General features: G+C 55.2%; 40 protein-coding genes and 7 pseudogenes (2 of these 47 only partly in view). 18 read left to right on the top strand and 29 right to left on the bottom strand.

Annotated elements, in window-relative coordinates; genetic code table 11:
• From ACQ86O_RS13010 to ACQ86O_RS13000, 3 genes and pseudogenes are all read right to left on the bottom strand, one after another.
• Positions 1 to 395 (bottom strand): annotated as a pseudogene (locus ACQ86O_RS13010) (isochorismatase family protein) (it extends 459 nt beyond the left edge of the window).
• 2 nt (positions 396 to 397) lie between these two features.
• A pseudogene (locus tag ACQ86O_RS13005) lies at positions 398 to 2,025 on the bottom strand ((2,3-dihydroxybenzoyl)adenylate synthase).
• Between the two features lie 10 nt (positions 2,026 to 2,035).
• Positions 2,036 to 3,244: an isochorismate synthase gene (locus ACQ86O_RS13000; RefSeq protein WP_431225544.1), complete on the bottom strand. Its 1,209-nt coding sequence runs from the start codon at positions 3,242 to 3,244 to the stop codon at positions 2,036 to 2,038.
• A 192-nt stretch (positions 3,245 to 3,436) separates the two neighbouring features.
• On the opposite strand from ACQ86O_RS13000, the pseudogene fepB reads away from it, so the two are divergent.
• Positions 3,437 to 4,395, top strand: a pseudogene (fepB, locus tag ACQ86O_RS12995) (Fe2+-enterobactin ABC transporter substrate-binding protein).
• Here fepB and entS read toward each other — a convergent pair.
• The gene (entS, locus tag ACQ86O_RS12990) at positions 4,382 to 5,650 is read right to left on the bottom strand and encodes an enterobactin transporter EntS (protein ID WP_431225543.1); all 1,269 of its coding nucleotides are present in this window, start codon (positions 5,648 to 5,650) and stop codon (positions 4,382 to 4,384) included. The pseudogene fepB and the gene entS overlap by 14 nt on opposite strands.
• Before the next feature lie 150 nt (positions 5,651 to 5,800).
• Between entS and fepD the strand changes: the two genes are divergently transcribed.
• The 3 genes from fepD to ACQ86O_RS12975 are packed head-to-tail and all read left to right on the top strand — an operon-like array spanning position 5,801 to position 8,698.
• Positions 5,801 to 6,874, top strand: a complete 1,074-nt coding sequence (gene fepD, locus ACQ86O_RS12985) for a Fe(3+)-siderophore ABC transporter permease (RefSeq protein ID WP_431225542.1) — start codon at positions 5,801 to 5,803, stop codon at positions 6,872 to 6,874.
• Position 6,875: 1 nt separating this feature from the next.
• Positions 6,876 to 7,901 (top strand): iron-enterobactin ABC transporter permease, encoded by a 1,026-nt coding sequence (gene fepG, locus ACQ86O_RS12980; protein WP_431225541.1) that lies wholly within the window; start codon positions 6,876 to 6,878, stop codon positions 7,899 to 7,901.
• The gene (locus ACQ86O_RS12975) at positions 7,898 to 8,698 is read left to right on the top strand and encodes an ATP-binding cassette domain-containing protein (protein WP_431225540.1); all 801 of its coding nucleotides are present in this window, start codon (positions 7,898 to 7,900) and stop codon (positions 8,696 to 8,698) included. The genes fepG and ACQ86O_RS12975 overlap by 4 nt, the downstream gene beginning before the upstream one ends.
• Before the next feature lie 35 nt (positions 8,699 to 8,733).
• Here ACQ86O_RS12975 and ACQ86O_RS12970 read toward each other — a convergent pair whose 3' ends face one another.
• From ACQ86O_RS12970 to fes, 3 genes and pseudogenes are all read right to left on the bottom strand, one after another.
• A complete protein-coding gene (locus tag ACQ86O_RS12970) occupies positions 8,734 to 12,681 on the bottom strand; it encodes an enterobactin synthase subunit F (protein WP_431225539.1) in 3,948 nt (1,315 codons plus the stop codon).
• A 40-nt stretch (positions 12,682 to 12,721) separates the two neighbouring features.
• Entirely contained in the window at positions 12,722 to 12,928 is a 207-nt protein-coding gene (locus tag ACQ86O_RS12965; protein WP_431225538.1) for an MbtH family protein, read from the bottom strand.
• Between the two features lie 10 nt (positions 12,929 to 12,938).
• Positions 12,939 to 14,290 (bottom strand): annotated as a pseudogene (gene fes / locus ACQ86O_RS12960) (enterochelin esterase).
• A 364-nt stretch (positions 14,291 to 14,654) separates the two neighbouring features.
• Between fes and ACQ86O_RS12955 the strand changes: the two are divergent.
• A complete protein-coding gene (locus ACQ86O_RS12955) occupies positions 14,655 to 16,955 on the top strand; it encodes a TonB-dependent siderophore receptor (protein WP_431225537.1) in 2,301 nt (766 codons plus the stop codon).
• Positions 16,956 to 16,991: 36 nt separating this feature from the next.
• On the opposite strand, the gene ACQ86O_RS12950 is transcribed toward ACQ86O_RS12955, so the two are convergent.
• From ACQ86O_RS12950 to ACQ86O_RS12925, 6 genes and pseudogenes are all read right to left on the bottom strand, one after another.
• On the bottom strand, positions 16,992 to 17,795 hold the full coding sequence (locus ACQ86O_RS12950) for a YfaP family protein (RefSeq protein WP_431225536.1): 804 nt from the start codon (positions 17,793 to 17,795) through the stop codon (positions 16,992 to 16,994).
• 52 nt (positions 17,796 to 17,847) lie between these two features.
• Complete coding sequence (locus ACQ86O_RS12945) at positions 17,848 to 19,488, bottom strand: DUF2300 domain-containing protein (RefSeq protein ID WP_431225535.1); 1,641 nt, start codon at positions 19,486 to 19,488, stop codon at positions 17,848 to 17,850.
• A pseudogene (locus tag ACQ86O_RS12940) lies at positions 19,489 to 24,004 on the bottom strand (alpha-2-macroglobulin family protein).
• A 50-nt stretch (positions 24,005 to 24,054) separates the two neighbouring features.
• Complete coding sequence (locus ACQ86O_RS12935) at positions 24,055 to 24,669, bottom strand: DUF1175 domain-containing protein (protein WP_431225722.1); 615 nt, start codon at positions 24,667 to 24,669, stop codon at positions 24,055 to 24,057.
• A gap of 35 nt (positions 24,670 to 24,704) precedes the next feature.
• Positions 24,705 to 26,456, bottom strand: coding sequence for a DUF2138 domain-containing protein (locus tag ACQ86O_RS12930; RefSeq protein WP_431225534.1), 1,752 nt, complete (start codon positions 26,454 to 26,456; stop codon positions 24,705 to 24,707).
• Positions 26,457 to 26,786: 330 nt separating this feature from the next.
• Positions 26,787 to 27,686, bottom strand: a complete 900-nt coding sequence (locus tag ACQ86O_RS12925) for a LysR family transcriptional regulator (RefSeq protein WP_431225533.1) — start codon at positions 27,684 to 27,686, stop codon at positions 26,787 to 26,789.
• An 88-nt stretch (positions 27,687 to 27,774) separates the two neighbouring features.
• Between ACQ86O_RS12925 and ACQ86O_RS12920 the strand changes: the two genes are divergently transcribed.
• From ACQ86O_RS12920 to ACQ86O_RS12910, 3 genes are all read left to right on the top strand, one after another.
• Positions 27,775 to 28,152 (top strand): carboxymuconolactone decarboxylase family protein, encoded by a 378-nt coding sequence (locus ACQ86O_RS12920; RefSeq protein WP_431225532.1) that lies wholly within the window; start codon positions 27,775 to 27,777, stop codon positions 28,150 to 28,152.
• On the top strand, positions 28,152 to 28,973 hold the full coding sequence (locus ACQ86O_RS12915; protein WP_431225531.1) for an NHL repeat-containing protein: 822 nt from the start codon (positions 28,152 to 28,154) through the stop codon (positions 28,971 to 28,973). The genes ACQ86O_RS12920 and ACQ86O_RS12915 overlap by 1 nt, the downstream gene beginning before the upstream one ends.
• Before the next feature lie 228 nt (positions 28,974 to 29,201).
• Positions 29,202 to 29,750 (top strand): nucleotidyltransferase family protein, encoded by a 549-nt coding sequence (locus tag ACQ86O_RS12910; RefSeq protein WP_431225530.1) that lies wholly within the window; start codon positions 29,202 to 29,204, stop codon positions 29,748 to 29,750.
• A gap of 103 nt (positions 29,751 to 29,853) precedes the next feature.
• Here ACQ86O_RS12910 and ACQ86O_RS12905 read toward each other — a convergent pair whose 3' ends face one another.
• From ACQ86O_RS12905 to zipA, 3 genes are all read right to left on the bottom strand, one after another.
• Positions 29,854 to 30,069, bottom strand: coding sequence for a DUF3820 family protein (locus ACQ86O_RS12905; protein WP_380672377.1), 216 nt, complete (start codon positions 30,067 to 30,069; stop codon positions 29,854 to 29,856).
• Positions 30,069 to 32,090: an NAD-dependent DNA ligase LigA gene (gene ligA, locus ACQ86O_RS12900; protein ID WP_431225529.1), complete on the bottom strand. Its 2,022-nt coding sequence runs from the start codon at positions 32,088 to 32,090 to the stop codon at positions 30,069 to 30,071. The genes ACQ86O_RS12905 and ligA overlap by 1 nt, the downstream gene beginning before the upstream one ends.
• Before the next feature lie 204 nt (positions 32,091 to 32,294).
• Positions 32,295 to 33,266, bottom strand: coding sequence for a cell division protein ZipA (gene zipA, locus ACQ86O_RS12895; RefSeq protein ID WP_431225528.1), 972 nt, complete (start codon positions 33,264 to 33,266; stop codon positions 32,295 to 32,297).
• A gap of 222 nt (positions 33,267 to 33,488) precedes the next feature.
• Between zipA and cysZ the strand changes: the two genes are divergently transcribed.
• The 5 genes and pseudogenes from cysZ (at position 33,489) to crr (ending at position 38,496) form a co-directional block, all read left to right on the top strand.
• Complete coding sequence (gene cysZ / locus ACQ86O_RS12890; protein WP_431225527.1) at positions 33,489 to 34,250, top strand: sulfate transporter CysZ; 762 nt, start codon at positions 33,489 to 33,491, stop codon at positions 34,248 to 34,250.
• Between the two features lie 288 nt (positions 34,251 to 34,538).
• Positions 34,539 to 35,507 (top strand): cysteine synthase A, encoded by a 969-nt coding sequence (gene cysK / locus ACQ86O_RS12885; protein WP_431225526.1) that lies wholly within the window; start codon positions 34,539 to 34,541, stop codon positions 35,505 to 35,507.
• Between the two features lie 399 nt (positions 35,508 to 35,906).
• Positions 35,907 to 36,164, top strand: a complete 258-nt coding sequence (gene ptsH / locus ACQ86O_RS12880; protein WP_004936458.1) for a phosphocarrier protein Hpr — start codon at positions 35,907 to 35,909, stop codon at positions 36,162 to 36,164.
• A gap of 46 nt (positions 36,165 to 36,210) precedes the next feature.
• A pseudogene (gene ptsI, locus ACQ86O_RS12875) lies at positions 36,211 to 37,937 on the top strand (phosphoenolpyruvate-protein phosphotransferase PtsI).
• A 49-nt stretch (positions 37,938 to 37,986) separates the two neighbouring features.
• Entirely contained in the window at positions 37,987 to 38,496 is a 510-nt protein-coding gene (gene crr, locus ACQ86O_RS12870) for a PTS glucose transporter subunit IIA (RefSeq protein WP_021178690.1), read from the top strand.
• 63 nt (positions 38,497 to 38,559) lie between these two features.
• Here the strand turns inward: crr and pgtP are convergent, their stop codons facing one another.
• Positions 38,560 to 39,948: a phosphoglycerate transporter PgtP gene (gene pgtP, locus ACQ86O_RS12865; RefSeq protein ID WP_431225525.1), complete on the bottom strand. Its 1,389-nt coding sequence runs from the start codon at positions 39,946 to 39,948 to the stop codon at positions 38,560 to 38,562.
• 418 nt (positions 39,949 to 40,366) lie between these two features.
• Between pgtP and ACQ86O_RS12860 the strand changes: the two genes are divergently transcribed.
• The 3 genes and pseudogenes from ACQ86O_RS12860 (at position 40,367) to pgtA (ending at position 44,882) form a co-directional block, all read left to right on the top strand.
• A complete protein-coding gene (locus ACQ86O_RS12860) occupies positions 40,367 to 41,644 on the top strand; it encodes an ABC transporter substrate-binding protein (protein ID WP_431225524.1) in 1,278 nt (425 codons plus the stop codon).
• Positions 41,641 to 43,634 (top strand): annotated as a pseudogene (gene pgtB / locus ACQ86O_RS12855) (two-component system sensor histidine kinase PgtB). The gene ACQ86O_RS12860 and the pseudogene pgtB overlap by 4 nt, the downstream one beginning before the upstream one ends.
• Before the next feature lie 3 nt (positions 43,635 to 43,637).
• Positions 43,638 to 44,882 (top strand): two-component system response regulator PgtA, encoded by a 1,245-nt coding sequence (gene pgtA, locus ACQ86O_RS12850; protein WP_431225523.1) that lies wholly within the window; start codon positions 43,638 to 43,640, stop codon positions 44,880 to 44,882.
• 99 nt (positions 44,883 to 44,981) lie between these two features.
• Here the strand turns inward: pgtA and ACQ86O_RS12845 are convergent, their stop codons facing one another.
• The 11 genes from ACQ86O_RS12845 to ACQ86O_RS12795 form a co-directional block, all read right to left on the bottom strand.
• Complete coding sequence (locus tag ACQ86O_RS12845) at positions 44,982 to 45,689, bottom strand: GNAT family N-acetyltransferase (RefSeq protein WP_431225522.1); 708 nt, start codon at positions 45,687 to 45,689, stop codon at positions 44,982 to 44,984.
• Between the two features lie 284 nt (positions 45,690 to 45,973).
• The gene (locus ACQ86O_RS12840; RefSeq protein WP_431225521.1) at positions 45,974 to 47,287 is read right to left on the bottom strand and encodes an ATP-binding protein; all 1,314 of its coding nucleotides are present in this window, start codon (positions 47,285 to 47,287) and stop codon (positions 45,974 to 45,976) included.
• A 5-nt stretch (positions 47,288 to 47,292) separates the two neighbouring features.
• The gene (locus ACQ86O_RS12835) at positions 47,293 to 47,973 is read right to left on the bottom strand and encodes a response regulator transcription factor (RefSeq protein WP_431225520.1); all 681 of its coding nucleotides are present in this window, start codon (positions 47,971 to 47,973) and stop codon (positions 47,293 to 47,295) included.
• Between the two features lie 72 nt (positions 47,974 to 48,045).
• On the bottom strand, positions 48,046 to 48,933 hold the full coding sequence (cysM, locus tag ACQ86O_RS12830) for a cysteine synthase CysM (RefSeq protein ID WP_431225519.1): 888 nt from the start codon (positions 48,931 to 48,933) through the stop codon (positions 48,046 to 48,048).
• Positions 48,934 to 49,102: 169 nt separating this feature from the next.
• The gene (cysA, locus tag ACQ86O_RS12825) at positions 49,103 to 50,191 is read right to left on the bottom strand and encodes a sulfate/thiosulfate ABC transporter ATP-binding protein CysA (RefSeq protein WP_431225518.1); all 1,089 of its coding nucleotides are present in this window, start codon (positions 50,189 to 50,191) and stop codon (positions 49,103 to 49,105) included.
• Complete coding sequence (cysW, locus tag ACQ86O_RS12820) at positions 50,181 to 51,056, bottom strand: sulfate/thiosulfate ABC transporter permease CysW (RefSeq protein ID WP_431225517.1); 876 nt, start codon at positions 51,054 to 51,056, stop codon at positions 50,181 to 50,183. Before cysW ends, cysA begins: the two co-directional genes overlap by 11 nt.
• Positions 51,056 to 51,889: a sulfate/thiosulfate ABC transporter permease CysT gene (gene cysT, locus ACQ86O_RS12815; protein WP_431225516.1), complete on the bottom strand. Its 834-nt coding sequence runs from the start codon at positions 51,887 to 51,889 to the stop codon at positions 51,056 to 51,058. The genes cysW and cysT overlap by 1 nt, the downstream gene beginning before the upstream one ends.
• Complete coding sequence (locus ACQ86O_RS12810; RefSeq protein WP_431225515.1) at positions 51,889 to 52,911, bottom strand: sulfate ABC transporter substrate-binding protein; 1,023 nt, start codon at positions 52,909 to 52,911, stop codon at positions 51,889 to 51,891. The genes cysT and ACQ86O_RS12810 overlap by 1 nt, the downstream gene beginning before the upstream one ends.
• 199 nt (positions 52,912 to 53,110) lie before the next feature.
• Entirely contained in the window at positions 53,111 to 54,010 is a 900-nt protein-coding gene (locus ACQ86O_RS12805; protein ID WP_431225514.1) for a Dyp-type peroxidase, read from the bottom strand.
• A gap of 201 nt (positions 54,011 to 54,211) precedes the next feature.
• Entirely contained in the window at positions 54,212 to 54,796 is a 585-nt protein-coding gene (locus ACQ86O_RS12800) for an RpoE-regulated lipoprotein (protein ID WP_431225513.1), read from the bottom strand.
• Positions 54,797 to 54,913: 117 nt separating this feature from the next.
• Positions 54,914 to 55,378, bottom strand: coding sequence for a DUF2919 domain-containing protein (locus ACQ86O_RS12795; protein ID WP_431225512.1), 465 nt, complete (start codon positions 55,376 to 55,378; stop codon positions 54,914 to 54,916).
• Positions 55,379 to 55,537: 159 nt separating this feature from the next.
• On the opposite strand from ACQ86O_RS12795, the gene ACQ86O_RS12790 reads away from it, so the two are divergent.
• Positions 55,538 to 55,936: a YgiW/YdeI family stress tolerance OB fold protein gene (locus ACQ86O_RS12790; protein WP_431225511.1), complete on the top strand. Its 399-nt coding sequence runs from the start codon at positions 55,538 to 55,540 to the stop codon at positions 55,934 to 55,936.
• Positions 55,937 to 55,973: 37 nt separating this feature from the next.
• Here the strand turns inward: ACQ86O_RS12790 and ACQ86O_RS12785 are convergent, their stop codons facing one another.
• Positions 55,974 to 56,399 (bottom strand): GNAT family acetyltransferase, encoded by a 426-nt coding sequence (locus ACQ86O_RS12785; protein WP_431225510.1) that lies wholly within the window; start codon positions 56,397 to 56,399, stop codon positions 55,974 to 55,976.
• 391 nt (positions 56,400 to 56,790) lie between these two features.
• Between ACQ86O_RS12785 and amiA the strand changes: the two genes are divergently transcribed.
• A protein-coding gene (gene amiA, locus ACQ86O_RS12780; protein ID WP_431225509.1) for an N-acetylmuramoyl-L-alanine amidase AmiA crosses the window boundary here: on the top strand, positions 56,791 to 57,671 show its 5' portion. 10 nt of this gene lie beyond the right edge of the window; 881 of the gene's 891 nt are visible here — the first part of the coding sequence; the start codon lies at positions 56,791 to 56,793; its stop codon lies beyond the right edge, outside the window.

Below are 57,671 nucleotides of genomic sequence, written 5' to 3'. Positions count from 1 at the left end.
TGAACGATGGAATGCGCTGTAGCGCCATTTAACCAGCACCGTATCATCGGCATCCGGTGCCAGTGCGCTAACCACTGCCTGCTGCTCCGGGTGTTTGTTCAAACCTGGCCCCCACATGTCATTCAGCAATGCACGGTCTTCATCACTTTGCTGATTAGGCTGGGCGGTATAAAACACCGGGATACCCTGCTGTTTGCAGTAGCGGCGCAGAGCGGCGATGTTATCCACCACCTGCTTGATCAACGGGCTGTCTTCCCCCAAAAATTGAGGAAATATTGCTGCATATCGTGGATCAGCAGCGCGGCACGTTGCGGCTCAAAGACCCAGTTCACCTTGTTGACCGGCAGTTCAGTCGGTGCTGGTAGCGCGTAATCGTTAAGTTTTGGAATGGCCATGATTATTCTCCCTGAGCCTGAGCCAATTGTTGCGCTTCCAGACGTTCGCGCAGAAGTTTTTTATCGACTTTACCCACCGGGGTTAATGGCAATGATTCCACCAGGATAAAGCGATCGGGCAATTTGAATTCGGCAACGCCTTGTTCACGCAGATGGCGGCGGAAAATCACCGGTTTAACGGCATCGTGCGCCACAATAAAGGCACAGCTTTTTTCGCCCATCAGCGTATCTGGCATTGAAACCAGCGCGGCATTTATCACTGCCGGATGGCGCAGCAGCAGGTTTTCAACTTCCTCTGCGGCAATTTTCTCGCCGCCACGATTGATCTGATCTTTCTGCCGCCCCTGCACCAGCACATAACCGTCTTCAGTCAGGCTGATCAGGTCACCCGAACAGTAGAAACCCTGCTGATCAAAGGCTTCGGCGTTATGCGCTGGGCTCCGATAATAGCCACGGAAGGTATAAGGCCCACGGGTCATCAACCGGCCAGTTTCCCCTACCGGCAGAGGGTTGCCCTGCTCATCGGCTACCCACAGCTCATCATCCGGGCACATTGGCGTGCCTTGGGTGGCAAGAATGTGTTGGTCGTCGTCATCCAGCAACGTGTAATTCACCAGCCCTTCGGCCATGCCAAACACCTGCTGCAGCTGGCAGCCAATCTCATTGCGGATACGGGCAGCCAGGGTTTCCCCAGTTTGGCCCCGCCAACCTGCAATAGCGTCAGACTGGCCAATTGCTGATTACTGCCCCACTCTTCAATCGCCTGCAGCCAAAGGGTAACGGCTGGCGGCACCAGCGCGGTGACCGTGATCTGATGCTGTTCGATAAGTTTGAAGCATTGGGCAGCCGCAGGATCGGTGGCAAACACCACCCGCCCGGCAGCGTAGAACACGCCCAGTACACCCGGCGAACTCATGGGATAATTATGGGCGACCGGCAATGCGCACAGATAACGGGTCGCGCTGTCGAAGCGGCAAATCTCCACGCTGCGGCGAATGCTGTAGTAGTAATCATTATGGGTACGTGGGATCAGTTTAGGTGTACCGGTACTGCCGCCAGAAAGCTGGAAAAACGCCACCTTATCGGCGGCGGTAGGCGTGGCGACAAAAGCACCAGGTTCTTCTTCCAGCCAGGCGGCCAATGCGTGCTCGCCTTCTGCTTGATTACGCAGCCCGACCACGCGCAGCGAAGGGTGTTGCCCGGTGAAGGTATTCAGGAACTGATCCTGCGCAAACAAGGCGTGCTCGCGATCGGCGATCAGTAATGCAGGCTCGATCTGGCTGGCATAGGCGTTCAGCTCACTGCGTTGATGGCTGAACAGGGCGTTCACCGGCACTACGCCGATTTTAAGCAGGGCAAAGAACACCACATAAAATTCAACCACGTTGCCAAGCTGCACAAGCGCGGTATCACCGGCCCCCAGCCCACGCCTTGACAGCGCGGCGGCCAGGCGATCGGAGAGTTGTTCCAACTGGCGGTAGCTCAGGCTACGTTGCGGATCTACCAGGGCTGTCGCGTCATTTTCTGCCTGTCGGGATAAAATTTCGGTCAGCGGCTGATCGATCCAGTAGCCACGTTCGCGGTAACGGCGCGCGAAATCCTCAGGCCAAGGGGTAAAAACAATACTCATAGGGGACTCACTATCCTTGATTAAGGCCAAACGCACGTAAAATGGTACTGAGTTTGGTGCCGGTTTCGTGCCATTCAGACTGCGGGGAAGAATCCTGTACGATGCCAGCACCGGCAAACAGGCGAACCTGATTGGCATTCACGGTGCCGCAGCGAATGGTGACGACCCATTCACCATTACCTTCGGCGTCACACCAACCGACGATGCCACCAAACAGGTCACGGTCAAAAGGCTCAAGCTGTTCGATGAGATCGCGTGCCACCAGCGTTGGTGTGCCGCATAAGGCCGGTGTTGGATGCAACAGACAGGCCAAAGACAGCGCATTTTCTGCCCGGCTGGCGACTTCGCCGTCGATCGGCGTCGAAAGGTGCCATAGCGTGGTGGTACTCAGCAGTTCCGGGGTTGCGGGAATATGCAGATGACTGCATCGCCCGGTCAGAACCTGACGCATGCCTTCAGTGACAATCTGATGCTCATAAAGATCCTTGCTGGAAACCAGCAATTGCTGACTGATTTCCCGATCCCGCTGCGGGTCGCTTTCACGCCGCGCCGAACCAGCCAAAGGGTTGGAATGGAACTGATTACCGTATTTACGCAGCAGCAGCTCAGGGCTGGCCCCTACCAAGGCGCCCTCTTCCAGCGGCACATGGAAGTGGAAGCCATGAGGGTTTTGGGCAATGATGCGCGTCATTAATGTTTGGCGATCGACCGGCTTGCTGGTTTCAATCTCCAACAAACGGGCAAGCACCACTTTATCCAATTGATCGCCCTTGGTGGCCTGCACCGCGTCGGCAACCATCTGCATAAACTGCGTTTGCTCTGGCAATTCTGTTTTACGGGTAATTGCCGGCAAGGCCGTATCGGCAATCTGCATATCCGCCAACAAGGCTTCGCGTTCAAACCACTGCGTCTGTTGGGGGATAAAAAGCGCCGAGGGTTGGCGGGTATCGAAAGGAATTGCGCCACACAGCACCGGATCCTTGATGCCAGCTAATCTGGCTTGTGCAAAGGCCTGCTGTATGGCTTGTTGGAATTTGCCTTGCAGATCGTCACCCTCATTGGCTGGTAGGGTGATCCTGGCAAAACATCCCTGCGTACTCAGACTGCGAAAAGGTGAGGTAAAAAAGAAACCTGAAGTTGGAGAGATCGCGGTGGCCTGCGCCTGGTTCTCACTGTGTTGCAGGCCCTTCTGTGCGGCACCCTTAACGACTACGTCCATCGGTACTTCCTCTTGTTTCATCAATAATAACCGATATAATAATGATTATCATTTGTATTACATCGCGATAAAGTACCTGCCCAAGTAAGCTATGTCAATAATGCCAAACACTTCTTCACCTCCTGATTTATGGTATAAACCTTGTGGGTTTAGCCCAACGAATGATAAGCATTTAGAAAAAGGAACTCATCAATGATAACTCCCCTGCGGATCAGCCTGGCGCTATTTGGGATGCTGGCGCTGAGCCTGGCTCAGGCCGCTACCCAAGAATGGCCTCGCAGCATTGAAACATCACACGGCGTAATAACGCTCAATCAGCAGCCGCAACGGATCGTATCCACCAGCGTTACGGTCACGGGCACCTTGCTGGCGATCGGCGCACCGGTGATCGCCAGTGGAGCAACCACGCCGAATAACAAGCTTTCTGATAAGCAGGGCTTTTTCCATCAATGGGGCGATGTCGCGGCCAAACGTGGGGTGAAGCGGCTCTATATTGGCGAACCTAATGCCGAAGCGATTGCCGGAGAGGCTCCCGATCTGATCGTGATGTCTGCAACCGGCGCAGATTCCGCAGTGCGTCTGTTTGATCAGTTGTCGGCCATTGCGCCAGTATTGGTCGTGAACTACGACGATAAAAGCTGGCAGGAACTGGCCAAAATACTTGGTCAGGCCACCGGTTATGAAGCGCAGGCAGAGAAGATCGTCACCGAATTTGATAACCGGGAGAAAGCGCTGAAGCAACAGATGACGTTACCGCCGCAGCCTACCTCAGCCCTGGTGTTTCGCAGCGATGGTAAGAACGCCAATCTGTGGACTGCTGATTCCTCACAAGGGAAACTTCTGCAACAGCTGGGCTTTACGCTGGCAACCTTGCCGCCAAAGCTCAATGCCAGCACCAGCCAAGGGGCGCGTAAAGACATCGTGCAACTGGGGGAGAAAACCTGGCTGAGGGGTTGAATGGCCAGACCTTGCTGTTATTCGCCAACGATGAAAGCGACGCACAGCGGCTGATGAGCAACAGTTTCCTGGCCCATCTGCCGGCGGTAGAAAACCAGCGGGTTTATGCCCTGGGAAATGACACTTTCCGCCTGGATTATTACAGCGCCAGCAATCTGCTGACGCGTCTGGAAAAGCTGTTTATTTCCCCGTAGCCTCGGTGGCGGGTTGGCGTTCCTCGCTCGGCCCGCCCATGCTCACGTTGCGCAGGCCGCGCATGGCAAATGCCAGCACCACAGCCAATAGCGCCGCCCCCAGGCCAAAGCTGGTTGAGCTCATTGCTGGCAGCATAAATGCCCCCATCGCACCGAGCAGCAAAGCGCCGAGCGCATCTCCCACCACGTTCTGAGCGGTCCACAAGCCATTAATCCGGCCCAGAAATGCATCTGGCGTCAGGTTTTGAATCAGGCCATATTGCAGCAAGGAATTGAGTGCGCTGAGATAGCCAAACACCACCAGGCACAGCAGCGCCATGCCGTACCACGGCATCAGGCCAAACAGCCCCACGGCAACAAAAGCCGCAATGGCCGTCAACAGCATCATCCAACCAGGACGCGCCACCTGCGCCACCCGGCCGCTGGTAAATGCACCAATCGCCGCCCCCAGGGGCACTGCTGCGTACATCACGCCCAAACTGCCGGTACTGACATTCCACATGCCGGAGATTGCCGGGTATAACACGCGTACCGCACTGGCCATGGTCATCAGCGCACCAATCAGCGCCACCATACCAATCACCTTGTTTTGCAGCAGGAAGGTAAAACCGCCAATTAACGCCCGCAGCGGGTGTTCACGCGGCTGTGGAGGCGGTTGCAACCGGGGTAACTTTAATAGCGGGATTAACGTCAGCAAAGTGCCCAAAGCGGCCAACGCATAGTTCCAGGTGACGCCTGCGCTGGCGATCACCAGGCCGCCAATCGCGGGCGAAAGGATCGAACCAAAGCGCACGGTCAGCATACTGATCGCCCCGGCCTGAACGATATTCTCACGGCCCACAATGGCCGGTGTCGCTGCCAGTAGCGCCGTGACTCCCACCGCCCCAAAGAAACCGTCCCATACCGCCAGCAGATAAATAGCCGCCAGCGAAGGCTCAGGTAACGCGGCGTTCAAGCTCAGGCCAATAAACCCCACGCCGCAGGTGGAACGGGCAAACAGGATCAATCGGCGGCGTTCATGGCGATCGGCCAATACACCGCCCATCAGCAAGCCAGCGAACATCCCGCCGCCCGCCAAGGTCACCGCCAGGCCGACCAACAGAGTGGAACCGGTTAACGCCTGGATTTGCACCGGGATAGCGATCGCCATCAGGCCTAATGCCAGAATCGAAATAAAGCGGGCACAGAATACAGCGCGAAAAGCGGGGTGGGTTTTCAGCAGCCCGAAATCGAGCAAAATAGAGGGTTTATTCATTTTGTTATCACCACAACTTATATCCTTGATCAACAGCTCAAAATTCATCAGGCACAGCGCTAGTGCTGGTTAGGCTGTCATGCTACCATAGAAAAACACAATCAATAATGATAATAAATATCATTCATATTCAGTTTAAAATGGGCTGTCATGTTCCGGCTTACAAGTCATTGCTCTCCCCCGTTACCCGATCAGAAGGGTCTTCTATTTCTGGGCTTATCCCGTTCATTCTGGCTGCGTTTGCTTGGCCTCCTTTGTGCCATCGTCATCCTGTTGCTGGTGATGATGCTCAGCCTGTCGTTAGGGGCAAAATCCATTCCTTTCAACACCGTTATTGATGCCCTGAATGGCCAATGCAGCGGCGTGGATTGCGTCATCATTACCGAAGCCCGCCTGCCAAGGACGTTAATCGGCGTGCTGGCCGGTGTGGCGCTCGGGCTGGCTGGTGCACTGATGCAAACCCTCACCCGCAACCCACTGGCCGACCCTGGCATTCTGGGGGTGAACTTCGGAGCCGGATTCGCCGTAGTGCTGGGCATTACCTACTTTGGCGCGACCAACGTCAGCGAATATATGTGGTTTGCCTTTGCCGGGGCGCTAGGGGCTTCGCTGTTAGTGGCGCTGGTTGGCGCTTTGGGTGGCAGCCGCCTGAACCCCGTGCGCCTGACGCTGGCCGGTGTAGCGCTGGCGGCGGTGCTGGAAGGAATGACCTCCGGTATCTCGCTGCTTAATCCGATGGTGTTCGATCAGTTGCGCTTCTGGCAGGCAGGTTCACTCGATATTCAAAATATGGGCGTGGTACGTACCGTTACGCCGCCAATTGTGCTGGGGACGTTGATCACCTTGTGGCTCAGCAAAGCGCTCAACAGTTTGAATATGGGTAATGACCTGGCGGCGGCCCTGGGAACCGGCATTATCCGCACCCAATTGCTGGGCCTGGTTGCCATCACCTTACTCTGCGGTGGAGCAACCGCAGCCGTTGGCCCTATTGCTTTTGTTGGGCTGATGATGCCCCATATCGCCCGGCGGCTGGCTGGTTCCGAATTACACTGGATGCTGCCCTGGACGCTGGTGCTAACCCCCATCCTGATGTTGAGTGCCGACTTGTTAGGGCGCTTTCTGGTATCGGGGGAACTGCAGGTTTCGATTGTGCTTTCGCTGATTGGCGCCCCGATGCTCATCGTGCTGGTTCGCCAGCGCCGTATGTTCCGGCGGGAAGGATAAGATGAGCCAGTTGGTTTCCCGGCTGATCCTGACCCAAAAACCCTGGCGGCTGGCGCGCCCGCTGGCCACCGCGCTGTTGTTATTGCTTGCTTGCCTGGCACTGGCTGTTTATGCCCTTGGCTCCGGTACGCTGCAACTCAGCGCTGCGCAGGTGATTGATGCAATACGTGGCGAAGGCCCGGCCAACCTATCAGTCATCGTTACCCAGTGGCGTTTGCCACGCGTCGCCATGGCTTTGCTGTTAGGTGCAGCACTTGGCCTGAGCGGTGCTATTTTCCAATCGCTGCTGCGCAACCCGCTGGGTAGCCCGGATGTGATTGGTTTCAATACCGGTGCCTACAGCGGTGTGTTGGTGGCGATAGTGCTGTTTAACAGCGGGGTTATCGGTATTACTTCCGGCGCTCTGGCCGGGGGCCTGCTCACCGCCGGGCTGGTTTACCTGCTGGCCTGGCGCAACGGGGTAGAAACCTTCCGCCTGATCATTGTCGGCATCGCCGTGCGTGCGCTGCTGTTTGCCGCTAATACCTGGATGATTGTCAGCGCTTCACTGGAATCGGCCATGACCGCAGGGCTATGGAGCGCGGGTTCACTCAACGGCATTACCTGGGCCAAGAGCCTGCCGGTGCTCGTCGTGATCCCGCTGGCGTTGTTGCTGTTGGTCGCATTGACCAGGCGCATGCGGCTACTGGAAATGGGCGATGATACCGCCTGTGCCCTGGGCGTTGGCGTCGAGCGTTCGCGCCTGTTGCTGTTATTTGTCGGGGTGCTGCTAACTGCCACGGCTACCGCCGTGGCAGGTCCGATTTCATTTATAGCCCTGGTGGCCCCGCAAATAGCCCGCCGCCTGTGCGCCAACCAAAACGTCCTGCTGCTAACTGCATTGACCGGTGCGCTGCTGCTCTTGCTGGCCGATGTAGCGGCACAGCGGTTGTTTATACCTTATCAGTTGCCGGTCGGCATACTGACCGTCAGCCTGGGCGGGATCTATCTGATTTGGTTGCTAATCCGTGAGTCACGAAAAAAATGAATGCTGAACCCCAGTTAACCGCACCGCTGCGTGCCGAAAACCTGACGCTGAGCTACGACAAAAAAATCGTCGCACGCGATCTTTCAGTGTCGATCCCTCAGGGCGAACTGACGGTGATCATTGGCCCAAATGCCTGTGGCAAGTCCACACTGCTGCGCACCCTCAGCCGTTTAATGCAGCCGCAAGCAGGCTCGGTTTGGCTCAACGGCAGACAAATCCGCGAATACCCCACCAAAGAAGTGGCCCGCCAGCTAGGCCTGCTGCCACAAAGTTCAATCGCACCAGGCGACATTACGGTATTCGATCTGGTGGCCCGTGGCCGCTACCCGCATCAGCGCCTGTTCAGCCGCTGGCGGGAAGAGGATCAGCAGGCAGTGGAGCACGCTATGCGTTCTACCGGCGTGGCTCAACTGGCCGATCAACCGGTGGATACCCTGTCTGGCGGGCAACGCCAGCGGGTGTGGATCGCTATGGTGCTGGCACAGCAAACTCCGTTATTGCTGCTGGATGAACCCACCACCTGGCTGGATATCACCCATCAAATCGAGCTGTTGGAGCTGCTACGCCAATTGAACCGGGTGAATAACTACACCCTGGTGGTGGTGCTGCACGATCTCAATCATGCCTGTCGCTATGCGACGCACCTGATCGCCATGCGTGAAGGTAACGTGGTGGCGGAAGGGGCCCCCAAAGATATCGTGACGCCAGAACTTATCGAAGAGGTCTACGGGCTGAAGTGCGTGATCATTGACGATCCGGTCTCCCATACGCCGTTGGTCGTGCCGCTGGGGAAATAACCCATCGGCCCCCGAAAGGAGGCCGACTCAGAATATTACAGCGCTCGCAGTACCCGGTTCAGCAATGGGCCGAGCACCTTGAACGACGCCGGGGAAACGATATCCACATGTGCGCAGTCCAGCTCATGCACCTGCAGCGCATCGACATATTCCGCCCAGGTTTGCTGCACGTCCATACCGGCCTGCAAGGTACGTTTGGCGACAAACAGCGTCGCCTGCCCTTTAAACGCTGCGGTGCGGGTATGTGATAACAGCCTGACCGAGTCTGCGTAGTTGGCCTCGATATTATCGAACATCGCCACCCGCGTTTCACCCAACGCCGGATCGAGCGTATCCTCCGATACCGCCAGGAACTGCTCACGCTCACGCTGCACTTCTTTCAGCACGTTGTCGTCCAGCATCACATCCCAGTTCTGGGTTTCTGGCGGATAGGTATCCAGCAAGCCGAGGAAGGCAACCTCCTCACCACGCGCCTGCAAACGAGCCGCAATGCCCTGCGCTAACGTGCCACCCAGGGAATAACCAACAAAGTGATACGGGCCCCGAGGCTGCACGGCTAACACCGTTGCCAAATGTGCATCGCACACCTGATCCATATCCTCACCCAACGCCAGCGGCCCGTCTGGCCGTGGCGACTGGATGCCCACCAGCGACCAATGCTGATCGATATAACGCGGCAGCACGCTGAACTGCCAGGAGAAACCGGAAGCCGGATGCAGGCAGAACAGCGTAGGGCCATCGGTGACGCGCAACGGCAGCACGCTGTCAAAACCGCATTGGTCCGCCTCTTCCTGGGTCCGCTCTTCTGCCAGTAATTGAGCCAGTTGCTCCACTCTGGAAGCCACCATCACCTGCCCTACCGACACAGCCTTACCCAGAACACGCCGCAACTCCGCCGCCAACCGCATGGCCAGCAACGAATGTCCACCCAAGGCAAAGAAATCGTCATCGGCAAACACCTGTTCGCGTTGCAGCAAGCGGGCGAATACGGCGGCAATTTCGGTCTCCAGCCCTGGTTCCGCCCTTCGTCCGGCCTTTCTGGCAGCGTTTTGCGGCTGTGGCAAGGCTTTACGATCGAGCTTACCGTTGGCGCTGAGCGGCAATTCGGCCATTTCAACCAGTGCAACCGGAACCATATGCGGCGGCAGACGATCCGCCAGTGCGGCCTGCAATGCTTCACTATCCAGTTGTACCTCTGGCTGTGGCACCAGATAACCGACCAGTTGCCGCGCATCGCCGCCCATGGCATCGGCCACCGTGCCGTCCAATACCAAGGCATGGGCCACCGCCTGACGCACGCCCGGCAAAGAAAGCAGCGCATGGTCTATCTCACTGAGTTCAATGCGCTGGCCGCGAATTTTCAGTTGATCGTCACTACGCCCCAGATATTCCACCGCCCCGTCTGGCAACCAACGCGCCACATCGCCAGTGCGATACATCCGCCCACCGTTGCCTTGCGGATCCGCCACAAAACGGCTGGCGGTCAGATCCGGCCTTGCCAGATAGCCATGCGCCAACTGCACCCCGGTGAGATAAAGATCGCCCGCTACACCTGGAGGAACGGGCCTTAACCGCGCATCCAAGATGCGTAAGCCGGTATTCCACACCGGCAAACCAATAGGCACGTTAGCACCAGTGACGGCCGCCAGGGGCTCACCAAAGGCCGGATGCCAGGTCACATCCACTGCCGCCTCGGTTGGCCCATAGAGATTATGTAATGGCACCTGAGTACGGCTCTGCCACAAGCGGCACAGCTCTGCCGGTAACGCCTCGCCGCTGCAGAATACCTGCCGTAGCGGCTGGCAGTGGGCGATCGCCCTTTCGCTGTCCAACGCACCGACGAAGGCCGCCAGCATCGAAGGGACAAAGTGCATGGTAGTAACATTGTGGCGCTCGATCAGCGTCAGCAGTTGTTGCGGATCGCGGTGTGCCTCCGGTGGCGCCATGACTAACTGCGCGCCCACCATCAGTGGCCAAAAGAACTCCCACACCGAAACATCAAAGCTGCATGGCGTTTTTTGCAGCACCACATCGTCTGCCGCCAGCGGATACTGATGTTGCATCCACAGCAGGCGGTTGACGATGGCCTGATGCCCAACCAACACGCCTTTTGGCCGCCCGGTGGAGCCGGAGGTGAAGATGATGTAGGCAGGATGATGCGGCGTCGGGCCTTGAATATCGATAGGTGCGCAAGCGCCAGGCTGCAAAGGTGCATCGTACAACAGCACTTCGCCCTGGCCCGCAAAGCGTGATTGCTGAGAGGCATCGGTAATAATCAGGCGCGGTGCCGCATCTTCCAGCATCATGCTGAGGCGCTCATCCGGGTAACCGGTATCCAGCGGCAAATAGGCCGCCCCTGCCTCCACAATTGCCATCAGTGCCAACGACAGAAATACCGAGCGCGGCAGTGCCACGGCAACAATATCACCGGGCTGCACGCCTTCAGCCACCAACTTGCGAGCCAATGCGCTGGCTTGCTCGCGGGTTTCACGGTAGCTGAACTGGTAATGTTGATCCGCTAAAGCCGGGGCATCCGGTGTTTTATCCGCTTGCCTGGCCAGCAGACCACTGAGGGTTTGCGGCGCTACCGGGTAGGCAGTATCGTTCACCCGTGCCAGCAGGGCATGATCTTTCTCCGTCAGCAGATCGGCTTCACTCACCGGCAAGGCAGGGTGTTCCGCAAACTGACGCAACAGCAACGGCAGGCGCTGCAGGTGTTCGGCCAGTTCCTGACGCTGATAGCGTTCGGCATTGGCCAGCAATTCAATTTTCAGCGCGCCGGACTCGTCGATAAACAGGGCGATTTCCAGATCGCGCACCGGCCCAGAAGCCAGATCGTGAGTAATTCCGGCGATACCGGCAAAATCGAGCTGATAGTCGAACATTTTGAAGTTAAAGACGGTGCCATACAGCGGCTGGCTATCGCCAATGCGCCCCAGATCGCGCTGCACCTGTTCGGCATCATAGCGTTGATGACGGCGAGCGAATTTAAGCTCGCGGCTGATTTGCGCAGCAATCTCCCCCAGTGTGGCCTGCGGTGCCACATGCATCTCGACAGGCAATACATTAATCACCGGGCCGGTCGCGCAGAGTGCGGCAGACCCCATGCGGCGCATAAAAATAAACCCGGCACTGAAGCTTGGCTGGCCGGTCAGGCGCGCAACCCACACGGCAACCAGCGCCATTGCCATATCGGCGGCGCTGAGCTGCTGCTGTTGGCCTGCGCGAACCAACGGCGAAAAGTCTTGCGCACTACAAAGCTGTGCTAACCGGTGAATACGCGTAGACGGCGCTTGTCCTGCCAGGGGCTGCGGGCAGAGGGTCGCAGGCGTCGGTAATTGCCGTGCCTTGTTAAGCCAGAAATCGGCATCGCGCTGGTAGCCCGGAGACTGTTGATACTGCTGATATTCTGCCACCACCTCGCTGAACGGCGTGAAAGGTGTAGGCTCGGGTTGTTCCTGTCGGCACAGGCTGGAGTAGATATTGGCGATACGGCGAGCAATGGCGGTAAAGCTGAAACCGTCGACCACCAGATGATGATACCGCTGATACCAGAACCAGCGATCGTCAGCCAGACGCATTAAAATATGGCGATACAGCGGCTTGCCACAGCTCACGCGCAATTCTGCGCCAAGATCGATCTGCATCAGGGCATCGGCCGCCGCCTGCGCATCTGCTGAATCGCCCAAATCTACCCATTCCGGTGCCACGATCGGCATAGTTGCGTCATAGCTCTGCATCGGCACGCCATCTCGCTCGGTGAAACGCAGGCGCAGGGTGTCCACTTCGGCCAGTCCGAGCGAAATAGCCTGGAGCAGATGGTCTTTATTCACCGGGCCGTTCAGCTCGATATAGTGGGCTACCGCATAGGCATTACCGTGCGGTGAGATCTGATCGGCAACCCAGATACCGGGCTGCGCTGCCACCAATGGCAGTTCAGCAATGACCTGCTGCCCAGTGGCTAAAATAGAGGTTTCTGACACAACGTTTACTCCAATGTCGATAATCGCTTCGGCGGCACCATCAAGCCTGACGCTGTGATGCGGGCCGCATATCCTGCCAATGCTGTTCCAGCCAGGTAACGCAGTGCCCACGGGAAGCCGGGCCAAAAACACTGACCCACCCCGCCGGAATGGCGCTGAAATCTGGCCACAGGCTGTAAAGCTCCTCGTCATTGCGCAGGATGTGGCAGCTTTGCTGCTCATCATCGAACGGATTCAGGTATTCCATTATTGACTCCCTAAGCATGCAGATGACGGGTGAGTGGCGTAGATTCGACGCGGTGACTCACCTTCTCTGACCAAATTTCCTGTAAACCATCCAGCAAGCCGCCGCGCCAGCACAGCGCGTCATGCCCCCTTCCACCACCCGGAACTGCACCTGATGCCCACAGTCACCTAACAGGGCAGCCATGCGATCGCTGGTCTGATGAACCAGATTTTCGTGCGTCCCGGCCTCCAGAAACACGTTCAACTTGCCTTGGTGACCCAATTGCTGCTGTTCGATTTGGCGTATCAGCCAGCAGGCATCATCAGGCACCGTGGCCAACTGCAGCATGTCGCGCCGTGGCCACCAGAAAGAACCAGACTGGCTGATGACGGCGCCAAATCGATTTGGCCAGCGCAGGCCGGCATACAGTGAAGACAGGCCGCCAAAACTTTGCCCGGCCACCACGGTATCGGCCGCTTCACGACTATGCGCAGCCCACCCGGCCAGCTGCGGTAACAGCTCTTCCTGCACTGCCAGCCAGAATTCATCATTACAAGGCAGTTCCCGCGCACGGTGTTTCTGATCGATAACGTCGATCAGCAGATAGACCGCCTCCGGTAATTTCCCTGCGCGGGTCAGTTGCATCAGCGGATCCCATACGGGCATCTGCTGCGCCCAAAACTGGCCATCCAGCAAGATAGCCAATGGCCGTGTTGCGGGGTTGCTCGAACCGGTGGAGTAAACCCAGACGTGACGCGTGGTATTTAGCCTTTGGCTATGCCAGGTATGGCGGTGCAGCTTGGCTGGAGGGGCTGGCGTACAGCGCCCGCTGGCAGTGACATAGTTGTCGAAATCCTGCCAGGCAAGCTGTTGTGGAGCCTGCGGCATATGCAGCCCGGACAGGAAATGTTCGCCGACACCAGGCCAGGCACGGTAAGGGTTGAGCAGATCCTGTGTGGCGCTGGCAAAAATCCGCTGCCACCAGTGACGGAGGGTATGCATGTTGGCATGCGTATCTTCCTGGTGCAGCTCTAGCGGACGATCGTCCATGCTGGGGATAAAGCAGTAGCTGCCACGCCAGTCGCCTTTCAGCTCGGTTTGCCAATACCAGACATCTGATCCGCTCAACCGCTGCAGGCTTTGTGGCGGTGAGGATTGATGGTGATCGGTAAGGCAGTTGATATGGATCCAAACGCGCCGGTAAGCAGAGGTAAATTCGCATCCCTGAGGATCGCGCCAGAAAAACGTGACCTTCCAGCGTCCATTATCCATTGGCTCTACCCATGGCGTACCACGCCGGGCAATCTCCAGCCACCAACCGTGGCTTCCTGCATGCTTGCTCGCTAATACCCTACTGCTTTCTGGCTGTTGTTCTGTTTTCAAAACGCCCACTCATTATGTAGTTGGCTTAGCACGTCGTCCGGCTCCGGTTTGCCGTTGCCGTAGCGTACTAAAAAAACGGTATAAGGAATACTATTGATAATTATTTGCATTTGCAATAGTGTGTAAAGGCTCGTAAATAGGGCTGGCATTCTTCAACAGGGACGGGTGCCGAAATATTGAGCGGAATATCACGGCCGGGTTCGTCCCGGTATCTCGGGATCCGCTGTTTTTTTGACTACACAATAAAACTACAACCGGCCATTCCGCTGCTGGGGCGACAACCCTATGGATTTCAACTTGCAGCTTGAAAGACGACGGGTATGCACCGCGCCGCGTAAGAATGGTAGCCAGGTAGGAACCTAAAATGAATCGTAAGTTATCACGTTATTCTTTAGCCACGCTCATCGGGTTAGGATTGGGTACGTCTGCATTCTCACTCCAGGTAAATGCAGAACAAACAGCCTCCACGTCAGATAGCGCTGTGCTGCCAGAGGAAAGCAAAAAAGAAACCGCTCCTGAAGATGTCATCGTCGTTACCGCCGCCAAACAAAACCTCCAGGCTCCAGGCGTATCAACCATTACCGCCGAAGAAATCAAAAGACGCCCTCCTGCTCGCGACATCAATGAACTGATCCGTACCATGCCCGGGGTTAACCTGACCGGTAACTCCACCAGCGGCCAGCGCGGTAACAACCGCCAAATCGACATTCGCGGCATGGGGCCAGAAAATACCCTGATCCTGATCGACGGCAAGCCCGCCAGCAGCCGCAACTCGGTGCGCCAAGGTTGGCGCGGGGAACGTGATACCCGTGGCGATACTGCCTGGGTGCCACCAGATATGATCGAACGCATCGAAGTATTACGTGGCCCGGCTGCCGCCCGCTATGGCAACGGTGCCGCGGGTGGCGTGGTCAACATTATCACCAAGAAAGCCAGCAAAGAGTTGCATGGCAGCCTGAACGGTTATTTCAATGTGCCGCAGCACAAAGAAGAAGGCTCGACCAAACGCACTGATTTCAGCCTTTCCGGCCCGCTGAGCGATCAATTGAGCTTCCGCCTGTTTGGCGGCTACAGCAAAACGCAGGCCGACGCCTGGGATATTAACCAGGGCCATCAGTCCGAACGTACCGGCTCTTATGCCAATACCCTGCCAGCAGGCCGTGAAGGGGTGATCGACAAGAATATCGACGCCTTGCTGCACTGGGAGTTCGCGCCCATGCAGGCGCTGGAATTCCAGTATGCCTATGGCCGCCAGGGTAACCTGTACGCCGGGGATACCCAGAACACCAATACCAACGTGCTGGTGCAAAGCAATTACGGCAAAGAAACCAACCGTATCTATCGCGAAACCTACGCGCTTAACTATCGCGGCGCATGGGACAGCGGCGTCAGTACCAATAACTACGTCCAGTACGAGCGTACCCGTAACACCCGCTTAGCCGAGGGGTTGGCCGGGGGCACCGAAGGGATCTTCTCCAGTGACAGTTTCAACACCACTCGCCTGGACGATTTCCTGGCGCACAGTGAAGTCAGCATTCCTTTCGATATGTGGGTGCCGCAAACCGCCACGCTGGGTACCGAGTGGAACCAGCAGAAGATGAAAGATCCTTCTTCGACGACTCAACCGATGACCGGTACTAACACGGGTGGAACCATTGAAGGTATCGATAGCACAAACCGCAACCCTTACTCCTCAGCAGATATCTTCTCACTGTTCGCCGAAGACAATATTGAGCTGACGGACAGCACTATGCTGACGCCGGGTTTGCGTTACGATCATCATTCAGAAGTGGGTAACAACTGGAGTCCGGCGCTGAACTTGTCGCAGGAACTGGGTGAATACTTCACATTGAAAATGGGTATCGCTCGCGCATATAAAGCGCCAAACCTGTTTCAAAGTAATGGAGACTACGTTCTCTACAGCAAAGGCCAAGGTTGTGCTGCCAGTTCAACTGGCACTGGTTGCTACCTGATTGGTAATGACGATCTGAAAGCCGAAAACAGCATTAATAAAGAAATCGGGTTGGAATTCCACCATGAAGGCTGGCTGGCAGGCATCACCTACTTCCGCAACGATTACCGTAACAAGATTGAAGCAGGCTATGCACCGGCAGGAACCACCACCGATGGTAAAACCGACGTTTACCGCTGGGAGAACGTGCCAAAAGCGGTGATCCAGGGCCTGGAGGGGACGTTGAATGTGCCGGTCAGCGAAACCGTTGCCTGGAACAACAACGCCACTTATATGATTGAAAACGAGAATAAAACCACCGGCGATTATCTGTCGATCATTCCTGAGTTCACGATCAACTCCACCCTGAGCTGGCAGGCAACCCAGGATCTGTCGATGCAGACCACCGCAACCTGGTATGGTCGCCAGAAACCGAAGAAATACAATTACCGAGGTGAACCCACCAGTGGCCCTGAAAAACGTGAGGTAAGCCCTTACGCGATCTTCGGCCTGAGCGGCACCTACGCGTTCAGCAAAAATGTCAGCCTGACAGCGGGTATCGATAACATGTTCGATAAACGCCAGTTCCGCTCCGGTAATTCACAGAACGTAGGTAATCCTATTACTGGTGCCGTAAATATCTACGGCGCAGGGGCTGCAACCTATAACGAACCGGGCCGCACTTACTTTATGAGTGTGAATACCCAATTCTGACAGTAAAACCCGTTACCCGCCAAACGGCGGGTAACTTTAACCACGATTCGAGTAGCTGAACTGTTTTATCAGCGTCAGTTCACCAGGGTTGCGCATCGGCACAATCACCATTTCCTGCTTTTCGTTAGTGGTTCCTTCCTCTGTCACGATAGTGATTTGCGCAGTGGTCAAAATTTCCTCCCCACGCCCGCCGTAGTAGTTAACGTATACCAGATACTGCCCGCTCTCCGGCGCTGGCGAAGAGAAGATCTCCGGGCCGTAGCCGGTGGTCACATCCATATCCAACGCCCCGCCGTTTTGTAACTGCCGGCCACCATACCAGGCATGTTGGCCGTCCGGGGTCACCACGTGCAAATCAAGATCGGTGTTATCGGTGTCCCATGAAAGCACTATCCGCAGGCGGGCAGGAACCACACCGCTGCCACTTTTCGCATAAAATTGGGTACGATTTGCCGCTGATCGGTCGGGGCTGCGAACTTCGACGCTGTTACTGCCCTGCGAGAAAATATAGGGCCGTTCAAAATCACCGTTATCTTCAATTTTTAACGGCATACTGACACCGTTGACGATCAATCTGCCCGGCTCTGGTTTGGCCTTGCTATCCGGCTTGGGGAAGCCTTTGATCTGGCCTCTGATCAGGGCTTGTGCAGACTGATTGGCAGGGGTATTCACCGACGCAGCCGGATAGTTTACCCGCTGAGAATAGGTGGCATCCTCGCCGGAAGTATCGTGCCACCCGGCAATCGGCGTATCCATGACCACGTTTTGCTCTGCCACCGCCGACATAACCGGCATCATCAGCACCAGCGAACCTACTCTACACAATAATCGAATAATCATAATGTTATCCTGAAGACCTCAAGTCCCTTGACGATGGCTTACGGCCAGCGCCCTATTCCAATAACAAATGGCGAGCCAGTTGCTCGACAAATGCCTCATCCTGGCCATTCGGGTGGGCCGCAAAAGCCAGGTGCAAGTATTCATGAGTCAGATCCAGCCGATCCTCCAGTGAGTAAAGGTCCCGCACATAGATACGGCCATACATGCGATCAACATGGGGCTTGCCCGAGAGTAAACGGCATACCGTAAACTGCTGCAATGGCGTGTAGCCCGGCTCGCTATACAACTTTTCTCGCCAGCGCCGCTGCTGTGTTGCCAACCAGGTTTCAGCCTCGGGCATTGGCTGGCATAAAATTTCTGGCTTATCCCAACGCCCCAGGCTGGCTCGTGGGAAAGCCTGCGCCAGGATCGCGTCATAACGCATCCCCTGTTGAGCTTGAGACACCGCCAACTGCCAGGACAAACGATTATTGCCAGCCTGATCGAGATGATAGTTGACCGGAGCCCCTGCCAGCACCAGATCCGCCGTCCAGGCAGCGACTGCTAGCGCCGCAGGCAAGGCCGGCGTGGGCGCTACGCGCTGGCTGGCACTGCTGTCTGCAATCAGCAAACAGTCACCGGAACGGCTAGCGTTTTGCAGCAGATAGCTGCGGATCGCCACCGCCAGCGCTTTCGCGGCCTCGACAGGCTGCGCAGCCGCTTCCCGCTGCAGCACTCGAGCGACGTACTCTTCGCGATCCAGACGAGCGGTAAGTGTGAAATCACCGGCTTCCTGCTGCAAGAAAAGCTCGCCGTGGCTTTCGATATTCAGGCGATTACCATTGCGGAATTCAACCTGGTATTTTCCCTGCAACACGCCAGGGCTGACCGGCGTTTGTTGGCCATTGCGGCTCAGCGCCGCAATAGGATAACGGTCAAACAGTTTCACCACGACGCACACTTTGTGATCCAATGGCGCAGCCTGCGGCAACCGGTTATTCAACACCTCAGCATAGTTTTGCAGAACGGCTTTACTGGTGCCTGCCCCTCTGGCCCACACTGGCGTGCCATCATTCAACCAACCGGCAAATCCGCCCTGGCGCTGCTCGGGGTCTTTATCATCCAGCCAGCTCCAGGTTTTTACCCTTAGGCGGCTACCCAAGGTTCCAACCAGATTACCGTCGGCGGTCAGCAACAGGTCCAGCAACAGGTTACGTGCCTGCTGCTGGGCGGGCAGCGTTGCCAATACCGCCAGCAGTTGAGCCACCGGGACGCGGGTATCCGGTTGCAACTGCGCCAGATCCTGCAACCAGCCGGGGCTGTGCTGGCGTTGCCAATAGCGGGCCCATTGCTGCGGATCCAGTTGCAGGCGCTGGGGGCTGAAATAGAGGCCGCACGACTGCACCAAAGCCCGATCGCGCGCAATGGCCTTACCGGGTTCACAGCAGTAAACCTCCTCCTGCGGCTGGCTGCCACTGCAGAGATAATCAGGCTCCTGCTGTTGGGTATCCACCAGATAGGCATAGACGAAAAGCTTCCAGACGCTGCCCAATGGCGTGGTCATTTCGTGCGGCAGCGGTTGCTGCGAAAGCTGCCGGCTCTGGTTTAACGTCACCAGGGTATCTTGCTGCCCTTCACGCAGAGCCAGTTCCAGTTTCGGCTCTGCACCCAAGGCGGCAACAGGTATCAACAACAGCCACCACCAGCGAAACATTTACTTCACCGTCACGGTTTTCAAGGCACTGCCACTTTCCGTTGCCGCCTGTTGCGGCGCATACATGCGCGAATAACGGATTGGCGGCAAGACGAACTGCCCTTTTTGCGAGAATCGCACCAGATGCTGATACACCTTGGTGTCCACCAATTCATCCACCGGCACCCTATAAGAGAGCAGCCCCGCTTCATTACGCGCTTTTTCTAGCGGTACTGCGCCCTTGCCCCCCAGGCCCGCCACCTGAATGCCCCAAGTGGTGCGTTCAACATCTGCCCCCGGTGGTAATGGCACTTCTAACAGCATGTAACGCTGCGGAGCCGAGGATTTGTTAACCAGCGTCACCTCGTCCAGATACAGCGCATCGCTGGAGAGTGCCTCCCCATTAGCCACCGGTTTTACGGTAAATTCGAAAGCCTTATCGCCAGGGATCAGTTGCAGCAGGCGATGCTGTATAGTCACATCCAAAGGCTGCCTGCTGCTGTCAGCAGCGGTCGTGCTCAACGGCAGGTTATAGCTCAGTGAGACATCCAGCGGTTGGTCCAGTTCTGCTGGCATAACCAGCGGCTGCACCGCACCCTGCCCTTGCCACTGCCAGTAACGCTCCCCAGCGGTGCCCTGCTGCAGTTGCCAGCCCTCGCCCGGGTTGAAACTCACCGGCGGCACCGTGGTGCCGAGCGAGTTGTAGATCCAGGTTAATGCCAAGGCACGTTCTGGCCCTTGCTGCGCTGGCATCAGCTGTTGCAACAGCCAGGCAACTTGCGGAGCATCTGCGCCACGCGTGCGCCATACTGCGGCATAGGCAAACGGATGTTCGCTGAATGAAACAAACTCCTGGCTCTGGCGTAATGCCTGCAACTCTGGATCCGACAGTTTATAGCCCGGGGTTTGCTGTAATAGCGAATAGGTCAGCACCCGTGCCACCGCCAGCCCCAGCTTGGAATCAGGCGCGGTCATTACGAGGCTGTCGGTTTCAGAAAGTGATGCCCCAGACTCCGCCTGGGCGTTAGGCAGCGATTCCGCCAGCCCCTGCAACAGGCTGGTGACAGGCAGATGCATATCCTGGGCAAATGACAGCAACAGGGCACGATGGAGAACCGGCATCTCTGCCGCCTGCTCGGCATAAAGATCCAGGATCCGCTGCCAGTGTTCTGCCGGTAACGCCATGCCTAACGCCTGGCTGGCATACCAATCGGCATAGTAGGCATAGGCGGTCAGGAAGGCATCAGGATCGCCATTCTCCCCCCACCAGGTAAACAACGCCCCCGGCCCGGCCATCTGCACCAGGCGCTGGCGGTTATTCTGCAGAGTCTGGCGTAAAACATCCCCACGCTGCGCGTCTTCTTTCGCCAGCATGTTGTAAGCCACGCTGAGCGGCAACAGGCGGCTGGCGGTATTAATCACACCGCCATAAGGTTCATTGATCAGGTCGTCCAGACCGTTGCGGAACATGGACTGCGCATCACTATTGAGGCGCAGGCGGATGTCGTAGGCGCCGGTTGGCAGAGTGAGAGCATTACTGCCCGCATGCAGCCGCACCAGTTGCTGCTGAGGCACCGGCCAATTGTCGTCACTCACCTTCAGATCGACGCTCAGGCTATCCAGCACCTCACCGTTTTTCACCACCTCCGACGTCCAGCGCCCTGACTGCATCGCCGCTACCGGTTGCGCCACGTAGTTCACCCCTTCATGCAGTGACACCGTCTGGCTCAGGCTGTCGTTACCATACTGGGTGCGCAACTCCACCTGCTCTGCCTGTTTATTCTGGTTGAAGATAAACAGCCCAGGCTGAGGGTGGTCACCTTTACGGAACTGCGTGGCCCCACTCCATTTCAGATAGAGCGGTTTCTCGGAACGGATAAGCTGCTGTTTCTGGCCAACCTGCCCTTGCTCATTCTGCGCCCGTACCGTGATACGCCAGCGGGTCAGAGAGTCTGGCATGCGGAAACTGAATGTCGCTTTGCCATTGGCGTCGGTGACAATATCCGGCTGCCAGGCAGCAGTGTCCACGTCTTCACGGCGTGGGCGTTCAAGCACCTTGACGTTGCGATCGCTGCGGTTGGTCACACCGGGCGCTCTAGGCACCCCAGGCAGCGCCAGATCGTAGGCGATAAACGACAGGCTGGCATTGGTGCGCACATTATTGCGCCGAGGATGATAGAAGAACTGGTCGATTGACGGAGCGATCTCCGGTTGCAGCGCATAGATCATCTCATCAACGACGCTAACCGTCAGGTGAGCCGATAAGGGGTTGCCCGCAAGTTGGGTCTCCAGCGCGACGTTGACTGTTTCGCCTGGGCGGTAAACCGCTTTATCTGTTTTAACCGCGATATCGATACGCGGTATCTCAACCTTGATCCCGGCGTTCTGGAAGCTGTATTGCCCACCTTTGCTATACAGCACGGAGAAGGTCATATTCGGGGCGAAATTATCCCGCACCGCGATCTGCGCCAGATATTGGGTATCGCTCAACCGCTGCGCTTTAACCCAGTCGGCACCGCTGGCAAGCAGCGCCATATTCTCCACCTTATCGCGCTCCAGCGTCAGTAATGCCTGCTCTACTGGCTCCGGGAAGGTGATTAATGCCTGTGCGGTTTCCCCCAACCGATATTGCGGCTTGTCCATCACGATCTCAACGCTACCGGGTACAGATTTCCCCCTGGCCCACTGACAAAGTGGCTGATGGCCCCAAGGATCATGCCCTGCTCGCTTTTCAGGGTGACGGTATAAGTGCCGGGTTGCTGGAAGTTAATGGCAAACGGCTGCCCGCTGGCTGGCAACGGAGTTCGCTCGGTTTGGCGATCCTCCAGACGCACCCATTCATACACCGCCGGTTTGTCATCCCCCGGTTGTTCGTTGCGATAGCTGAATTCCACCGGCTCATTCACCGCACTAAAGCGTTTTGGCGTATTGAGCACATAACGCGAGACGCCACGTTCAATCAGGATTTCTCTGGTAGTCTTGACCCGGTAGGCGGCTCCATCGCTGGCAAAAATAGTCAGCAGATAGCGGCTTGGCTTGTCCACGGCGGGCAGATCCAATTTGGCGTGGCCTTTGCTGTCCGTGGTCATTTGCGCCGTTTTCAGCTCGACAGGGAATTTCCCCTGATATTGCAGATCGTTGCTGACCATCGAGAGCTGCTGGCTATACAGGCTCAACTCAAGGCGTGCGTTGGCCACCGGCTTGCCATCCGGATAAAGCAACACAACGTCGCCATTCACCGGTTCGTTGGTACGAAAATCGGCTTTGGCCATTGCCAGTGAAATTTCGAAGTGCGGTTTGATGTAGCTGGCAACGCGGAAAGCGCTGCTGTAAACCTGATTATTGTAGGTTGTACGCAGTTCATAACCCCCGGCCACGGCGTTTTCTGGCAGTTGAAAACGCCCCTGCGCCCCGGATTTACCGTCAATAGGTAAATTCAAGGTTTGCAGCGTTGAGCCGTTGGCGTCCAACACGGTCAAGCTCAGTAAGCCTGGCTTAAGCGCTACCGAATCCAGCGCATTCTTGAATTCACGCCCGACCAGTTTGACTTCGACCCAGTCACCGGGGCGATAAAGTGGACGATCGGTGAAGGCATACAGTTTGGTGTCATAAATCTCGCTGTCGTAATAAAAGTTCTCCGAGACAAACACCCCACCTTCATTGTCCTCCCCCATCACGTATGAGCGTTCTGGCGAGATATGGCGCAGGTTCAGCAAGCCGCTCTTATCCGTCTGACCGCTGCTCATGATGCCCAACCCGTCACTCCACAAGATGCGAGTCCCGGCCACCGCCTGCCCATCATTGCGGCCAACAGTCCAGACCAACAGCTCGTTGCCAGAGACTTTGCTCATGGCCACAGTATTAGAGACAAACACGACGGTGGTGGCCCGGTATTGGCCAATCAGCGCTTCAACCAGATACAGGCCCGGCTTTAGCTTGCCCAGGGGAACGTAGACATTACCCGGTAAAGGTTCGAAAAAACCGCTGGATGAGCCCTGCATATTGACGTGCTCTGGTGGCTGGATCGGTTGTGCGTCCCAGAGTGGGTAACGGAACTGGCTAATCAGAGGCAGATTCCTGAGGGGCGCAAACTGCGGCTGCACGGTAAATTTGGGTTGTTCATTCAGCGCGTTACCCATCTTCAGTTCCGGCAAGGCACTGGTCACTTCCTGGCGGGTATCAGAGGAAAAGGTCCGCTGCATCACGCGGCGCGATTTCCCGTACCAGTTATCCCAAAGATAAGACAGAGTATTGGATAACCCTTCGCCCTGATATTGGCCTTCGATCATAATGCGATGGAGGTTTTTCTGTTTTTTAGAAATTCCATCGGCTTATCGATGCGGTATAAGCGGATATCAACGCCGCCGTACTGCTCGGCCTCGAAACGCCGGTAATCACGCCCTGGCGCTTCCAGGCGCACTTTGGCCACTTCATTACTGGCAAAGCTGCTGTCAGAAAGCAAAAAGAACGACTGTTGCGAAACGCTATAATTACTCGCAGGGAGTTCAGCCTCAGCATAGGCCAAGGTCAGAGGGATAAACAGCGCCATCCCCAGCAGCAGTTTTTGGCAACTACGCGGCAGAATTTTCATCGTGACAGGAAACCTAAGCGATAAATGCCAATGAAGTTGGGGTTCGATTCGTCGGGTATCCATCGGGTGTCCTTCCATTTCATCAATTGTTGCATGCTCACAGCACGCATTCCATTATCTGTCGAACTCGAAGAGCCAGTGTGATAGGCGATATAACGCCCCATCCAGATCATCAGATGCTGATCGTCACCCTGGTCAAAAAACAGCAGGTCGCCGGGTTGTGCCTGATTCAGGTCGCGGCCAATCAGTTGGCTGTTAAACTGGATCAGCTTGATGGCATCCACATAGGGGCCTTGCTGGCCCCCGCCCTGCTGCCAGCGCTGCGCAAACTGGCGCTGTTGAGGACTGATATCCAGCTCAGGCGGCAGATAACGATTGGATAAGCCATTGGCCCGCAGCCATTTACTGTCATGAACCTTCAGGGATTCGTTGGCGGCAAAACGCACCAGACCGGCACAGTCCTGCTGATACCAGCGCGCACTTGGCCCTTGGCGCAACTGCTCTTCGGCAATGCGCACAAACCACGAGCGGAAGACATTGGATTGCTCCGGTGTCAGTGGCGCAACCGGCGCTGCGGCCACGCTGCCCTGACTAAAAAGCATCAGGCCCATCAGATACAGCAGGCCTATCGTTGTCGGTTTGACAATCATAGCTCCTGCCATTTCAGCGGTAGCCACTGCCAAGATTCACGGGTATTGGTATCCGCAGGCAGGGTCAAGGCATAGCGCTGTTGCCCGGCCAATGCGCTCAGTTTAGGTAATAACAAGGTTTGGGCCGCGTTATAGAATACCGGTTCGACACTCTTTGGCAGGCTGGCAAAGACTTCCTGCTTAAATAACCCGGATAGGGCTTCAGGAGCCATGTACACCGGCACCACGGCCTGTGGCGGCAATACGTCCGCCAGCGGAGGGAAATTTTTATCCCGCGTTTGCAGCGCTTTATTCACCAGTTTGTCATCCAGGGAAAACATCAGCATCTGGCCATGCCTTGCCAGGCTGACCCGGAAGAACTGATTCCCCAGCAGGCTTTCAGGATCCCTGGCTTCACTTTGCGGATACTGACCATAGCGTGAGCTGGCCTCTCGTTGCCACAGGTGGCCCTGCCCCTTATTGCTGGATTCAACCGGGATCGGTTGTTTTTCTCTGGCACCGATCACTTTGGTAAAGATGCCCACCAGGGTTTCATCAGTTTGCGCATCCGCAGTTTCTGCCAGTTGGCTGACAAATAACGGTGAATACAGATGAGAATCAGGATACCAGCACAGCCCGCTAACCCCATTTAAGGCTAATGGCAAGGCTGCGGCTTTGTCGCCGTCAATGGCATCGATACGCTGGAATAAATACGCCGGCACGCTTTGCGACACCGGCAACGCCACACAGAAGCTGGCCCCCATTGGCATCGATTTCCAGACTGGGTTGAAGTCAAAACGCGCGTTTTCGCCCTGCTGCTGATCGTTAAGCGCCAAATAGCTTTGCCAGCCCTGCTGGCTCATCTCAAAACGGACACCGGCCAATGCCGGGACAAAACGCTGATAACCAAAACCAAGATAGTTAGCGCTCACTGAGACCCGGTGAGCTAAAGGAGGGGTATTTTTATCGGCTTCCGCCCCTTTATCAGCCCCGCCGTCACGGGGTTTGAGGCCAAAACTTTCCGGCCAAGGGTTAGCGCCGCTCAGTAAAGTGCTGGTTATCTGGGTGGAATCTAGTGAAACCGCCTGCTGGTCATACAGCATGGCAATATCAGAAAACAGCAGCAGATTATCGCCGTGGCTGGCAAAATACAGCTGCTTATTAGCCCCGTAGCGCCATTGATAGACCGAGATAGCTTCGCTACCGACCTTGAGCTGAGAGAAATCGGTGATGCTAAGCTGGGTATCTTGCGCAGCAACCTTGGCGAGTGGCTCCAGCAGGCGCGCCAATCCCCCCAGTTTGATTACCGCCATAAAGTGATTCAGCTTGCCGAGGTCATCATGCCACAGCGCAATACTGGCCGGTTGATCGAGCAGCGTTTCCAGCAAATTATCGCGCAGCGTCAGATCGTGTTCGAAGGCGATTCTGCGCAAGCTGCCGATTAAACCCAATCGATCGGCATTATTTTCATAGTAAAAAACAAAATCTTCCGTCAGCGTGGCACGCAAGAAAGGAATAGACAGCAGATCGCTCGGAAGTTTACTCAGCGATGCGCTTTCGATAAGCACATCAGGGTGATGCAGATCTACTTGCAGATTATTATGCCAGACCAGTTCATTTGGCGGTTGGATGTGATGCTCAGTAAGCCAGAAACGTTGGACGCCCCACACCCCGGCAGATACAGCCAAAATTGCCCCTGCCGCCCACAGTCCATATTTGATCAGATTTTTCCTTGCTGCGGGCGCAACGTCTTTATTTTCAGCTGTCATTCTGGCTGTTCCATGCAAAGCATTAAATTGATCCCTGATAGCATCCCGCTTTGCGGCTAGAAACCGAGCTGGTAAAGGGAATACACGAGTTTTTATTAGATATGCGCTAAAGAATTAAATCAACAACTATCCAAGGTCTTTAATGCGCGCTCAGCAAGTGCGGTTAATCATGGATTGAATGCTTCTGTTTTAATTCATGGTTTTTTAGCGGCAATGCAATCTGCGACATAATAAATCAGATAATACTGACTCGAATTATTGCTGATAAATATAAACCGCTAAGCGCAAGCATCGTTATTAATTAACAATTTTGTAATGATAATTAGCCGACTAATGCCTGATTGCCCTGACAAGCTCAAGCAACTGAGCCAATATCTCAGACCGATTATCCGCAGCGTAGGCGACAGCGATCCCGCTGGTCAGCTTTTTTGCCTCTTCCTTAAGTTGCCGAAAGACAACCCCCTGGCGCTTAACGTTCTGTAGCGATGCAGGGATAAAAGCCATGCCCTGCCCTTCGGCGATAAGGCCAAGCAAGATATGGTGATCGTCAGGTTCGGGGATCGTGTTGGGCCTGAAACCGATCAGCTCGAAGCACGCCTGGCAATGATCGTAGAAACCGGGGTTCAGCCGACGCTCAAAACGGAATATCGCTTCATCGCGAAGATCATCGAAACCCAGCTTGCGTTTACGCGCCAGAGGATGACTGGCGGGCAATGCCACCATCAGCGAGTCTTCAAACAGTGTTTCAACCTTTAGCCCTTTGGCTTCGGTGTGTAAGCCGATAAAAGCAACGTCCATCTTTCCGTTTTTAATCTCCCGCACCAGGCTGATTGAATGCTGGCCCCGGGTAACAATTTGCCAATTTGGGAAACGTTGCCGCAAGGGTTCGAAGACATCAGGAATAACGCTTCGATCAAACACCGTGGTGTAACCGACCACCAGCTTGCCCTGCTCAGTGCTGCCGGCCGCCTGGGCGATCGCTACCGCCTTTTCAGCCTGTGCCAATGTATGCCGGGCTTCCGGCAAAAATGCGCGGCCGGCGTCGGTTAGCGTAACCCCGCTCCTGGTACGCAGGAATAACTCGACGCCCAGCAGATTTTCCAACTGTTGGATCTGCCTGCTTAATGGCGGTTGGGAGATGTGCAAGCGAGCAGCCGCCCGCCCAAAGTTGAGCTCTTCGCTAACCGCAATAAAGTAGCGGAATTGTCGTAGATCGATGGCCTCATTCATACCAAAAAGGTATCACAAAAATGGTATTGGATGAACTCGAACAGCGAGGCATAAAGTGTCAGTCCTCACTCACAACAGGACCCATTCTATGAACAACGAACGCTATATCCGCGGCTTGGCCAAACTGAAAGAGGTTGATGGTCAGGCTGGCGAAAACGTCATTGAAAGCCTGAAAGACATTGCCCCTGACTTTGCACAGCTGCTCATTGAGTTCCCCTTCGGTGATATTTATTCAAGACCGGGTCTTGATCTCAAGTCCCGGGAGATTGCTGTGATCGCTGCGTTAACCGCCTTGGGAAACGCTTCACCGCAACTCAAGGTGCATATTCACGCAGCCCGAAACGTCGGTTGCTCACAGCAGGAAATTGTCGAAGTCATCATGCAGATGGCCGTTTATGCCGGTTTCCCGGCAGCGCTTAACGGGCTGTCCGCCGCTAAGGAAATTTTCTCCAGGGAGATCGCCTAATGAGATCGCTTGCCTTTTTTTCATGGCTGGTTGTTATTTCGCCAGTTTTGCTGAGCCCGCCAGCGATGGCGCAGCAACGGGCGGCAAATCAATGGCAACTGGAACAAACTGCCACCTATGACAAACTCAGTTCACCGGTCGGCATGGCCTACGATGCCAACGGTAATCTCTACGTTGCGAACTGGTCATCAGGCACCGTATTGCGCTTCACACCCAAAGGCGAGAGAAACGTATTCGCCAGCGGACTCAGTGGCCCTTCCGGGCTGGCTATTTCCCGCCAGGGAGATATTTACGTCGCCTCCTATAACCAGGACCTCGTGTGGCGCTTTACGCCAGAGGGCAACAAAACGGTTTTTGTTCAGGGGTTAGCCACGCCCGCAGGGCTATCCTTTGATCAACGTGGCCGTTTGCTGATCGCCAATCGCCGAACCAACCAGATCCTGGCCGCGCAGCCAGACGGCAAAACAGAAGTGGTGGCCGAAGGCCTGCAGACACCGGTAGGCGTGATCGAACTCCCCAACGGCGATCTGCTGGTAAACAATATCGCTGGGGGGATATCTCTGGTTTCTGGCGGACAAAAAGCGAAAACCATCAATAACGAGCTGAACAGCCCCGGTGTCGGTATCGTCCCTGCGGGCCCGGATGGCGCCTACGTGGTCGACTATGGCGGAACCACCGTCAGCCATATCAACCGGGAAGGCGTTCGCACGGTTATTACGCAGGGTCTGACAAGCCCGGTGGGATTAGCACTTGCCCCCAATGGCAACCTATTGGTAGCAACATGGGGAACCAATGCGGCGTACCGAATCCACCAGCCCTAAACAGTGAGCTCAGCGAACAATTTGGGAATAAAGTGATGACCCGGCCACACCGTGCCGGGTCATCACTTGCGTCTTTCAGTTCAATACCGGTCAAACGCCGCTGGAAAACCGGTTCCGGTAGCCAAGATTGACGACAGCAGAGACTCGGTTAGTGTCTGCACTTGAATCGACCAACAGATTCCCCCTTCCTTCGCTTCAGGGTACAGTAGCGCCAGCAAAGGAGAAAAAATGGACCCGCAACAACAGATTATTATCTGGTTACAACAAGATAGTGAGCGCATGCAAGCCTTGTACGCCGCCCGGCGTCTTGGCCTGCACGATTGGTGTCTGGGGGCGGGGTTTGTGCGCAATCTGGTTTGGGACAGGCGGCATGGGTTTAGTAGCAATACGCCGCTAAACGATATTGATGTGGTCCATTTCGATTCTAACCGCCGTGACGCCGAGCGCGACAGAATGCTGGAATCACGGCTGGTGGAGTGGCTGGATCGCCCCTGGTCGGTAAAAAATCAGGCGCGTATGCACCTGCGTAGCAACCGGGCACCTTACGCCAGCAGCCAGGACGCCATCAGTTACTGGACGGAGCTCGAAACCGCCGTCGGTGCCAGACTGCATGCCGATGACAATATCTCGCTTATCGCCCCTTTCGGCCTTCAGGCTCTGTTCAACGACACCATTACCTTCAACACCAAAAGTAACAATCTTGCTGCGTTTGAACAGCGCGTGGTGGAAAAGCAGTGGCTGGAGCACTGGCCCAGGCTGCGGCTGGCTGAGAGGTAAGGTAACGGGAAAAAAGCCCCTTCTCCCACAGGCAGAGGGGCGTGGCCATTAGCTAACTACTGGGATATTCAGTTGCCTGTCTGACAAGCATTATGTGTAAGCCCTAACTTCGCTTCAGTGGTTTGACCAAATGATCAAGCCCTTCAATTTTAATCGCCAACGTCATTTCCATCAGCATGCCCAGCTTACCATTGGGGAATTCGCCCTTACGGGCAAACCACAGCAGATATTCTTCCGGCAGGTCGATCAGCACCCGGCCCTGATATTTTCCAAACGGCATGACGGTGTTGGCAATTTCAATCAGGTTTTCTTTTTCCATCAGACACCCAGCAAGCGGATCATTTCCGCTTCGTCGATCACCTCGATACCCAGCTCCTGCGCCTTGGCCAGCTTGGAACCGGCAGCCTCACCGGCAATCACCAGATCGGTTTTCTTGGAAACGCTGCCGCTGACCTTGGCCCCCAGCGCGGTTAGCCGATCTTTGGCCTCATCGCGTGAAAGCTGGCTCAGGGAACCGGTGAGCACCACGGTTTTACCGGCGAACGGGCTGTCTATCTCTTCGCTCACAATCACTACCGGCGCAGGCCAGTTAATGCCGATTTCCGGGCCGACCAGCTCGGCAATCACTTGCTGGTTATGCTCTTCGGCAAAGAAATTCACTACGTGCCTGGCGACGACTTCGCCAACGTCCGGCACCTGCTTGAGCGCCTCTAAATCCGCCACCCGCAGTTTCTCCAGTGAACCAAAGTGCGCAGCCAGGTTGGCTGCCGTGGCCTCGCCGACTTCACGAATGCCTAACGCATACAGGAAGCGCGCAAAAGTGGTCTGCTTGGCGGTGGCAAGCGCATTGACCAGGTTCTGAGCCGACTTGGGGCCCATACGATCCAGCCCGGTCATGATGCCAGCCGAAAGACGGAACAAATCCGCCGGGTTTTTGACGTATTCCTTATCGACCAGCTGTTCGATGATTTTATCGCCCATGCCGTCAACATCCAGCGCACGACGGGAAACAAAGTGCTTCAACGCCTCTTTGCGCTGAGCGCCGCAGATCAGGCCACCGGTGCAGCGCGCAATGGCTTCGCCCTCCACCCGTTCCACGTCGGAGCCACAAACCGGGCAATGCAGCGGGAATACCACTTCTCGTGCATTGGGTGGGCGGCGGTCTTCTATCACCCCGACAACTTTCGGGATGACATCACCGGCGCGGCGGACGATCACCGTATCGCCAATGCGCAGGCCAAGGCGGTCAATTTCGTCGGCATTATGCAACGTGGCGTTACTGACGATCACCCCCGCCACCAGCACCGGTTCCAAACGTGCCACCGGCGTAATTGCGCCAGTCCGCCCAACCTGGAACTCCACTTCCCGCACCTGCGTGATCTGCTCTTGCGCCGGGAATTTAAATGCGGTGGCCCAACGCGGAGCCCGCGCAACAAAGCCGAGGGTTTCCTGCAGATCGATGTCGTCAATTTTCACGACTACGCCATCAATATCAAAACCTAGTTGAGCACGGTCCTGCTCCACCTGACGATAAAATGCCAGCACTTCATCGCTGCCGGTACAGCACCTGACGCGATCGCTCACCGGCAGGCCCCAGGCTTTGAACTGCATCAGGCGTTCCCAGTGGCTGCGCGGCAGCTCGCCCCCTTCCAGCAGGCCAACGCCATAGCAGAAGAAGGTCAGAGGGCGCTTGGCAGTAATGCGCGGATCAAGCTGGCGAATCGACCCCGCCGCCGCATTACGCGGGTTGGCGAAAATTTTACCGTCTTTGCGCCGTGCCTCATCGTTCATCTTTTCAAAACCGGCCTGCGGCATAAACACTTCACCGCGAACTTCCAGGCGGCGTGGGATGTTCTCACCGGTCAGGCGCAGCGGGATTGCGCGGATGGTGCGCACGTTGGAGGTAATATTCTCACCGGTAGTGCCATCACCACGGGTCGCGGCACGCACCAGTTCACCCTCCTCGTACAGCAGGCTGACGGCTAGCCCGTCCAGCTTCAGCTCACAGCAGAAATTCAGCGGTTCACTGCTTTTCAGGCGATCTTGTACTCGTTTGTAAAATGCCAGAAAGCTCTCGTCGTCAAAGACGTTATCCAGTGACAGCATCGGCACTTCATGGCGTACCTGATCAAACGCCGCTAACGGGGCCGCGCCCACGCGTTGAGTTGGCGAATCTGCGGTCACCAGCTCTGGATGCGCCTCTTCCAACTCACGCAGTTCACGCATCAGACGATCGTATTCCGCATCCGGGATCTCCGGCGCATCAAGTACGTGATACTGATATTCGTGATGGCGCAGTGAGGTTCGTAGTTGATTGATTTGTTGGATTATCGATGCCATGGCTCACCATCAAAGATAAAAAGCCCCCGGTTGGCGGGGGCTTTGTACCCTTCGTCTTTCAAATTATAGCTTTGTTGGCTACATCCCTTAGCCCCAGTCACTTACCTATGTAAGCTCCCGGGGATCCAGTGACTTGCCGCCTTGCTGAAATTAGAAATCCATTGGGTTAAGGATTAAAGATTGTTTAGTACGCGTGGCAACCGGTCAGGCGTTGTTCTCCAACACTTCGCGGATGCGCGCTTTATAGGTTTCCAATTTCTGCGGGGTCATCATGCGGCGCTCATCGTCCAGCACCACGCCACCCACATCGTCGGCAATACGCTGGGCCGACTGCAGCATCAGTTTGAAGTTCTGATTCGCGTCGCCGTAAGACGGCACCATCATAAACATCGATACGCCCGGCGTAGAGAAATCAGACATCATTTCCGGATCGAATGACCCAGGCTTGACCATGTTGGCCAGGCTGAACAGCACAGGGCCGCTACCCGCCGGGCTGATATGACGATGGAAGATCCCCATTTCGCCAAACTGGAAGCCAGCCTGCAGCACGCTCTGCAGCAACACTTCGCCACCGATCACGCCGCCTTGATGTGCAGCAACATGCAACACCAGGACGGTCTCTTTCAGTTTTGCCGGTTTCAGCGGCTCTGGCGCCAACTTAGGTTCGTGCGCAGGCTGTGCCGTGACAACTTCCGGCTTGGGCTGATGCACAGGTTCCGTGTGATGGAATGCTGGCTCAGGCGTATGTGCCGGCGGCATATCGTCAACGCGCGGTTCACGGCGCGGTGCAGATTGCTGCGGCTCATCGTCGTCTTCGTCCTGCGCGTAGTTATCCAACAGAATGTCATCGTAATCCGGCCGCTGTGAGAGCGGTGCGGGATGATGAGCAGCCGGCTGAACAGGCCGTGGAGCAATCACGGGCTCTTCGCGTGCGGTATCAAAATGGCCCATTGATGGCTCGTCCTGAGGGCGAGTGGCACGAATACGTACCTCCCCCACACCTTCGGCAGGTTCATCAACTGGAGTTGGTTCACGTTCTTTTTTCGAGCGTTTAGCTGGGCGATCGCGAAAAAGTGACGAGCGTTCTTTACGGCTGGTCCAAAGACCATGCAATAACAACGCTATTATGGCGATCGCGCCAACAACGATTAATATCAGACGCAAATCCTGCATCATTGCTATCTCTGTTGTTCCAATACATTGCCACCGCGGCAAACATTCACTCTTTAACTCTATTTGCCCTCAGGCACAAGTGCAAGTCCGTGCTGAACTTTATGGCAATAAAGATGATTATACTGCGTTTTTTTGCTGTTTTTTCAGCCAAAAACACGCTAGCCAGTGGAAAATCATATCGATATGATAGGCGAGCCTGTTCAGTCAAAGAGATAATACCAAGATATGTCCTATATGCAGCCCCCGACCCGATCCACCAGTGGCATCCACTATTTTGCCGAAGGATGGCGTCTGATTTCACGCCCTGGGATAAAACGTTATGTCGTCTTGCCGTTGCTGGTTAACGTGCTGCTGATGGGGTCCGCTTTCTGGTGGCTGTTTAGCCGCCTGGGTGACTGGATCCCACGCATAATGAGCCATATACCTGATTGGCTGCAGTGGCTGAGCTATTTGCTCTGGCCGTTAGCGGTGATTTCGGTTTTATTGGTGTTCAGCTATCTGTTCAGCACCCTCACCAACCTGATTGCCGCGCCGTTCTGCGGTTTGTTGGCCGAACAACTGGAAGGCAGTCTCACCGGTAAACAACTGCCGGATACCGGAATGCTGGGCATCGCCAAAGATTTGCCCCGCATCATGTCCCGCGAATGGCGTAAGCTGATGTATTACCTGCCCCGTGCGCTGGTGCTGCTATTGCTCTACTTTGTGCCGGGTATCGGCCAGACGCTGGCGCCGGTGCTGTGGTTCCTGTTCAGCGCCTGGATGTTGGCCATTCAATACTGTGATTACCCGTTTGATAACCACAAAGTCAGCTTTGCCGATATGCGCCGCTCATTGCGGCAACACAAAGCCGATAACCTGCAGTTCGGGGCTCTGGTCAGCCTGTTCACCATGATCCCTATCCTTAATCTGGTGATCCTGCCGGTGGCCGTTTGTGGCGCGACTGCGATGTGGGTAGACCGTTATCGTGCAGAGTTCGTGCGCCAATAATGGATGATGTCTTGCACAGGGGCGCTTTTGGCGCCCTTTCGATTATGCGTATATCCTATGGATTTGAAGTTGACCGCGCTAGCGCATCTCTGCGCCCGCGGCAGTTGTATTGCCCTGTACAGCACAAGGTCAGTGTGTGCAGGTAACCACGCTGCAGCCTGGAAGACGACGGATATAAAAGTTATTCTCTAATAACATATCTATATACCAATTCTTTACTTCCCTGCCGGCACCGTTAGCGTATGCTTTCGACGTTCCCTACATTTTCATAGAGTTAAAGGACGGGCTATGAGCAAGATTTACGAAGACAACTCATTAACAATCGGCCATACGCCGCTGGTTCGTCTGAACCGTATCGGCAACGGACGCATCCTCGCCAAGGTTGAATCTCGCAATCCGAGTTTCAGCGTCAAATGCCGTATCGGTGCCAATATGATCTGGGACGCCGAAAAACGCGGCATTCTTACCGCGGGCAAAGAACTGGTGGAGCCGACCAGCGGCAACACCGGTATTGCCCTGGCCTTTGTGGCGGCGGCACGTGGCTACAAGCTAACGCTGACCATGCCGGAAACCATGAGCATCGAACGCCGTAAACTGCTGAAAGCACTGGGTGCCAACCTGGTTCTGACAGAGGGCGCAAAGGGCATGAAAGGGGCGATCGCCAAGGCTGAAGAGATTGTTGCCACCGATCCAAACCGCTATATCCTGCTGCAACAGTTCAGCAACCCGGCCAACCCGGAAATTCATGAGAAAACCACCGGCCCGGAAATCTGGGCAGATACCGACGGCGAAGTCGATGTGTTTATCGCAGGGGTCGGCACCGGCGGTACGCTGACCGGCGTGAGTCGCTATATCAAGAATACCAAGGGCAAGGACATCACCACCGTGGCGGTTGAACCGACCGACTCCCCGGTTATCAGCCAGGCATTGGCCGGGCAGGAAATCAAGCCAGGCCCACATAAAATCCAGGGCATCGGTGCCGGTTTCATTCCAGGCAACCTGGACTTGAGCCTGGTTGACCGTGTTGAACTGGTCACCAACGACGAAGCCATCAGTATGGCGCGCCGCCTGATGGAAGAAGAAGGTATCCTGGCGGGGATCTCATCCGGTGCAGCCGTTGTGGCAGCGCTCAAACTTTCCGAAGAAGCAGACTTTACCGACAAAACAATTGTGGTTATTCTGCCCTCCTCAGGTGAACGCTATTTAAGCACCGCGTTGTTCGCAGATTTGTTCACGGAACAAGAACTGCAGCAGTAACGCAAACCGTGCACAAAAAGCTAAAAAAGCACCTTTCGGGGTGCTTTTTTGTGGACTGGATCAAAGTTTACACCACTCAAAGATTGATTTTATCCGCTGGCTTTAGTATTTAACCGGGCAATTAATTCGATGCGCAAAATTAATCACCTCCCGGCTATTGTTTAAGCTGAATCGATTTACTCATTTGTCGCCCAAGCGAAAAACACGGCATAATGGGAAGCTGATTGAAACGACACCAGAAGCCCGTTTTTTTGATCTTAAGTGCCTAAAGTGTCGTTTTAAGTTGCATCAACGCTCGCCCCTGTACCATAGTCAGGCGCTAACCAGACAAGCTAAAATCACGCCGTTAGGCTAAACTTTAGCTCCACAACCTTAATCCAATAAGTTGGGGAAATATCAATGTTCCAGCAAGAAGTTACTATTACCGCTCCGAATGGTCTGCACACTCGCCCTGCTGCTCAGTTCGTGAAAGAAGCCAAAGGCTTCACGTCTGACATCACTGTAACTTCCAACGGCAAAAGCGCCAGCGCCAAAAGCCTGTTCAAGCTGCAAACTCTGGGCCTGACCCAAGGGACCGTAGTAACCATCTCAGCTGAAGGTGAAGACGAGCAGAAAGCCGTTGAGCACTTGGTAAAACTGATGGCAGAGCTTGAGTAATCAGCCCGTCTTTTTAGTTAACACCAGTCAAGAGTAAGGTAGGGTTATGATTTCAGGCATTTTAGTATCACCGGGTATCGCTTTTGGTAAGGCTCTCTTGCTGAAAGAAGATGAAATTGTCATCAACCGGAAAAAATCTCTGCAGACCATGTAGAGCAGGAAGTCTCACGTTTTCTGGCAGGCCGCGCGAAGGCGTCTGAACAGTTGGAAGTGATCAAGACCAAAGCTGGTCAAACCTTCGGTGAAGAGAAAGAAGCTATCTTCGAAGGCCATATCATGCTGCTGGAAGACGAAGAGCTTGAGCAGGAAATCATAGCCCTCATAAAAGACGATCTGGCGTCTGCCGATGCGGCAGCTTACACCGTGATCGAAGGCCAGGCGAAAGCGCTGGAAGAACTGGACGATGAATACCTGAAGGAACGTGCGGCTGACGTACGTGATATCGGTAAGCGTCTGCTGCAAAACATTCTAGGTTTGGCGATTGTCGATCTGAGCGCCATTCAGGATGAAGTGATCCTGGTCGCTTCCGACCTGACACCGTCTGAAACTGCACAGTTGAATCTGGATAAAGTGCTGGGTTTCATCACCGATCTGGGTGGCCGCACGTCCCACACCTCAATCATGGCCCGCTCTCTGGAATTGCCCGCGATCGTAGGCACCAGCGACGTGACCAAGCAGGTGAAAAACGACGATTACCTGATCCTGGACGCGGTTAACAACAAAATCTACGTTAACCCGACCGCCGACGTAATCGAGCAGTTGAAAGCCGTTCAGAATCAATACCAGACCGAGAAAAACGATCTGGTCAAACTGAAAGATCTGCCAGCGATCACGCTGGACGGACACCAGGTTGAAGTTTGTGCCAACATCGGTACCGTGCGCGACGTCGCAGGTGCAGAGCGCAACGGCGCTGAAGGTGTCGGCCTGTACCGTACCGAATTCCTGTTCATGGACCGCGAATCACTGCCGACCGAAGACGAGCAGTTCCAGGCTTATAAAGCCGTCGCAGAGGCCATGGGCTCACAGGCAGTTATCGTCCGTACCATGGACATTGGCGGCGATAAAGACCTGCCGTACATGAATCTGCCAAAAGAAGAGAACCCGTTCCTGGGCTGGCGCGCGATCCGTATCGCCATGGACCGCCGTGAAATCCTGCACGCCCAGCTGCGCGCCATTCTGCGTGCTTCTGCTTTCGGCAAACTGCGCATCATGTTCCCGATGATTATTTCGGTTGAAGAAGTGCGCGATCTGAAAGGCGAGTTGGAAATCCTGAAAGCGCAACTGCGCGAAGAAGGCAAAGCCTTTGACGAAACCATTGAAGTTGGCGTAATGGTGGAAACACCTGCCGCCGCAGTGATTGCTCATCACCTGGCGAAAGAAGTCGACTTCTTTAGTATTGGGACAAACGATCTTACCCAGTATACTCTGGCAGTAGATCGCGGCAACGAGCTGATTTCTCATCTCTATAACCCGATGTCCCCATCAGTGCTTAGCCTGATCAAACAGGTTATTGATGCATCTCATGCAGAAGGCAAGTGGACCGGTATGTGCGGTGAACTGGCTGGTGATGAACGTGCTACACTGTTGTTATTGGGCATGGGGCTGGATGAGTTCAGCATGAGTGCGATTTCAATCCCGCGCATCAAGAAAATTATTCGTAATACGAACTTCGAAGATGTGAAGGCGTTAGCAGCACAAGCCTTGGCACAGCCAACGGCACAAGACTTGATGAATTGCGTAAATAAATTCATCGAAGAAAAGACACTCTGCTAAACTTCCACGACACTGGAACGCCGCCCAATTTAATGCTTAGGAGAAGATCATGGGTTTGTTCGATAAACTGAAATCTCTGGTTTCTGATGACAAGAAAGACATGGGCACTATCGAGATCGTCGCTCCACTTTCTGGCGAAATCGTCAATATCGAAGATGTACCGGACGTAGTATTCGCCGAGAAGATCGTTGGCGATGGCATCGCTATCAAACCTGCTGGCAACAAAATGGTTGCTCCGGTTGATGGCACGATCGGTAAAATTTTCGAAACCAACCATGCGTTCTCTATCGAATCCGACAGCGGTATTGAGCTGTTCGTGCACTTTGGTATCGACACCGTTGAACTGAAAGGCGAAGGCTTCAAACGCATCGCGGAAGAAGGCCAGCGCGTCAAGAAAGGCGATGTGGTTATCGAGTTCAATTTGGCCTTGCTGGAAGAGAAAGCCAAGTCGACCCTGACTCCGGTTGTTATCTCCAACATGGACGAGATCAAAGAGCTGATCAAACTGTCCGGCAGCGTAACCGTTGGCGAAACCCCGATCATCCGCATCAAGAAGTAATCGCGGCATGACCATTAAAAACGGCGCTTAAAGCGCCGTTTTTTTATTGCGTTAAAACACCCGTTACTGAGCCACCAACGGCTGGGCAAGATGCTCTTCCTTCTGCTGTTGCCTTTCTCGCTCCAGCTCCAGCACGCCACGATGGGAAAGATAGCAGAACAGAATACAGCACACCACGCCGCCCATCAGCAGATAGAATCCCCCGTTCCATCCCATCTGATCGACCATCACGCCAAACAGACTGGTACCCAGGGTTGCCCCAAAGATATAGCTCATAAAGCCGCGCAGGCCGACCGCTGAACCTACCGCAAAACTGGGGACGATCTCCATAGTCTGTACCGATGCCAGAAACTGCGGCACATAGATCAGGCAGCCGACGATGGCGGCAAAAATGGTGACCATCAACAGCGAGTCGCTCTTCCAGTAGCCGATCAGGCAGACAAAGATCATCGCCATACAGATCATCGCCAGCGGCATACGACGCCCCTTGAACAGCTTATCCGAAAGCCAACCGGCCAAAAGCGTTGAAGGTATTGCCGCCCATTCGAAGAACAGAAACGCGATACCCATTTCTTCTTTGGAGAAATGTTTCACGGTGAGCAGGTAGATAGGCAGCCAACTGATCATGCCAAAACGCACCATGTAGACGAACACATCCACCAGCGACACATACCAGGCATTCTTGTTGCGCAGAACATAGGTACAGAAAATCTGGAAGGCGCTCATGTTTTCCGGTGCCTGCTCCTGCTCGCTGGCTTTCAACTTGACGGTCTCTTCCGGCATCATCTGTTCCAGCGTGGGCAGACCTTCGCTGCGTGGGGAGCCTTTGCCCAGCCACAACACCACCAACGCAAAGCCTACGGCAACGCCAGCCGGAACAATATAGCTGGCACTCTGCCAATGCTCGCTCCCTAACACCGCGAAGGCAACCCCAACGATAGGGGCAACCACCCCGCCACCAATGTTATGAGAAATATTCCAGAAAGCCCCAACGCGGCCACGCTCACGCCGTGGGAACCAATTGGCAATGGTAATGAACGACGGGCCAACCCCCATCCCCTGGAACAGGCCATTGCACACCACCAGCGCAGCAAAGATCCAGAAGGCTGTGCTGAACCCCAAGCCGACGTTAACGATGGCGCAGAGCACCAGGCCACAGGCCATAAACACCTTGGGATTGGCTTTGTCCGCCAGGCTGCTCATCACCCCTTTACTGATACCATAGGCAATCAGCATGCAACTGCTTAACATACCGATTTGCGTGGCGCTCAGATCCAGGTGATCTTTCAAATACGGCGTAGAAAGGGTGAAGTTGTTACGAACAATGTAATAAGCCAGATAGCCTAAAAAAACGCTCAATAATGCCTGCATCCGGTAACGCTGGTAGGTTGCCTGCACCTTTTCTGGCGCAACATCCTTGGCCGCCACGCCCGGCTTTAATAATGAAATCATGTTATTCCCCCGTGAGGTTTTATCGGAATCGGGTCGATAGCCCTGGTGTTTATTAATGACTTTCGCCATGAATGGTGTAATTAATCCCGAGAGAAAACAAGCGGGGTAATATGTGTCAAAATTGACTCAAATAAAGCATTAATAAGCGCACTTTTGACCCATTTATTATCAGAGCACGCTTAGCCTCACGGATGCCGGCAGCGTTTTATCAGCCCCGTGCAGGCGTCACCGGGCATGCAGCCTGGCCTTACCCCGCATAACAGATGATGTTTTTGAAGGTGTTAACAGTATTAAGCCAATATCAGTGATATTATTTCCCTGCAACTGATTTATAACTGCGAGAAAAACCATTGGCAGGCGGAAAAGAACTTTTTGTCTCAAATGTTGATGGGTATTTCTTTATCGTTATTTTAATTTTATGAATAAGATCACAAACGTTGCTATTGGAGAGAGCCTTATTATGCGTTCACCGCTCATTTTTACCGCGATGCTGTGCTTATTATTATCCGGTGTCACCAACGCCAAAAGAAATGAGCTGGTGATGGCGACCACATTCTCGCCGGAAGCCACCGCCTATATCATCAGCCGCTGGCAGGGCCAGCCACAGTCGGTTGTTATCCGCACGTTGAACCGCACCAGTTCCTCCCTGGAGCAATTGCTTGATAGTACCGCCAGTGAGAACGTCGATCTGGTTCTAACCTCTTCCCCGATGCTGCTGCAGCATTTACAGCAGCATCAGCGCCTGGCCAATTACCCAGGAGCCCCGGAACAGTCGCAGCAACTGGTGCCTGAATCCATCCGCGATACGGCGGTAGCGGTAGCCATCTCAGGGTTTGGCTTGCTGATCAATCAAACCAACCTGGAGGAGAAGCAGCTACCCTTGCCCACCGATTGGGACGATCTGGCCCAGGCACGCTATCAAGGGGCCTTGCTGATGAGCAGCCCTTCCCGCTCGGACACTAACCATCTGATGGTTGAGTCGCTGTTACAACAGCGTGGCTGGCAGCCGGGGTGGGAAACCCTGCTGTCTGCAGCCGGGAATTTAATCACCATCTCATCGCGCAGTTTTGGCGTGGCGGATAAAATCAAAAATGGCCTGGGTTCGGTTGGGCCGATTATCGACAACTACGCCAACCTGCTGCTTGACGATCCGCATCTGGTGTTCCGCTATTTTCCCCAGGCTTCGGCTTCACCAACCTATATTGCCATCACGCATAACAGCCACTACCCCGAAGAGGCCCGGCGCTTCATTCAGTTTTTGCTGAGCCCACAGGGGCAGCAAGTATTGGCAGATACCAGCACCGGCAAATATCCGGTGATCCCGCTGCCCGCTGACAACCCGCGCTTTGCCCAGCAGCAAAAGCTGTTACAGCAGCCACCGCTGAATTACCCCTTGCTCCTGCAACGCCAGCGCCTGGTGCAAAAACTGTTTGATACCGCCATCAGCTTTCGTCTTTCCCAACTCAAGGACGCCTGGAAAGCCCTGCATGGCGCAGAAAACCGCTTGAAACGCCCGCTGCCGGAGATCCGCGCGTTGTTAACCGCTATTCCTGTCACACCAGCCCAGAGTGAAGATCCGCAATACCTCAAGCAGTTTGCCGTGCGTAGCGAAGCCGAACAGCAGGTCATGGAGTGGCAATTGTTCTTTCAACAGCAACAAAGAAAAGCCATCAAACTGCTGGAAGAGCTGAAATGAGCCGTTTGCTCCTGCGCTATATGAAGCGCCTTACCATCAGCGCTTGCCTGCGCGGGGCGTTCCTTACCGGGGCTTTGCTGACGCTGATCGTCAGCGGCGTCAGCCTCTATTCCTGGCATGAGCAAAGCTCGCAGATCCGCTATGCGCTGGACGATTATTTTCCCCGTATCCAGTCTTCCTTCGTTATTGAAAGCAACCTGAACACGCTGGTGGATCAACTGAACGAGTTTTTACAGGCCGCCAATACCAACACACGCCTGCAATTGAGAAACCAGATTGTGGAGCACCTGGAGCAGATTGAGCTGGCCAGTAAGCGGCTGGATAACCCCGAACGCCAGCAGATCCAATCTACCTTGGCAGAAAGCCGCCAACTGTTAAGCCGCTTGGACAGTGCCCTGTACAACATGTTTATCGCCCGCGAAAAAGTGAACGAGATTGCTGCACGCATCAGTTGGCTGCATGACGATTTCACCACCGAGTTAAATTCGCTGGTGCAGGATTTCAGTTGGCAGCAAGGGGCGCTTCTCGATCAGATGGAGGGGAAAGCGGCCAGGCGATGCCGCGTCTGCAAACCCGCCTGCGCGAAGTGCAAAGTGAACAACAGCAGGTTTATACCTTGGCCCGGATAGAAAACCAGATAACCGATGCCCTGCGCGATCGGCTCAACGAACTGCAATCCTCAGGGGAAGAACCGGCTGCTGCCGAAGGCCCGATTCGCTATCTCGCCTACCTGAAAAAAACGGCCAACGAAAATATGCTGGGATTGGAAGCACATCCAAGTACGGTAACCCTGCGCCAAACCATCGACGAACTGCTGGAGACCGGCATTGCCGACAACAATATGCCTGCCGCAGTAAATAATTACCTCCAGGCTCAACACGTGCTCTTACAGGCCACCCAAGCCAAAGAGGCGACGCTGGCCCGCTTCCGCACCCAGTTGGAATCGCAATTGAGCAACAGCCACCGGCAGATGCAAACCTTTAATCACCGCCTTGAGCAGATTGTCCGCGTCAGCGGCAGTTTGATTCTGGTCACCACCCTGCTGGCAATGTTATTGGTCTATCTGCTCAATCATTATTTTATTCGTTCCCGCCTGGTGAAGCGGTTTACCTTACTCAACCAGGTAGTGGTGCGTATCGGGCTCGGGGAAACCAATGCGGCCATCCCGATATACGGCGGCGATGAACTGGGGCGTATTGCCCGTCTGTTGCGGCGAACGCTGGGCCAACTGAATCAACAGAAATCCAGGCTCGAGCAGGAGATTGCCGAACGTAAGGATATCGAACTGCATTTACGCACCACGCAGGACGAACTGGTGCAGGCGGCAAAGCTGGCGGTTGTCGGACAGACCATGACCACCTTGGCCCATGAAATCAACCAGCCACTCAACGCTCTGTCGATGTATCTGTTTACCGCCCGCCAGGCCGTGGATCACGGGCAGCATGACGATGCTCTCCTCGCCCTCACCAAGGCCGATGGGTTGATTGGCAGGATGGACGCCATTATTCGCATGCTGCGGCAGTTCACCCGACGAACCGAGCAAGATAGCCCTTTACTGCCGGTGGATTTACGGCTCTCGATGCTGGCCGCCTGGGAGTTACTGACCCTACGCCACCAACCGCTAAAGGGAGAACTGCGGCTGCCGGAGGGAACGGCAGAAGTGCTGGGCGACGAGGTGCGAATTCAACAGGTGCTGGTCAATCTGATGAGCAACGCGCTGGATGTGTGCCAAACCGAAGCGCTGATCCAGGCCGACTGGCAGCGCAATGAGGCCGGATGGCAACTGATACTCTGGGATAACGGACCCGGCTGGCCGCTGGCACAGGCCGAATCCTTGCTCAAGCCGTTCACCACCAGCAAACAGGTGGGGCTGGGGATTGGCCTGTCCATCTCGCTTTCGCTGATGGAGCAAATGGGCGGCAGCCTGCACCTGGCCTCTACACTGACGCGCAACGCCTGCGTCGTTTTACAGTTTCAACCGGTGGATTGAACCATGTTAAGCAACGAACAGCATATTCTGTTGATCGACGACGATGCCGACGTCCTTGATGCCTACGCCATGTTACTCAACCAGGCAGGCTACCAGGTTCATGCCTGTCATAACCCGCTGGCGGCGCAGGCGTTACTCAGTGAAGACTGGCCGGGGATCGTTATCAGCGATGTCTGCATGCCCGGTTGCTCAGGCATCGATCTGATGGCGATGCTGCTGGCCCGTGATGCCTGCCTGCCCGTGTTATTGATCACCGGCCATGGCGACGTGCCGATGGCGGTTGAAGCGGTGAAAAAAGGCGCCTGGGATTTTCTGCAAAAACCGGTCAACCCCTCTCAGTTGCTCGAACAGGTTTCCAAAGCGCTGGCCCAACGCCGTTCACAGATCGCACGCCGCCGTTGGCAGCAGGAGCAGTTGCAGGCCAATCTGATTGGCCGCAGCGAATGGATACAACAGTTACGGGTGCGTCTTCAGCAAGTGGCGGAAACCGATCTGGCGGTTTACCTGCAAGGGGAGTTGGGAGTGGGCAGAACCCTGGCAGCCCGTTATCTGCACCGCATGAGCCACCGCAGCGAGCAGCCATTAATCATCGGTGAACTGACGCCGGAGGGTGAAGCCCCCTTGGATCAATGGTTAGAACAGACACAAGGCGGCACACTGGTATTACGCAATCTTGGCTACTTGCCCGTGGCACAGCAGGCCAGGTTGATTCAGCTTCAAGGGCAAGAACCGCAACCCTTCCGGCTGATCGGCATTGGCACCTCACCGCTGGTGGAAATGGCCGCCGGGCATATCATTCTGCCAGATTTCTATTACTGTTTTGCCATGACTCAAATCAACTGCCTATCGCTGGCCCAGCGCCCTGACGATATCGAGCCGCTCTTCAGGCACTACCTGCAACAGGCTTGCCTACGGCTTAACCACCCGCTGCCGCAACTGCCGACAGAGCTGATCAAACGCCTGCAAAAACGGGTATGGCCTAATAACGTCCGTGAACTGGCAAACGCCGCAGAGCTGTTTGCGGTCGGGGTGATGCCGCTGGCGGAAACCTCGAACCCATTACTGCACGAGTCCGAACCGCCGCCGCTGGATCAACGCATTGAAGACTATGAGCGGCAAATCATTACCGAGGCGTTAAACCTGCATCAGGGGCGGATTAATGAGGTTTCGGAGTATTTACAGATCCCGCGCAAAAAACTGTATCTGCGGATGAAAAAATACGATCTGGATAAGCAGCACTACCGTTGAAATAAGGCGCCCGTTGCTTGGCGGTATTGACCTGGCGATATGCTGTCGTTGGAACAGGGGATGGCTTCGCTGCCGGTATATCGTTCCAGCAGACCAAATCTATTGCTGGCTGTTAAAGAAGAATGTTTCCAGCCTGCGCTTTTGCGTGCCGTTCTGCTCGAAGTTTTCGGGTGAAAGCCAGCCCGACAGGGCTTTTTCAATCTCCGGCCACTGTGTGTCAATGACGGAGAACCAGTCGGTATCGCGATTGCGCTGCTTGCGAGTCATGGCCTGACGAAAGCGCCCTTCGAAAGTAAATCCGATTCTTTCGGCAGCGTTCCTTGATGCCATATTGAGCGAGTCACAGCGCCATGCAACCCGCCGGTAGCCTAAGTTAAAGGCATTTTTCAGCAGCATAAACAACGCATCCGTTCCCATGCTGGTTTTCTGCATCAGTGGCGACCAGGTAACATGCCCTATTTCCAGAGCCCCGTTTACTGAGTCTATATTGCTGTAGCAGACCACGCCGACCGGACGGTTATTTTTTGTATCTGTCACTGCCCATGAAACCAGGCTGGGATCGTTAATTTTACGGGTGATCCACAGCATCATTTCCTGTAAATCAGCAGGCTTTTCCGCGCCAAGCCAGGTCCAGTCCCTGTCATCCTCGGTTAGAGAATATGCTTGATACAGTGCCTCGCAATGGCTCGTTTCCAGTGGCAAAAGGTTGCAGTGCTGGCCGCTTATCTGACTGCGTAGCGGTAAGGGAAGAGGCTTCCAGTCAGGAAGAGGAAAACCAATAGGCTGACCATATTTATTGATATTCAAGATAAGTTACCTGTTCTGAGGCCGTTAAAGCGTACAATCACTGGCAGAAGCCAGGATGGCTGACCAATATCCGGATCAAAAATTTCAACGCGGCCAGCAAATTCATGCCCCTTTCAGCAGACAAAGCAGATGATTCTCAGTAAGGGGGCAAGCTTAATATGATGATATTGTTTCGGCTCAAAGCGGATTCTCAGCATCAGCTGATAATAGTAATGCCCACTTCACGCCCTGAAACGTTCAGCCAGATTTAACAAAAGTAGCAACGCAAGTATGCGCAGTAAAGCCTAGCCGAGCCCCCAGCGTGGCACCCGCAGGGTGATCACCAGACCGCCCTGATCGCCATTATGGGCATCGACCTGCCCACCGTGCGCCAGCACCACTTTACGGGTTATTGCCAAACCCAGCCCATAACCTTTGCCGGACATCGCCGACTTAACCCGTACAAAGGGATCAAAAATGCTGGAAAGCTTCGACTCCTCCACCCCCGGCCCCTGATCGCTGACCTGGATCTGGAACAGTTGATCCACCCGCGTCAGCATCACCGTAACGTGCTGGCCCTGGCTGGAAAAACGCAGGGCGTTACGCACAATATTGTCTACCGCCCGGCGCATCAGTTCGGCATTGCCCTTCACCGTATATTCCACATCGGGATTGGCCTGCAGCACAATTTCAACCCCGGGGATCTGCGCTTCATAGCGCGCATCGTTAACCACCGCTTCCACCAGCCCGTAGAGATCGAAATACTCTTCATCCGGCAGGCTATTGCTTTCGGCACGCGACAGTGCCAACAGCTCACCGATCATCTTGTCCAGTCGCCCGGCTTCATGCTCGATACGCTGTAGCGAGTTCTCTACGTTGTCCGGGTTTTGCCGCCCCAGACCAATCGCCAGTTGCAGGCGGGCCAGCGGCGAGCGCAGTTCATGGGAAACATCATGCAGCAGTTGTTCGCGGGCACTGACCAACAGCTCCAGCCGTTCGGCCATGCTGTCAAAATCACGCGCGACTTCAGAAAGTTCATCATGCCGCCTGCGCATGGAGGGGAATAACCGGACGGCCAGATCCCCCTGCGCTACCCGATCAAATCCGGCCCGCAACTGGCGCATTGGCCGCGTCAGGTTCCAGGCCAGCACGGCACTGAACAGCAACCCGCCCAAACCGCCGACCCAGAGCATGGGTTCTGGAATATTCAGCAGGCGTCCGCGCTTGGCGGGCCGCAGCGATTCCCGCAATCCCTCAACGTCATAGCTCAACAGATATCCCTGATTATCGGCCCCTTTCACCCATGACTCGATATTTTGCGACTGGCGCCCTGTTTCAAGCTTCACATCGGGCGGCAGAGCGGTTGGCGTGACGCTGAAGAAACGGCGTTCCCCCTCTGGCCAGTCGGCAATCATGGCATTCAGCGCGGGCAGACCACCGCTGTGCAACAGGGTGGCAGCAGAAGTCAGTTGCTGGTTAACCAGACGCCGGGTAATGCTGTTTTCCGGTAGCTCATGGCGATTGCCATAGAAAGTGAACGTGACCCATAACGCCTGGGTCATGATGATGAACGTCAGCCAGAAGCCGAGCAGGATTTTCCAGAAAAGTCTTCCACGCATCGGCATTATCGGATGCGGTAACCGATACTGCGCACTGTCTCAATGCTCAGCCGGTTGCCCGTTAGCGCGCCCAACTTCTGGCGGATATTGCTGATATGAACGTCCACGCTGCGATCGTAAGCCTCGCGTGGCCGCCCCAGCCCTTTCTCGGAAAGCTCATCCTTGGATACCACCCGTTCAGGCGAGCGTAACAACAGTTCCAGCAGATTGAATTCCGACGCGGTCAGATCGAACCCTTTGCCCTGCCACTCGCTGCTGCGGGTCGAAGAGTTAAGCGTCAACTCCCCAAAGGCCAGCGCGGCATCTTTATCTATCGTTTCCGGCTGTTCTTCAAAACGGCGCATCACCGCACGCAGGCGTGCCACCAATTCCCGTGGATAGCAGGGTTTGGGCACATAGTCGTCGGCCCCCATCTCCAGGCCAATCACCCGGTCGATGTTATCCCCTTTGGCGGTCAGCATGATGATCGGCAAACGGCTCTTTTTACGCACTTCCCGCAGTACATCGATCCCACTCATGTCCGGCAGCATGATGTCGAGGATCATTGCGGTATAGGTCCCGGAAAGAGCCCCATCAACCCCGGCCTTGCCGGTCAGCACCAGGGTCGCATTGAATCCTTCAGCCGTCAGGTACTCGCTCAACATGGTACCGAGTTCCAGATCGTCATCGACCAATAAAATTTTCATGCCTCACTCCTTCCGCGATTTGCGCCATTTTCTCGTCTATTGCCGTTCTGCGCAGCCGGTTTTACTTAATCCTTACATAATATTGAAAACCCCGGTAGACAGATAACGATCGCCGCGATCGCAAATAATCGCCACCACCACGCTGCCCGGGTTGGCCGCTGCGATACGCAACGCCCCGGCCACCGCACCGCCAGAACTCACGCCACAGAATATTCCTTCCCGCTGCGCCAACTGGCGCATGGTCTGCTCGGCCTCACTTTGCGCCATATCCAACACCTGATCCACCAGCTCCGGGCGGAAAATACCTGGCAGATAGGCCGGAGACCACCGGCGAATACCGGGAATGCTGCTGCCTTCTGCCGGTTGCAAGCCAATGATTTTAACCTGCGGACTTTGGTTTTTCAGGTAGCCACCCACGCCGGTTATGGTGCCGGTGGTGCCCATGCTGGAGACGAAATGAGTGATACGCCCAGCGGTCTGCTGCCAGATCTCCGGGCCGGTAGTGGTGAAGTGTGCATAAGGGTTATCGAGATTGTTGAACTGATCCAACACCTTGCCCTGCCCCAGTTGCTGCATCTCCAGCGCCAGATCGCGCGCCCCTTCCATCCCTTGTTCACGACTGACCAGGATAAGTTCGGCACCATAAGCCCGCATAGCCGCCTGGCGCTCCACGCTCATGTTTTCCGGCATCAGCAGTTTCAGCGTATAGCCTTTCATCGCGCAGATCATGGCCAGCGCAATGCCGGTATTGCCGCTGGTGGCTTCGATCAGCGTATCGCCCGGCTTAATCTCCCCACGCAGTTCTGCCTGCTGGATCATCCCTAACGCAGCGCGATCCTTTACCGAGCCTGCCGGATTATTGCCCTCCAGCTTGACCCAGACCTCACTGCCCAGCCCTTCGGCCAGTCGTTGTAGTTTTACTAACGGTGTATTACCGATGCATTGTTCCAGCGTTGTCACTATCTCGACCTGTAGGTAATGTAACGTGATGGCCCTTCCCCTGATGGAGAGGGCCGGGTGAGGGGCAGTAACTTCAGGCGATCTTCTCCTCGCCCGCTCACCAAAGAGAAGGAGCCGGTCAGACGAAACTAACCAGCCCCACGATTTGGGAATAATGAACTAGAAACTATCAGGCGCTTTTGGCTAACGCAACCGGTTGTAATAGTTGTTCGCCAGCATAGAGGCGGGCATTCAGGCTGCCAACGTAATAGCGGCCACCGCGAGCGGGTGCGGCATTGCCTTCTGGCAGGATCACCGTGATCGGCTCCTGGTGCCAGCCGATGGGCTGCACCACCAACTGCCAGAAGTGGCCACGCGGGCTGACTTCCAGCACCTGCACCGGTAACGGGCAACGAGCGCTGCTTTCAGTGCCAATCTCCATTTCCCACGGGCGCAGGAACAGATCGACACTGCCCTGATGCATGGGCTGGAATGACAGTGGCCATTGGTGAGCACCCACAAACAGCTGCGACCCCCGGATTTCACCGTTCAGACGGTTCACTTCACCCATAAACTCCAGCACGAAGCGGGTGGCGGGTTCACGCATGATCTCGGTCGGCGAACCTACCTGTTCAATATTGCCCTGGCTCATCACCACGATACGGTCAGCCACTTCCATCGCCTCTTCCTGATCGTGGGTCACAAATACACTGGTGAATTTCAGTTCTTCATGCAGTTGGCGCAACCAGCGGCGCAACTCTTTACGCACTTGCGCATCCAACGCACCAAAGGGTTCGTCCAGTAACAGAATTTGGGGTTCCACCGCCAGCGCACGCGCCAAAGCGACACGCTGTTTCTGGCCGCCAGAAAGCTGCGACGGGTAGCGGTTAGCCAGATGCCCCAACTGCACCATCTCCAGTAACTGCTCAACCTTTTGTTTGATCGCCGCGGCATTCGGACGCTCACGGCGTGGCAGCACGCTGAGGCCAAAGGCAATATTGTCGAAGACGGTCATATGGCGGAACAGCGCATAATGCTGGAACACGAAACCAACGCGGCGGTCACGCGCATGTACCCGGCTCACATCCGTACCGTGAAAACCCAGTTTGCCGCCGCTCTGGCTTTCCAGCCCGGCGATAATCCGCAGCAAGGTGGTCTTGCCGGAGCCAGACGGGCCGAGTAGCGCCACCATCTCACCGGAAGGAATATCGAGCGAGATATCGTTCAATACCTTGGTACGACCGAAAAATTTGTTGATACCGTTAATCTCAATGCTCATGATTTTCCTCCCGCTCGAGACGTGCATCCTGGCGCGCCAGGCGCCATTGCAATCCGCTTTTCAGAAATAAGGTCACTATCGCCATCAGGGTCAGTAACGCAGCGGCGGTAAACGCCCCGGCGGTGTTGTAATCCTGATGCAGTAATTCAACTTGCAGTGGCAAGGTATAGGTCTCGCCACGTATGGAACCGGAAACCACCGAGACCGCGCCAAACTCGCCAATGGCTCGGGCGTTGGTCAGCACCACGCCGTACAGCAGCGCCCAGCGGATATTCGGCAAGGTCACGCGGCGGAACATCTGCCAGCCAGAAGCCCCTAACAGCACCGCAGCTTCGTCTTCCTGGCTGCCCTGGCTCAGCATCAGCGGTACCAGTTCGCGCACCACAAACGGGCAGGTCACAAATACCGTGACCAGCACCATGCCCGGCCAGGCAAACATCAGTTGGATGTTATGGGCATCCAGCCAACCGCCAATCGGCCCGTTGGTGCCGTAAAACAGCAGATACAGCAACCCCGCTACCACCGGCGAAACCGCAAAAGGCATATCGAACAGCGTCAATAACAGTTGGCGCCCCGGGAAGGTAAAGCGCGTCACCAGCCAGGCCAGCAATGTCCCAAACACCAGGTTGACCGGCACGGTGATCAGCGCCACCAGCACCGTCAGCCAAATGGCATGCAGCATGTCCGGATCGGACAGGTTATGCCACACGGCCTTTCCGCCAGAGGAGAATGCCTCGATAAAAATCATTATCATCGGCACCACCAGCAGCAGGATCGAGAACAGCGCGCCGATGGCAATCAGCGTCCATTTACCCCAATTCACACGCGGGCGCTCAGCACCGTTCAGAGCAGTAATATCAGCCATCAGTGCCCCCCAATGCGGCGGCCAAAGCGGCTCTGCAAAATGTTAATCGCAAACAACAGCAGCAACGATGCCGCCAGGATCACCGAGGCAATAGCACTGGCTGCCGGGTAATCAAACTCCTGCAAGCGCACAAAAATCATCAATGAGGTCACTTCGGTTTTCCAGGCGATGTTGCCAGCGATAAAAATCACCGCGCCAAACTCCCCCAGGCTGCGGGTAAACGACAGTGCGGTGCCCGCCAATAGCGCAGGCGCGACCTCCGGCAGCACCACGCGGCGGAAACTCTGCCAGCGGGTAGCCCCTAACGTTTCAGCGGCTTCTTCATATTCCGGCCCCAGCTCTTCCAGTACCGGCTGCACCGTACGCACCACAAAAGGAATGCTGGTGAATGCCATTGCCACCGCAATCCCCAACCAGGTGAAGGAAACCTTGATATCAAAATGGGCCAGCCATTGGCCGTACCAGCCGGTGGTGGAAAATAGCCCGGCCAGAGTCAAACCTGCCACCGCCGTGGGCAGCGCAAACGGCAAATCCATCAGGCCATCCAGCAGAGCGCGGCCAGGAAATTGGTAGCGGGTGAGGATCCAGGCCATCAGCATGCCAAACACCGCATTGAAAATACTGGCCACCCCGGCCGCCAGCAGCGTGACTTTATAAGCCGCCACCACCTGGGGATTGGTGATCACTTCCCAATATTGCGCCAGGCTCATCTGCGCCAGTTGCATGACCAGGGCGCTGAGCGGCAGCAGCAAAATCAGGCAGGTATAGAGCAGGCTGCTCCCCAGGCTAAGGGTGAACCCTGGCAAAACCCGCTTACTGGCGATCGAAAGCATTACTTATGCCCTGCCGCTAACAGCTGATCCAATTCCCCACCGGTCGCAAAGTGGGTAGTCATCACCTGCGGCCAGCCGCCGAACTGTTCTTCCACCCGGAACAGTTGGGTATCCGGGAACTGGCCCTTAGCTGCCTCCATTGCCTGCTTGTCATAAACGCGGTAATAGAAACTGGTGATCACCTGCTGTGCTGCCGGGCTGTACAGATAGTTCAGGTATTCTTTCGCCGCTTGCTCGGTGCTGTTTTTCTGGACGTTTTTATCCACCCAGGCCACCGGGAACTCCGCCAGAATATCTACCGGTGGGACGATCACTTCGTATTTGTCTTCGCCGTACTGTTTGCGGATGTTGTTCACTTCCGATTCAAAACTGATCAGCACATCGCCCAGGCCACGTTCAACAAAGGTGGTCGTCGCCCCACGGCCACCGGTATCAAACACCACCACGTTCTTCAGAAAGCGGGTCATAAACTCACGGGTTTTAGCCTGATCGTTGCCATCCGCCTGACTGGCTGCGCCCCAGGCGGCCAGATAGGTGTAACGGCCATTACCGGAAGTTTTAGGATTCGGGAACACCAGCTTCACGTCATCGCGCACCAGATCGCTCCAGGTGTGGATGCCTTTCGGGTTATCTTTACGCACCAGGAACGCCATGGTGGAATAGAACGGTGAGCTGTTGTTTGGCAGGCGTTGCTGCCAGTCTGCCGGGATCAATTGGCCACGATCGTGCAGGATCTGCACATCGCTAACCTGGTTATAGGTCACTACGTCGGCACGCAGACCTTGCAGGATCGCCAGCGCCTGTTTAGAGGAACCGGCGTGGGATTGTTTAATTGTCAGTTTGTCGTTCGGGTGTTGTTGATTCCATTGCTGTTCAAAGCCGGGGTTCAGCGCGGAAAACAATTCACGGGAGACGTCATAAGAGCTGTTGAGCAATTCAGCCGCCGAAACCGTGCCACTGACCAGCATTGCCGCCATCAACCCGCTTTTCAGCACCGTATTTTTAACCCGGATATGTTTCATTCTGCACCTTTACTCTCAGTCAAACTGCCAGGCTCGCGCCCTGATGTTGACCAGTGTATTTATAACTTGATGCAGACCTGTAACGCTTTTATATACCGTTTAGTGATTTTCAAGCATCAAATGCTATAAGGCAGGAAGGAAGCGGTTCACCGCAGGGGAGGAAAAACCGGAGCCAGCGTAACTGGCCCCTGGCGGCACATCAAAGTGACAGAAGGCGTGTCAAGGAAGGCGCGAAGTAGTAACTGCCAGTTACCGCACGGCTGAAACGCAGCAGCGCATCATGCTTACCGTCCAGTTCGCCGAACATGCTCAACAACTGTTTTTCAATGTTGTGCAGGCGGGCGCAATAGGCGATGAAATAGAGGCCATGCTTGCCGCTGGCGGTGCCATAAGGCAGGCTTTGGCGCAGGATTTTCAGCCCTTTGCCATCTTCTTTCAGATCGACACGGCTAACGTGCGAGGTGTCTGGCCGTTGCTCCGGCGGCAGTTCTTCACTGCCTTGTTTGGTGCGGCCAATCATCTGCTCCTGCTGCTCGGTAGTGAAACGCTGCCACTGGCGCAGATTGTGCTCATAACGCTGTACCAGCACGTAGCTGCCACCTTCGTCTTCTTCACCTTCGCCAATGACCGCCACCACCGGGCGCTGCTCAGCCTGCGGGTTCTCGGTGCCATCAATAAAGCCACTCAGATCGCGCTCTTCCACCCAGCGGAAACCATGAGTTTCCTCTTCAATGCGGATGGCATTACCAAACGCCGCCAACGCAGCCTGCGCCAGGGTGAAATTGACGTCATGACGCAGTGATTGAATATGGATCAGCATATCGCGTTGGGTAGCCGGTGCCAGGCCTTTGCCCAACGGCGTGAACGGCTTCAGCTCTTTGGCACCCTGGCCGTTGGAAAGGTCATGCCAGACGTCGGAACCGAAAGCAATGACTGCGCCTAAACCGGCATCTGGAAATTGCTGCTGCAGCTCGCTTAACTCTTGGCAAAACTGTTTACAGCCTTGACGCAAGTCGGCAAATTCGCCCTGCACCATGGCTTCCATAAAGATGCCAAAACGGCAATGTTCCAGCAGGATGCCGCTCTGAACCTGTGTCATGTAGTTATCCTCAATACCTGAATCGGGTAACGGGTTTCCCGGTTACAAACGCGCGCTATCATAACGTATGTGAAGGAGATTGCCTTGCACCAACGCAAAGAAAGTAGGGATTTATACCCTATGAATTTCAAGTTGCAGCTTGTAAGGCGACAGGTTTAATACTGAGATTACGGGCACGCTGCGGCATGCCCGTGAAAAGAATTACTGCGCTTTGGCGTGCCAGATGATTTTACTCACCGTCCAGTTCTGCAAGGTATCATCCGGTGGAATGATGTCTTGTGGACCGGCCCATTTGCCGGTGAAGATATAGCTGACATAGCGGTTCTGTGACGATACGCATTCCACTTTCCCGGCCTCTTCGCCCTCACCCGCTTTACAGGAGCCGTAGGCTTTGCTGAACAACTCGCTAAACGGCGTGCCCAGCTTGCTTCCCCATTCGGTGGCCACTTTAGGGTCCATCACATCAACGCGTTGTACATGCCCTTTAGGTTCACCGGTGATCACCAGTTTGACATCATTGCCATCCATCGCCTGATAGTAGGAAACGATCTGGCCGTGGCTGGTCGCCATACCGCCGCGTATGCGGTAGTTGTTATGCAAACCCTCGCGGATAGCCGTTTCAGTCATTGGGGTACCGGCATTGATATCACCGACGCCTTTAGCGCTAACCTCTACGCTGCCGCCAAACCAGTTGAACGGCGACAGGCTGGACCAGGAGAAATTCGACAGGGTCGAACAACCGGTCAACAGCAGCGGCAGCCCTAACAGCAGTGGGCGAATATTCATTCATAGCTCCTTAATATCAAAGACATTGGCGGCTCCAGCCTCTCATAACCACCTGGGCTGCGCCATTAGTTGCGAGTTTTGAGTGCGTAAATTGAAAAAAGTGCCGATGTCAGGTAATTAATCCTGCTCTTCCGGCAGCTCAAAACAGGCCTGCAAGCGCTGATTCAACAGCAGATACCACAATGCCAGCGCATCCAGCAGCGCCAGGATAATATCAACCGGGGGTTCATTGCTGTCTTGCTGCCACAGGCTGTATAACGAGCCCAGTAACGCTGCCAGCAGCGAAGCCGCCAATACCCAGCGCCAGGCACGCCACAGGCGCGGCCATTGCTGGCGGCGGCTACCAATCAAAAAGGCCAGGGCCGCAGGCAGCCCCAGCAGCATACCGTACCAAAAACGCTGAGTATCGGGATAGAACAGTTGCAGCAATGCGGGACCCTGATCGCGGGAGGTACTCGCCATCACAAACAACAACCAGGTGCGAGCCTGCAGGATTAATACTCCCCAAAACCACAGCGGCAACCGCAGTACGCCATGCTGATCGTAATCATCCGGTGAAAACCGGTGTGTCGGCGCCTTCAAACGCTATTCCTTGCTCATGCTATGATTACCCTTTCAAATGGCGGCAACGATCCCCATTTTCAATATCCAGCTTAAGAAGCTCTTAAGATCCCTATGTTTTAATCAGCCTGTGTCCCGAAAACGGGTAAGTGATTTAATCCACTGATAAGGAAGACTCAGATGAAAAAGACAACTCTGGCAGTATTAATTGCTCTGTGCAGCGCACCGGTTCTGGCCCAACAGGGCGGGTTCCTCGATCCAAACGCCCCGCAGGCACAAACGCAGACCAGCCCGCAGGGCGGTTTTTCTGGCCCAAGCGCCGCGCTGACCACGGTAGATAAGGTCAAATCGATGAGCGATGACACCTGGGTGATGCTGCAAGGCAATATCGAACAGCGCGTCGGCGATGACACCTATACCTTCCGCGACGCCACCGGCACCCTGACGGTAGAGATCGACAGAAAACGCTGGAACGGCCAGACCATCACCCCGAAAGATAAAGTACAGTTGGAAGGGAAAGTGGATAAAGATTGGAGCAGCGTGGAAGTCGATGTGAAAACCATCAAAAAGCTGCCTTAAATTCTGGCTTGGGCGGTGGCAACCACCGCCCTGATATTCAGTATTCCTGATCCTCGATCAACCGTTTGCCCAGGCTGGTAATGCCCTGGATCTCGTAGCCGAGCTTTTCATACATCTCGATGACGGTGTCGTTGTCTTCACGCACCATCAGCTGAATTTTCGGGCAGCCACGCGCAATCAGCTTTTTCTCCAGCCGGTTGATCAACGCATTGGCAATACCGCGCCCACGATAATCCGGGTGAACGCCAAGATAATAGGCTGAGCCACGGTGGCCATCATAGCCACCCATTACCGACCCCACGACTTCACCGCTCACCTCTGCGACTAAAAACAGATCCGGATCGTGATTCAGTTTACGTTCGATATCCATCTCTGGATCGTTCCATGGCCGCAGCAGGTCGCAGCGCTCCCACAGGGTGATAACCTCTTCAAAGTCGTCTTGTCGAAATACGCGAATTTCCATGGTTGTGCGCCGCTGGTAGATGTTTATCTGATTATCGCGTGATTATTAACTTATACCCGTCGTCTTTCAAGCCGTAGGGGATAAGGAATATCAGCCTCAAATTTATACTAGTTGGGTTATCCCTACCTAGCCAACCTCTATATATCCAACGACCAGGTAATAAATGGCAATAGTTCTTAAGTCGATTAATAGATATCAATACGCTATAAAGTCGAGAAATATATTTATGCCCTATGAGTTTCGAGCAGATCCGTGCACCCGCAGCATTTGAACCTCCCTGCACAGCTCACCGATCCCCTGGAGCTTACTTAAGTCAGTTACGGGGTGAGTGAGTGCCGGTAGCAACGCTTCAGCTTGAACGACGACGGGTATATTGGGCGGAGCCAGCGGGATGAAAAAACCGAGTAAAACCTTCCTTAATTTTAAACCTCTCGCCGCTTCACCGACTCGCCGCCAATTGCTGTTATCCGGTCTGGCGCTAGCCTTGCTCGGTGGCAAAACCCCACGCGCTCAGGCCAGCAATACCGGCGGTATGCTGCGTAATCAACACCGACAACCCGCCCCTAAAGCTATCGGCAGTAAAAGGCTGGTGATGATCGATCCTGGCCACGGCGGTATTGACCCCGGCGCCCTGGGCCACGAAGGCTCGCAGGAAAAACATGTGGTGCTGGAAATTGCCAACCATGTGCGCCGTTTTTTGCACCAGCACGATCATGTTGAAGCTCGCCTGACACGGGAAGCCGATGAGTTTATTCCCCTGTTCCAGCGCGTGGAGATTGCCCACCAGCATCAGGCCGATCTGTTTATTTCAATCCATGCCGATGGTTTTACCAGCCCGGATGCTGCCGGTGCTTCGGTGTTTGCCCTCTCCAACCGAGGGGCCAGCAGCGCGATGGCGCGTTACCTTTCCAGGCGCGAAAATGCCGCCGATGACGTGGCTGGCGGCAAATACAAACAGCAGGATGACTATCTGCAACAGGTGCTGTTCGACCTGGTGCAAACCGATACCATCAATAACAGCCTGACGCTCGGCCACCACGTTCTGGGGCAGATCCGCCCGGTGCATCGCTTGCACAGTGACAGCACCGAGCAGGCGGCGTTCGCCGTGTTGAAATCCCCTTCAATCCCTTCGGTGCTGGTAGAAACCTCGTTTATCACTAACCCTGGCGAAGAACGCCTGCTGGGGACAACCGCCTTTCGCGAGAAAATTGCCCGCGCCATTGCCGACGGGGTGATCAATTTCCTCCAGTATTACGACGCGCACCAACGAAA

It is taken from the genome of Serratia sp. L9 (assembly GCF_050632285.1).
GTDB lineage: Bacteria > Pseudomonadota > Gammaproteobacteria > Enterobacterales > Enterobacteriaceae > Chania.
The sequence above is the reverse complement of the archived record's forward strand: the minus strand, read 5'-3'. Positions and strand labels throughout refer to the sequence as shown.

What these genes read in the sequence shown, in the direction of transcription:
- ACQ86O_RS13000 (WP_431225544.1), bottom strand. Translation starts at nt 3,244, where the DNA reads ATGGACGTAGTCGTTAAGGGTGCCGCACAGAAGGGCCTGCAACACAGT.
- entS (WP_431225543.1), bottom strand. Translation starts at nt 5,650, where the DNA reads ATGAATAAACCCTCTATTTTGCTCGATTTCGGGCTGCTGAAAACCCAC.
- fepD (WP_431225542.1), top strand. Translation starts at nt 5,801, where the DNA reads ATGTTCCGGCTTACAAGTCATTGCTCTCCCCCGTTACCCGATCAGAAG.
- fepG (WP_431225541.1), top strand. Translation starts at nt 6,876, where the DNA reads ATGAGCCAGTTGGTTTCCCGGCTGATCCTGACCCAAAAACCCTGGCGG.
- ACQ86O_RS12975 (WP_431225540.1), top strand. Translation starts at nt 7,898, where the DNA reads ATGAATGCTGAACCCCAGTTAACCGCACCGCTGCGTGCCGAAAACCTG.
- ACQ86O_RS12965 (WP_431225538.1), bottom strand. Translation starts at nt 12,928, where the DNA reads ATGGAATACCTGAATCCGTTCGATGATGAGCAGCAAAGCTGCCACATC.
- ACQ86O_RS12955 (WP_431225537.1), top strand. Translation starts at nt 14,655, where the DNA reads ATGAATCGTAAGTTATCACGTTATTCTTTAGCCACGCTCATCGGGTTA.
- ACQ86O_RS12950 (WP_431225536.1), bottom strand. Translation starts at nt 17,795, where the DNA reads ATGATTATTCGATTATTGTGTAGAGTAGGTTCGCTGGTGCTGATGATG.
- ACQ86O_RS12945 (WP_431225535.1), bottom strand. Translation starts at nt 19,488, where the DNA reads ATGTTTCGCTGGTGGTGGCTGTTGTTGATACCTGTTGCCGCCTTGGGT.
- ACQ86O_RS12935 (WP_431225722.1), bottom strand. Translation starts at nt 24,669, where the DNA reads ATGGGCCTGATGCTTTTTAGTCAGGGCAGCGTGGCCGCAGCGCCGGTT.
- ACQ86O_RS12930 (WP_431225534.1), bottom strand. Translation starts at nt 26,456, where the DNA reads ATGACAGCTGAAAATAAAGACGTTGCGCCCGCAGCAAGGAAAAATCTG.
- ACQ86O_RS12925 (WP_431225533.1), bottom strand. Translation starts at nt 27,686, where the DNA reads ATGAATGAGGCCATCGATCTACGACAATTCCGCTACTTTATTGCGGTT.
- ACQ86O_RS12920 (WP_431225532.1), top strand. Translation starts at nt 27,775, where the DNA reads ATGAACAACGAACGCTATATCCGCGGCTTGGCCAAACTGAAAGAGGTT.
- ACQ86O_RS12915 (WP_431225531.1), top strand. Translation starts at nt 28,152, where the DNA reads ATGAGATCGCTTGCCTTTTTTTCATGGCTGGTTGTTATTTCGCCAGTT.
- ACQ86O_RS12910 (WP_431225530.1), top strand. Translation starts at nt 29,202, where the DNA reads ATGGACCCGCAACAACAGATTATTATCTGGTTACAACAAGATAGTGAG.
- ACQ86O_RS12905 (WP_380672377.1), bottom strand. Translation starts at nt 30,069, where the DNA reads ATGGAAAAAGAAAACCTGATTGAAATTGCCAACACCGTCATGCCGTTT.
- ligA (WP_431225529.1), bottom strand. Translation starts at nt 32,090, where the DNA reads ATGGCATCGATAATCCAACAAATCAATCAACTACGAACCTCACTGCGC.
- zipA (WP_431225528.1), bottom strand. Translation starts at nt 33,266, where the DNA reads ATGATGCAGGATTTGCGTCTGATATTAATCGTTGTTGGCGCGATCGCC.
- cysZ (WP_431225527.1), top strand. Translation starts at nt 33,489, where the DNA reads ATGTCCTATATGCAGCCCCCGACCCGATCCACCAGTGGCATCCACTAT.
- cysK (WP_431225526.1), top strand. Translation starts at nt 34,539, where the DNA reads ATGAGCAAGATTTACGAAGACAACTCATTAACAATCGGCCATACGCCG.
- ptsH (WP_004936458.1), top strand. Translation starts at nt 35,907, where the DNA reads ATGTTCCAGCAAGAAGTTACTATTACCGCTCCGAATGGTCTGCACACT.
- crr (WP_021178690.1), top strand. Translation starts at nt 37,987, where the DNA reads ATGGGTTTGTTCGATAAACTGAAATCTCTGGTTTCTGATGACAAGAAA.
- pgtP (WP_431225525.1), bottom strand. Translation starts at nt 39,948, where the DNA reads ATGATTTCATTATTAAAGCCGGGCGTGGCGGCCAAGGATGTTGCGCCA.
- ACQ86O_RS12860 (WP_431225524.1), top strand. Translation starts at nt 40,367, where the DNA reads ATGAATAAGATCACAAACGTTGCTATTGGAGAGAGCCTTATTATGCGT.
- pgtA (WP_431225523.1), top strand. Translation starts at nt 43,638, where the DNA reads ATGTTAAGCAACGAACAGCATATTCTGTTGATCGACGACGATGCCGAC.
- ACQ86O_RS12840 (WP_431225521.1), bottom strand. Translation starts at nt 47,287, where the DNA reads ATGCGTGGAAGACTTTTCTGGAAAATCCTGCTCGGCTTCTGGCTGACG.
- ACQ86O_RS12835 (WP_431225520.1), bottom strand. Translation starts at nt 47,973, where the DNA reads ATGAAAATTTTATTGGTCGATGACGATCTGGAACTCGGTACCATGTTG.
- cysA (WP_431225518.1), bottom strand. Translation starts at nt 50,191, where the DNA reads ATGAGCATTGAGATTAACGGTATCAACAAATTTTTCGGTCGTACCAAG.
- cysW (WP_431225517.1), bottom strand. Translation starts at nt 51,056, where the DNA reads ATGGCTGATATTACTGCTCTGAACGGTGCTGAGCGCCCGCGTGTGAAT.
- cysT (WP_431225516.1), bottom strand. Translation starts at nt 51,889, where the DNA reads ATGCTTTCGATCGCCAGTAAGCGGGTTTTGCCAGGGTTCACCCTTAGC.
- ACQ86O_RS12810 (WP_431225515.1), bottom strand. Translation starts at nt 52,911, where the DNA reads ATGAAACATATCCGGGTTAAAAATACGGTGCTGAAAAGCGGGTTGATG.
- ACQ86O_RS12805 (WP_431225514.1), bottom strand. Translation starts at nt 54,010, where the DNA reads ATGACACAGGTTCAGAGCGGCATCCTGCTGGAACATTGCCGTTTTGGC.
- ACQ86O_RS12800 (WP_431225513.1), bottom strand. Translation starts at nt 54,796, where the DNA reads ATGAATATTCGCCCACTGCTGTTAGGGCTGCCGCTGCTGTTGACCGGT.
- ACQ86O_RS12790 (WP_431225511.1), top strand. Translation starts at nt 55,538, where the DNA reads ATGAAAAAGACAACTCTGGCAGTATTAATTGCTCTGTGCAGCGCACCG.
- ACQ86O_RS12785 (WP_431225510.1), bottom strand. Translation starts at nt 56,399, where the DNA reads ATGGAAATTCGCGTATTTCGACAAGACGACTTTGAAGAGGTTATCACC.